Raw genomic sequence first — 57,211 nt, forward strand, 5'->3', positions numbered from 1 at the left:
CCCAAAAGTTTTGTTAATACTTGTAAGAAAATCTCACACAACTTTTACCATTTGTTAATATCATGACATCTAACAGTTGTCTCAAATCAGCATTAAATACTATCCATAAAAATCCTGTGGGATTCTAGCAATAATAAAAAGAGGCTTCTCATAAGTTCAGTGAACTTATGAGAAGCCTCCGTTAAAGATCTTATCCGTTCGGGGTACGGACGGTCTTACATCATGCCGCCCATTCATTTTTAGATATAACAGAAGAAAATAGGTTTAAAAAAAGGCATTATATCAACATTTTAATACACTTTGATCAAATGCATTTTTAATATACGCAAAAAAGCTTGCACACAAATTCGCACACAAAAAAACACCCTCAATAGATGCAATTTGAGTACGGTTATGTAGTACAAAAGTAGCACTTAACACAAAAATAAAAATTGAATTAGCAGCCTAAAAACAAGCACTAACTACATTAACACTATTGTTATAAAAAAGCTCGGAACATTAATGTTCTGAGCCTTTTTATATACATTTCGTCTTAATCAATTTTGTTCATATCCAATAAAACCTTCCATTTCGAACTTGATTAATTTTGCTTAAAACAGCTTGAAATGGTTCATAAAGATATGCCTTTATATCAAGGGTTAAACCACTTTTTAAAAATAGGTTAAAATGCAAAATAAAATCATTTCGGCACGAAAATTATCTTTAATATCATTCTTATTTTAGTTTCTCTCGGAATCGGTTATTAGAGCAAACGAAAAATGAACGTAGACCTGCACTTTAGAAATCTAAAAGAGAACAAAGGTATCTCTTACATTTATTCATCAAGAAAATCTTGGACTTTCTCATAAAATAAATACAAAGGCTTTTTTACTACCCCTAACCCCTTCTCAATCATAATATCTACAATCCCATTACCATTCATCAAAATAATTGGAACTGCTCCTTGTTGGAACGATATACCTGTAGCTTGTGTTGTAAAATCAGAAGTAGTAAAAAAGATGCCCTGCTCATAATTACCTTGAATAGCACCACGAAATTGTTGAATTTCTTTTCTCCCAACATTTCCTTGCCACCTTTTACACTGGAAGGCAACATTCATTGAAGCTAGTCCAATCTTTAACCTTCCATAACCATCGATCCCCCCATCGGGACCAACTCCTGTAACAATTAAATCTACAAATCCATAAACTTGCAGTAATTTCTTTGCAAACTCTTCAAATTGTCTAGGGGTTAGTTCGTGTAACTTATCAAGTAACTGAGATTTAAAATCCTCTTCATAGTCTTCATATATTTCAACAAGATTAACTGGTGTGGTTTGCATCTGAACTGGTAAATGTACACGGTTCCTACCTTTATCAGTGATTGCCCATACCCCTCTTTGTGGATTATACATTTCACCACTATCAATGAGTTTTTGCCTTACCCATTGGATACGATTAGTCCATTTGTTTCCACCAGATTCCATACGTTCATCTAAATCCTCTTGGGTAATATTGTGAAATTTTTGAGTAACCAAGGGGTAGATTTCTTTCGGTTTCCCTTGCCCTCCTAAAGAAATCAATACTTCTAATAAAGGCACCTCTATTTCAGATTGCTTAGGCATTACCATTAACTCATCCCCAAACTTTAGCCATTAACATTTGGTATTATTTCGTATAATGAACTACTACTGCAAATCTAACGTCCATAAGAAAAAAGACGGAGCTGAGCCGAGTTAAGCCCAGTCAAACCTTTAGACATCATAAAATAAAGGTAACTCAGCAACTTTGCTTTCTTGTTCAATAGACAGTCCTGTAAAATGGTCTTTATCTAATACAACTTGGGCTAATTGACTAAACATGTTACGACCATCTTTATCAGTATAGAATTTTAGACCTTTTATTTTCACATTCGAAACTTCATCTTCAAATGCTAGTTCAGCTGCATGTTCCGTAATATAAGTTAACAGTTCTTCTTTCCATTGCTCCCTCTCCATACGTCTAGAGTCTCCACCTTTCGGTTCAATAAAGACTTGTATATAATATTCAGCATTTCTAAGGTACAGTATGAAGTCTGGTTGGAAACCTTCAAACCTTACTTGGTCAGATTGTTGGAACTGATGCAATTTAAGATATTCACCTTTACGTGTTTCTCTATTCATTTGCTCATCCATCCGAAATAAATAAGTTTCTGGATATGTTTCTCGTAATTCTTGTACTCGCTCGCCAATCTTACGAATCAGGTCAAATTCAAGTTCATTTACAATCGCTAAGTTATAAACAAACCAATCGTTCTCATCACCTAACATTTTACGTGGCTCAACAATCTGACTACGATTTCCCTTCAAAGAGTCGTATTTTGGAACCCGTTTTCTATAATCAGTAAGATATTCTTTTATTGGATAACCAATAAATTTATTACTACCACGTTCACTTGAATATCCTTTGATAATTTTAGATTCAATATCGCTTAGATAAGATACAACTATGTTCAGCTTATCTCTACTAGTCAAGTCACTTTCTGTAAACTCAAGTGGTGCTTCTACTCGTAGTGTTAAATTTTTTATATTTAACCAATTCTCACTATACAAAAATTCCTCTTTCGATTTCAATTCTGGTAAGTACCTCTTCATTGTATCAAAACGAAAGAATGTAAGTTTTTGCATAGCTTTTTTAAAGTACCTGTCATCTAATTTAACAACGATCGGATGTGTTCTTAAGCTTGTCGCCTCTTCTTTATAGTCTACTTCTCTAGAGGAATACGACCAAGGAAGTGTCACATCATTTGTATTTTGGACTCCATATTTTGACAAGTCAGTGTAGTAAGAGTCAGGTACAACAATGGTCTGATTATAATAGATTTTTCCATGTTTCCAAACGTCAGTTTTTTTAAAATTTGATTTTATCTTCACATCTAGTGGAGGGTTTTTCTCATCTGTTCCACTAGGTAAATCCAATGCTTCTAGGGAATTAACTAGATTTTTTAAATACTGTGGCTCATTGATTGTATGATAGTGAAGAGTTTCAAGCAATAAACTGTCATGCGAATCGTCTTCAAACCTTCTTTTATAGGAAGATTGCCCTTCTAAGATGAATGGATTATATCTAGCACCACGTCCAATTAACTGAGCTTCAGCCATCGTAGACTTTTTATCACCTTTAGCATTTTCACTTACCCGTACAATATCATAAAGGTTTAACACATCCCAACCTTCAGTTAGCTTTGCAACAGCAAATATAACACGATACAAGTTATCTTCATCTTCTAAAGAATTGAGTGCCTGATATTGCCCTTTTTCCAACATACCTGCACCACGGTCAGAATCGTTTGCATTTAACACACGTCTAGGCTCAAACTCTCGTTTTATGGTACGTAAAATAGTTGGAAGTTCTTCACTATGTTCCAAGTAATACTGATAAGCAAAGTTTAAAGTCGAACTTTCATTATCATCTAGCTTTTGTTGACGTAAAATAAACTGGTTAAGTTCCTCAACAGTCAAACCCTCAATCATTTCATTAAATAACTGGTTGGCATTGTTGGAGGCATTAATATTTTGAGACTTAAACATTATAACAGGTTTAAAAATTGGTATCCCTTTAGCTAAGGCTGTATACCTTCTATATTCACTCAGCAGTACTACATTTAACATTTTATCTCTATCATCTGCAGAACCTTCAATACGCTTTACGTTTTTTGAGAATCCCTGAAACATAAATTTATCTAATGTGTAACGGTATATAACTTTATCTTTATACTTCTCATAGATATTCTTATTTTCCAAGTCAATAGTAGCAGTAAACTCCAGTAACCTATTGTCATCTCTTGCATTAAGTATTCTATTTATAGCAGCTTCCCATGTCTTTTCTTCATCTTTTTCTTTCTTTGTTGAAGCAGAATAATGGTGTGCTTCGTCTCCAAGTATTACAACCTTGTTTCTACCATATTCTAATTCAGACATTGAATTTTCAGCAGGAATAAATAAATCGTTTGATAAAGATTGTACCGTTGAAAGCTTCAAATAAATCACATTCTTAGACTGTTCTACTGGAAACCTTGTTACAGGTATGATATTTATGCGTTCACCGTTAATCTCCATTGTTTGCTGGAATAAATATTTATTAGACGCTTTATTTGTAAGATTATCGATAGTCTTATTTAGTACACTATTTGTATTTACTGTAAAAACAAAATTTTGATATCCATATTCTTTAAACATAAACAAGATTAAAGCTGCCATTAAATCCGTTTTACCAGAACCAGTTGCCATGTTAAACAATACATGATTGATATTACGTGCATCATTAAACGTTTGAGTGTAATGGAAAAATCTTATTGCATTTTCCTGATAATCACGTAGATCATGTATTAGATTGTTATTAACATATTCGGGAACCTGAAAAGCTATATTTTCATTAAATAAGGATGTATCATGTCTTTTAAGCTCGTCAAGTAATGGTAAAGATATTTGCTTCTTTTTCTTAGGTTTTGAAGACATTTTTAATCCTCCTCCCCATAGAAACTCTTATTAAATTCGTAGTCAGAATTACTAATGAGTTCCCTAACATTTGAATCATCTATTTCACTCAAATTATAATATAGTTGATTTTTCTCAATAATCTTAATAAGTAATTTACGGTTTTCTTCAGTGCCACGACTCCAATCAATTTTGGTTAAATCAGCACGAAAATCTATATCAGCTTTCTCCTGTGTGTCAGACCCTTGTATCATACGTTCATAAACAACCTTTAATTCACTAATTGAATTTGCGTTTATTATATCAATCAAATAGCCTATATTTTTGGGGAACAATTCAGTATAAACAAAACTTCCTCCACCATTCCATTTAACAATCTTAGAAATGCCGGATTGATCTTCACCGTTTACAACATCTTTTAATCTGTTCCAAGGACTATTTTCTTCGTAGTCAAGCTGTTCAATAGTAATATATTTCCGTTCAAGCTTATGTGCAACAGCAGCCGTTGTTCCCGAACCACCAAAGAAATCGAGTACAATATCACCTTTGTTACTAGCCATCTCAATAATTCTCCTAATAAGCTTTTCAGGCTTTTTACCACCTTTTAGGGTCACTCCACCTTCTTTTGCAATTCCTTCGTATGGAGTGTCCATCCAAATATTGCTTAGCTGTATACTCGGCACTTTTTTACCATCAATTTCTCTAACCTTTTTAGCATAGAAAGCAATTTCCTGCCCATTATGAACTATTACATCATAATGATTTTCTCTTTCAATTTTATAAATCTTATCTTTATCTCCTTTTGAAATATTTCGTATAGAAACAATTTCTTGACCTGCATCATTTCCAATCGCAGTATATCTAAATACCGAATCAGCATTTTCTAAAGCGAAATCACCCATTTTCTTTTCAAAGACATCTTTTCCAAGCTCATTAACAAATGCTTGTTTATTTTCATAACCGAACTGTGTCGGTAGATAGTCATTTAAACTTACTATTTCCCACTGTGATATATCGTCCTGTTTATTTTTAACATAGTATTTATAGTTAGAATCATAGGATGTTTCAACATATTGAGGATTATATGTCCATTTAGTCTTATCTTTTGCAAATCCAATAATATATTCTGCAGTTTCGAATACACCCACATTAACACTAGCAAAACCAGAAGGAGATTTTGTTTTTACTGTTATTTTATTTATAAAATTATTCTTCCCTGGTTCATTAAAAATGTCTTTCATTAATCGATGCAATTCAGCCACACCGTCATCACTAATTTGGACAAAAATAGCACCATCTTCACTTAATAATTCCTTAGCTACTTCCAGTCTATTTTTCATAAAAACAAGCCATGTTGAAAGTTTAAAATTTGAATTGTATCTAAAGGTATCTTCCTTTTTCTTTGCTTCAAAATAATATGGAGGATCTATGTATATGAGTTTTACTCTACCTAGATATTTTTGTTTTAATGTATGTAATGCTAAAAGATTGTTCCCCTTAATTACTAAATTCTCATCATTGAAATTAGACACAGATTGTTCTCCCTGTCCATCAAACTTAGTAGCATTAATTAATATTTTCTTATCTAACATTACATCTATCTCATCCTTTTCAATTACCTCATTGAAAAAAGATTCGTCATATCCCATATCCTCTTTACTCATTGCAGCACTAAGTAACCCATCCTTGAAAGGGAAATCTAAAACAACATCTTGCTGTTCTGATAAATACTTACCACCTGCATTTAAACCAATTTGATTTTCATATTTTGTATAACTAGTTTCCCAATAGTCTCGGTATTGTAGCATGTCTTCAAATTGGTCAATTAAGAAGATATCTTTTCCTGCTATTTTCTTAAAATAATGCTTATTTATGTATTCATCATTAACCAAAGCAGTAATAAGCGTTTCATCATAATTTCTTAAATCATTTACTAATGCTGTTCGCTTTAACCCACCTTCAGTAATGTACTTATCTCCAAATGTTGCTACGATTTCAGTTATTTTATCAAACACTTTAGGTTGGATTTTTTCCATACTCATATAAACTCTCCTTTTACAAGCTTTTCAAATAAATTATATCACTAGTCCTATAGCCTCACTTATAATGATTGAATTTTTACTTGAAATAATATTCTAACGCAACAGTATTGGCTAGATATATTTTAGAATTACTTAAAAAGCCCTTCTCATAGAGAGGGGCTTATATATTTTATATAACCATACTTTCATTTAAGAAACAATTTTTAAACAAGTTCTTTAAGTCTTCTGGAAAAGTATTTAATATTAACTCAACATCTGTTTTATTTTCAAATTGCTTTAAACATTCTGCGATGTCCCTTAAAAGTACTTCTTCCTCTTCTTTTCTATTCCAAGTAACAGCGGTTTTCTTACCTTTTTTCAGTTGTATTTCTTTAAACTACCCAAAAAACAGCTAACTGTTGAAGAATTAGAAAAAGAGGAAGAGGAGGTTATCTTTCTTGAAAAAGAAGAACTTGCTCATTTTTTAAACTTAGCCCATTCAAATGGGTTAGAAATGGACTATCTAATTTTTACGTTACTATCCTATACAGGATTGCGAATAGGTGAATTATTGGCTTTAAAATGGGGGGATTTCAACGAAAAGCAAGCTACAATCCGAGTTACTAAAACTATTTATAACCGTACTAATCATTTTATGAAATATCAGCTATTGACTCCAAAGACAAAAGGCTCAATCCGTACAATTAAGATTGATGAAATGATAGTTAGTTTGTTAAAGAAGCATCGGCTTAAACAAAATGAGATAAAATTAAAAAACAGACTTGTTTATCAAGATAACGAATTTATTTTTGCTCGTGAAGATGGGCATCCACAATTAAGAAAAGTAGTGGAAACTAGGCTTAAACGCTTATTGAAAAAAGCTAAAATAGAAAAAAATATTACTCCCCATTCTTTCCGACACACTCACATATCTTTATTGAGTGAAGCAGGGGTAGGTATTAAAGAGATACAACAGCGTTTGGGACATACAGATATAAATACAACCATGAATATATACGCTCATATGACAGCAAATATGGAAGAGAAGGCTTCCCAACAGTTCAGTAAACTGATGAAAAACCTTCTCCAATAATGTACTCTTCTTTTATCTTGGTGCTTATGAAATTTCCCGTGATGCACACAAACCTGCACACAGAAAATTACTAATGTTTCACAGAACGTTGATATAACAAGGTTTTTAAAACCTAATTACATCATACCGCCCATTCCGCCCATACCACCCATATCAGGCATGCCGGCGCCGCCAGCGTTTTCTTCTGGCTTGTCAGCTACTACTGCTTCAGTAGTCAGGAACATAGCTGCTACGGATGCTGCGTTTTGGAGTGCGGAGCGTGTTACTTTGGTTGGGTCTACGATACCTGTGTCAAGCATGTTTACCCATTCGCCTGTTGCTGCGTTGAAGCCTACGCCGACGTCTTCTTTTTTAAGACGTTCGATGATGACGGAGCCTTCAAGGCCTGCGTTGTGCGCGATTTGGCGTACTGGTTCTTCGATTGCACGAAGGACGATTTTCGCACCAGTTGCTTCGTCGCCGGATAGTTCAAGGCCTGCAACGTGGTTGTAGATGTTGACCAGTGCTGTACCACCACCGGCTACGATACCTTCTTCCACTGCTGCGCGAGTGGAGTTAAGGGCGTCTTCGATGCGCAGTTTGCGCTCTTTCAATTCCGTTTCGGTTGCAGCACCGACTTTGATGACTGCTACACCGCCAGCTAGTTTCGCCAGGCGCTCTTGCAGTTTTTCTTTATCGAACTCAGAAGTGGTTTCTTCTGCCTGCGCACGGATTTGTGCCACACGGGAAGAAATGTTTTCTGGGTTGCCGTTACCTTCGACAATTGTTGTGTTTTCTTTTGTCACGACAACTTTGGAAGCACGGCCAAGCTGTGCAAGCTGCGTGTTTTTCAGATCAAGGCCCAGGTCTTCTGTGATCACTTCACCGCCAGTCAAGACAGCGATATCCTCAAGCATTGCTTTACGGCGGTCACCGAAGCCAGGAGCTTTGACGGCAACAGCGTTGAATGTGCCGCGTAGTTTGTTCACGACAAGTGTGGCAAGTGCTTCGCCTTCTACGTCTTCTGCGATCATCAATAGCGGCTTGCCTTGTTGGACGACTTGCTCAAGCACAGGAAGCACTTCCTGGATGCTGGAGATTTTTTTGTCTGTGATCAAGATGTATGGATCTTCAAGGACAGCTTCCATTTTATCCTGGTCGGAAACCATGTACGGGGAAGCATAGCCGCGATCGAATTGCATACCTTCGACAACTTCAAGCTCTGTGTTGAAGCCGCGGGATTCTTCGATTGTGATGACGCCGTCGTTGCCAACGCGCTCCATTGCTTCTGCGATCAGTTTACCGACTTCTTCGTCAGCTGCAGAGATAGCCGCAACTTGTGCGATGGACTCTTTGCCTTCGATTGGTTTGGAGATTTCTTTAAGCTGCTTGACAGCTACTTCAACCGCTTGTTCGATACCGCGGCGTACGCCTACTGGGTTCGCACCGGAAGCGACGTTTTTAAGACCTTCGCGGATCATTGCCTGCGCAAGGACAGTCGCTGTAGTCGTACCGTCACCAGCGATTTCGTTTGTTTTGGAAGCAACTTCGGATACAAGCTGCGCACCCATGTTTTCGAATGCATCTTCCAATTCGATTTCTTTGGCGATTGTCACACCGTCATTCGTGATCAGCGGGGAACCGAATTTTTTATCCAATACAACGTTGCGTCCTTTTGGTCCAAGCGTTACTTTGACTGCATCTGCAAGTGTGTCCACACCGCGAAGCATGGCACGGCGAGCGTCTTCAGAGAACTTAATGTCTTTAGCCATTGATAAAACCTCCTAATATATCTTCTATGTTATATAAATCTGTTCTTCGGATTATCCTACTACTGCAAGGATGTCGCTCTCGCGAAGAATTAAGTAATCTTTTCCTTCGTATTTCACTTCTGTACCAGAGTATTTAGAGAAGATGATAAGATTGCCTTCTGCTACTTCCGGTGCAACTCTTTCTCCATTATCGGTTACACGACCGCTACCGACGGCAATAACTTTACCTTCTTGCGGTTTTTCCTTTGCAGATTCAGGAAGCACGATACCGCTTGCTGTTTTCTCCTCCTGCTCTACAAGTTCAATTACGACACGATCGCCTAGTGGCTTCAACATGTGAGAAACCCTCCTTATATAATCGATAATTTGATTTTTAGCACTCGAGTGTTCGGAGTGCTAACACAGTTATTATAATAATCAAAACGAAAACGGAATGCAAGCATGACACTCAGAAAGTTGTTCGACGAATTCCTCCTTTTTCCTGCCAAGCCTTGGATGAATTAACAGGATGATTACAATGCGCACCGCTACATACTTCCCCCGCTGTTATGTTAAAATACCTAAGATGCCAACTACATAAGTAAGGCGGAAGGAGTCGTTACATTGCCAGCACGCTATTGGTACGTCATATTGACATATATCGTGATGCAGCTGTCCTCATTCGTGCTTGTCCCATTCGTTCCTTGGATGCAGGATCAAGGACTGGACTTGGCTGTCGTTTCCTATTGGTGGAGTGTGGTCAGCTTCCTGCTTGCTGTAATCCTTACATTCTTCCTGCTGCGTCAGGATATGCGCGCACCAGCAATGCGCAATGCCACGAATCCCGGGATGACGGTTGTCTGGATCATCATCGGATTCTTTGCTGCATACTTCGGGCAAATCATCGCTGGTTTGATCGAGACATATGTATTGAATATCAAGCAAGCTTCAGAAAATACCTCCTCCATCATGGATGCAGTCCGGGAAGTTCCGGCATTCGCATTGATCGTAGTCGTCTTTGCTCCGGTATTGGAAGAAATCATCTTCCGCAAGATCCTTTTCGGGGAGATTTATAAGCGGACGAACTTCTTTGTGGCTGTACTTATTTCTGCCCTTGTATTCGGTGCAGTGCATGGGGATTTCCTTCATCTTCTGCAGTACTTCGTCATGGGCGTCATCTTCGCGGCTCTCTATGTGAAGACGAAGCGGATCATTGTTCCGATCATCACGCATGGTTTAATGAATCTCTTGGTCGTCATCCTGCAGCTTTACTTCACGCCGGAGAGACTGGAAGAAATCGAGAGACTGCAAAAACAATTGGAAAACATGCAAACAATCATCTTTGGAGGATAACTATTCATGATACGCTCGCCATTGCCCGTTGCGATTTTTTATCTATTTATCGGATGCCTGTTCATATTCTGGGCTGTAACAGATGTAAGAAATGCAGGAGAATGGACACTGCTAAGCATTTTTTGCGCTATCTTCGCTACATTCGATATTTATACAGCCATCCGCTATATCAAGCTTCATTTCAAGATCAAGAAAATGAACCAAAAATGAGGAAAACCAGCCGCTTGAGGCTGGTTTTTTTATCTCTCTTTCTCATTTTGAGCCTTTTTATTCACTTGATATAAATTCTCGAAGTCAAACTAATTGACACAGAAAAAAAGGACGCTCTAAAATAGCATAGTGATAATAAAGGGAGATGGCATCATGAACGGTAATTTTGCTCTTGTCAAAGCATATGTAAGCAAAGATTGGACACAATCCGTATGCAATCACCTGGAAGAAGTCTATACAAATGCTGTTGTACAGAGCTCCCTTGTATCCTCCGATAACATCATATGCACTCATAGAAATTCCCATATCCATATAGTAGACAAAGAAATTGAAACACTATGTCTACTATATGGCTTTTTATTTTATTCAGTATGACCAGGAGAATAAGGATTAAAATTACTAGCTATTCATCACAGGATCAATCGTAAAGGAAGGTTTTATAAATGGATGCTATTGCTCGATATGATATGGAAAAAGTCATTAACTGGGGCGATTGTGACGCGGCTGGCATTTCTTATTATGCCAAGAATTTTGAATGGTTCACGGATGCGCGGATGCAGCTGCTTGACCATTATGGATTACCTTACATGGAAACTTTTCATCATACGGGCATTTCACTCGTTTGTTTAAAGGCTGAGTGCGATTATAAAAGGATGCTCCATCCATTGGAAAAAGTAACAATCCGCACCTATATCACCATGTTGACCAGAACCAGAATGGTATTAGGATATCAGATCATTAAAGATGATGGCAGTCTTGCCGCAGATGGTATGACCACTCATACCTATGTTGATGATGACGGTCTTCCATTTAATTTAAAAAAGCGATTCCCAGAGCTTTGGGATAAATTGACCAAAATCTGTCCCGAGCTGCATGCGCAATCGAAGGATAAAGGTGGGCAAATGAATGGATAACAATCGTATTGTGGTAACTGGAATGGGAGCCATCACTCCGCTCGGGATCGGTGTTTCCTCCTATTGGAAAAACCTATATCAAGGTAAAAATGGGATTGCCGCTTTAAGCCGTTTTGATTCAAAAGAACTGCAGGTAAAGGTAGCCGCTGAAGTAAGGGACTTTTCCCCTTTGGACTTCCTGCCAAGGAAACTGGTGAATAACACAGATATTTTTATGCAGTTTGCCCTTATTGCTGCTGAAGAAGCGCTGGAGCAAAGCAATTTGACTGCAAAACCAGAGCGAATCGGAATTGTGCTGGGTACTGCACTTGGCGGTATTTCCACTATGGCTGCCAACCAGGAACAGCTGTCCGGGAGCGGTCGCTATCGCTTAAGTCCGCATAGTGTCCCGAAGATGCTATCAAATATCGGAGCTGCACAGATTGCCATCGCCCATCAATTGCAGGGACCCAGCTTAACAGTCAGCACCGCATGTTCTGCTGGAGCAGACGCCATCGGAATGGCTGCGATGCTATTAAAAGCCGGACAGGCAGATGCTGTCGTTGCAGTTGGAGCGGAATCAATCCTGACTGGTCTGATGGCTGCCGGATTATCTGCTGCACGCGCGCTCTCTACTCAGGAAGATCCACAAAAAGCAAGTCGTCCCTTTGATTTAAACAGGGATGGGTTTGTTATGGGCGAAGGCGGAGGAGCTGTCGTACTCGAAACGCTGGCGTCTGCACAAAAGCGTGACGCTCCTATCAAGGCAGAGCTCCTGGGCTATGCCAATTGCTCGGATGCTTACCATGTAACGTCACCTGAACCAAGTGGTCGCGGTGAAATACTGGCTATCCAGCAAGCATTGGATCAGGCAGGACTTACACCTTCGCAAATCGATTATATAAACGCCCATGGTACTTCTACCAAGGTCGGGGATGAAATCGAGACCAAAGCATTAAAAGCCGTGTTTGGTGAAGAAATGGCAAAACAGGTTCCGGTTAGCTCCACCAAAGGGGCCACCGGCCATTTAATGGGAGCTGGCGGTGTGACAGAATTCATTGCTTGTATCCAGGCAATCCGCGAAGGCACCATACCGCCAACCTTGCATTATCAGCATCAAGATCCCAACTGTGATCTTGATTATGTACCGAATGAGTCCAGGAAAAAGCAAGTGACAATCGCCATGTCCAACTCCTTTGGATTCGGCGGCCAAAATACATCACTGATTGTCAGCAAATATCAATAAGTACAATTTAGGAAGGAACAAATAAAATGGAACGACAATTCACCTACAATATAGATATGTTTAAAGAAACCTTTGAAAGCGAGTTTACATTCATGAATGGCTTTTTGCGAAATGTCCGGCGGTTCGCAAACCGTCCGGCGTTGACAGATCCGATTCGCGGCAAGACATGGACGTATGCAGAGTTAAATAAAGACGTAAATAAGCTTGCACATGCACTTTTGGAGGACGATGTCGATAAAAATGAAGTTGTCATGTACCAGCTGCTCAATTCGGCGGAGTTCATTTATAGCTATTTGGCACCGCAAAAAATCGGCGCTGTAAACTGCACCATCAATTTCCGCCTTTCCCCCGGGGAAACAGCGGCTATTATCGATGACAGCGAGCCCGCTGTTTTCCTTTATGATGCAGAAATCAAAGATACTGCTGTACAAGCTTTGGAAATGGCGAACCATAAGCCGCGCCGTGTCGTGATGGTGGATATGACGGGAGAAACCGACGCACCAGAAGGTCATGTGATATATACGGATTATGTGGCAAATCACGCCGATGAAGAACCGGATGTCAATCGCCCGGTTCATATTTATGATGAAACTACCAGATTATACACCTCCGGAACCACTGGAAGCCCTAAGGGTGTACCATTGAACAATATCAATGAAGTACTCTCAGCGCATGATGTTATCATGCATTTCCCGCTCAATCCATTGGATAAAACGATGAATATGAGCCCATGGTTCCACCGTGGCGGTATTCATTCCGGCGGTCCCACTCCTACTCTTTATATCGGTGGCGAAATCGTCATTTTGCGGTATTTCAATCCGAAGATTTGCTTGGAGTATGTTGAAGAATACGGTATCAGCTTCCTGACAGGCGTACCTTCGATGCTAAAAATGCTTTATAATGCACAGCTAAGGAAGTCATACGATCTGTCTAATCTAAAAGGAATCGTAACAATGGGGTCCCCTCTTGAAAAAGAAGATTGCATCAAATTCCAAAAAACGCTCACAACGAATATTTTTAATGGATATGGCACCTCCGAAGCGTTCTGGAATACATTCCTTCGCCCATTCGATTTACCGGAAATGTCCGGCTCGGCCGGACGTTCCTGCACTGACGATGATGTTGCGGTCGTGAAAGTATATCCGGACCGGAAAGCTGAGCCGGATGACTTTGTCGCAAAAGACGGCAGTGAAATCGGAGAGATCATCGTCAGGGCACCAGGTAAAACGACGTATGCCTATGTGAACAAGGAAGAAGCAAGCAAAAAGGTATTTTATAAAGGGTGGATCTATATCGGTGACATGGGGACCTGGGATGAAAACGAATTCGTCACAGTAGTCGGACGGAAAGATGACATGATTGTATCTTCCGGTGAGAATATCCATCCTGTTCAAATCGAAGAGTTATTGAATTTGCATCCTGGAGTAAAAGAATCCGTCGTTGTTGGTGTCCCGGACGAGTTAAGAGGAGAATCCGTGGTAGCATATATCGTAAAAGAGGACGAATCCCTTACCGTAAAAGAATTACAAGATTATTGTACAAATAACCCTAATCTGGCAAATTACAAAAAGCCGCGTTTCTATCGCTTCATCGACGAATTACCATACACGGCCACTGGTAAGAAAATGCACTATATGATGCGGAAACAAGCAATAGTAGACCAACAGAAAGGCCTATTCAAGAGAAGATAAGATCAATCTGAACTGTCTTCATAAGTGAATATACGAGTGTTACTCCCTACCCTTGCTGAGATAAGCTCTCTGAACGTATGAAATGGCTGTCTTGCAACCTGGGGAATCCTTAAATAGCTGCGGTCCTGATGGATCGCAGCTATTTTTGCTTTATTCGTTGATCATCCTTGGCTGGCATCATATATTACGGCAGTATCGCAGTGCCGCAGGTCGTTCCCCTGCCACATCATGATATCCTTCGCGCTCATGCTGGAATACGAATTCCCTGGCCTCATAAAAAGGAATGCCCTTCTGATTGCCCTTCGCTACCGATACCCATTGTTCACCGGCGCCTCACCGCTCCTTCTGCTGAGCGGTAAGGGCAGCCAATAGCTTTGTGCCGATCCCTTCATTGCGCCGATCAGGATCGAGATAAAGCACGAATACCTCGCCGACACCTTCTCCGATCATCCCGCCGCCGATCGCCCCGATCACTTTTCCATCTTCCAGCGCAACAAAGTATCCGCCCCAATCCCTGCTTGTCTCTGTCACTTCCTTCAGGATTCTATCGTGATTATAATATTCGTCGATGATTCCCTCGATGTATTTCCCGGAAAGTATTTCACGATAAGTGGCCCAATAGCCGTCACTGCAAACTTTGGATATTCCTGCAACATGTTCTGGTTTTGCTAATGCTATACGGATCATGATTGCCTCCCCTTTTTGAAATTACAGGTTTTAACAATATGATTATAGCAATCTTTCGGCAATCAATCTCGGCCGTCCACGCCTTTTCACTCGTCAGGCTCAAGCTTCATCATTGCCCCAAAATACTGCTGGGCTGTGGTGAAGCAAATAAAAGCGCATAATTCACTGATTTCAGCTTGCGAGAAATATTCTTCCAATATGGCAAATGCTGAATCCGGAAGATCACCTTTGGGGTGATTCAGGAAGACAGTGGCAAATCCGACAGCAACAGAAGTCTTCTCATCAAAGGCAGCTTCATCCGGCTTCCCTTTTGCTTTGCAATAGGCACATTCATTGGACTGGGCAAGCGTGCGTCTTACTTGTTCCTTCAAGGCTGCTGATAGTTTGGCGTCATTTTCTAAAATGTCGGCTAGCTCCGACCAAGCCGTCATGATATTGAGATTATGTCCTAATAATTTTTGAAAGCTTGTTTTTCCATATTTTGATTTCCTTATTCTTGTCATGCTCTCTCCTCCTTGGTTATATTTAATATATAAAATCATTTCGCTTCATCACATATGGAATCAAAGGATTTTAGCGATTTTCACTTAATTTTCTTAACGTCTTTAGGAAGGATGTTTTAATTATGAAAATAGATGATACCGACAGGAGAATTTTGGCGGAGTTGATGACGAATAGCCGCCTGTCCATGAGTGAACTGGGCAGGCGGGTGAATCTGTCTTCGCCGTCCGTCACAGAACGGGTCCGGCAGATGGAGACCTTCGGGGTGATCAAAAAGTATACACTGGAAATCGATTATGAAAAGCTGGGTCAGCCAGTGCAATGCATCATCGAAGCCACGATGAAAAATGGCAATTACAAAGGGTTCAAAGCCCATATCGCTTCTTTGGATAATGTCGATTTCTGTTATCGGATTGCGGGCAATGCCTGCTTTATGCTGAAGATGCGTTTCGAAAGCTTTGCGCAAGTGGAGGAGTTCATCGATTCGATCGCGTCCTTTGCAACGACCGTGACACATTTCATTTTTTCGCAGGTGGAAATCAATCCACATAAACAAAGAGCAGACTGAGGCGTCTGCTCTTTGTCCGTTACCGAAACAGATGGTTCAGGAAAGTCTCCACCCTTCCTAGGTCTGTCAGTTTTTCATTACAGCTTAAGCTGTCCTTGCATATATAATTCCCTCTATTCACATAGGTCTCTTTCCCGCTCTTGACCCTTGTGACGAACAAGCCCACGTCTCCGAGGCTGTTACACAATGAACAAATCCCTTGTGTACTGCTGTTATCGAAAACGCCGGAAATGCCTTTCAGCTTGCCTTGATATTCCACAATCAAGTGCTGCTTGTGTGCCCTTGTGTCGAACCAGCCGATATACGACAGCCTCTGGAAATCCAGGTCATCCAAATCCGGCATCTGCAGCTTCTTCGCTTTCGGGAATAGCTTCTCCACGGTTTTCTTCGACACTTTCCGAAATGGGATGACGAACTGCTTCAGCTCTGCCAGGAAGACTTCTGCTTCCATTTCATCCTCTATTTCCAAAAGGCGGTTAAGAAGCATTTCCTGTGCATCGGTCATTTCCCCGAGCAGCTCCTCCACTTTCGAAAAGGCATTCATTTTCACTCCATCGAGTGTATCCGCGTGGTTCACCGTAGCATGGGCGCTGATGATATGGGACACCTGCTTTGCGATGAAGTTATATTGATCATTCCGAATAAATGCTTGTTCTGTGTTTTTCCGTTTATCCATTTCCTGTTAGCTCCCTTATCTTTTTAATCTATTTCAGATAAGTGCAAAGCCCGGACAGAAAAGGGTGCATTGGCGATTAGTAAACAGTCCCCTCACACAAAGTATCGCCTTTCCCAATAGGCTTTGCATGAGCTGTTACAAATTCTGACGCATGAGCATTCCTCTCAATTGCCATCAGGTATCACCTCCGCTCCCAGAATATCCAAGAAAGAGCATGACTGCAACAGTTGACGTTATAAAAAAAACCTATTGCTGATGCGCAATAGGTTGGTATGTACTATTTATTCCTCGTATTCTCCTCGATTTGGCGCAATAATTTTATCACGTAGTAAATGGCGGGGAGAGCGACAAGGTACAAAATAATTTCGATGTAAGTAAGAATCAAGTCAAGTAAGCCAAACATATAAAACTCCTTTGTATGAGAACCAATGCACTTAGGTACCAAATAAAGCGAGGAACCAGCCTCTACGATTGGTTCCTCGTTTTTGTCACATAGCAAGAAATGGACTGCACCTTCGCATTCTTTCCTGCACTTGCAAAAGTAAAAATAAGTGCAAATGCATACGACTGTGTATCCATCTTGAAAAAGCCATTCACGGCTCCTTGCTTACCGTGGGTGAAAGCATTGGCAATATGTACTGCTGTGACACCCTCTAGAGAAGAAAGCATTGGCACGATGGTGGCACTTCCAATATATGCTTCCGCCCCGGCTATTTCCAATTTGCAATCAGGAGCAAGTAGTTTCTCTAACTGTTGGTACTGTTGTTGGAATGCGGCAATCGTCAGCTGACGGATAAGCTCGCTTTTAGGAGAGTTGCCACATGATGCTATGCCTGTCACCTGTAGATTTGTCATAAGTACCTGCTTTCTTAAGAAACGATGATTTTCCGTTGCAATGCTCTTGTGACGATACGCTGATAAGCTTGTCGTTGAGGATTCTTGGCAAGCTTTTTACCATTCAGCTTCCCTATCACCTTTCGGACATCTTTATCATAGATGAGCAAATCACGGTATGGCTGCTGTTTCAGATATTGCTGGAACCATTCTGTTTTTCGCAGTTGTTCGATATTGTGCTGGATATCGTCTTCTTCATAAGTACCTGTCAAAGAAGACAGCAGCATAAGATTGAATACATCTAAAAGTAAGACCATCATATATCCTCCATTCTTTTCCTCATAAAGGAAAGTATACTAATTGTACGAAAAACAACGCATGAAGTTGCATTATTCAGCAAAAAACCTACTGCTTGATGGCAGTAGGTCATAAAATCTTTAAGAAGCAACCGGCTTCGTCGGTGTTCTCGGTGTATGTTTTGGATAGTGATTTCTTAAATATGGCAGCACCCAGCGGTCGAGTCCATAGCGTCCGGCATTGGCTCCAGCGACTAGTAAGAAGATCGTAAGCAAGACCATCTGTGCATTTGTGCTCACAGTGCCGCTGAAAAGGAAGGCGAAGTTCATCGTAATACCCATGAGGGCGGCGAAATTGGTAAAGACTCCGAGAATGAGTGCCATTCCGACAAGGATCTCTCCCCACATGACGAGGAAGCTGAACAGCCCGGCATTCGGCAAGGCCACCTGTTCCAGGAAGACTGCCCACCAGCCTTGTACCGCCGGATGCTCACCGCCTGCCTGTGCAATCGCTCCTTGCAGGAAGCCGCCAGCATCGAACCCACCGCCCGTCAGTTTGCCGAGTCCGCCCGTAAGCCACGTATATCCTAGATAAATCCGGATAATCGCCCAAAGCCCTGCAGCCGTTTTGCTGCTTCGAATCCACTTTATGATCATTTCCTTCCACACTCCATCCACGAGAATAGTTTGTTAAACATTTCACATATTAGATTGAGAGGGATCAGCGCTTTTCCTTCTACATTTGTAGTATAAACGAGAAGAATGGATTGCGCTTATTATTATGATCATTTTCACAAATCAGCAATAACTCTCTTACAGTTTTGTGACTTTGGATAAAAAGCGGTTTCAACATTGTAAATACGGTGCTGTTATATCCCCTTGACTTTGAGTCGACTCTAAGGTGTAGCGTAAATAATGAAGATACTGAATGAATTGCAGGAAGGGGAATTTTAAATGGCAGAAAAACAAACAGCAGGACGGGATTTGTTGGGGGCTTTCGCTCCGAAATTCGCTGAACTGAATGATGATGTCCTTTTTGGTGAGGTCTGGTCAAGGGAGCAGGAGTTATCACCACGCGACCGCAGTTTGATCACTGTTTCTGCACTGCTTGCGGGTGGAAATATGGAACAGCTCACCCCTCATCTCCAGAAAGCAAAAGCAAATGGCTTAATGAAAGAAGAAATTGCTGAAGTCATCACACATCTGGCCTTTTATGCCGGATGGCCGAAAGCTTGGTCAGCATTTCATATAGCCAAGCAAGTTTATGATGAAAATGAGAAAGAAGGATAACATATGACAACAACGAATGTAAGTAAGACCGATTGGCTGGAACCTGTTGACGAAGAGCGGTACAGCAAGCTGTGAATGGCATCGGCGGACAAGGAGAATGGACGATGGCATATCGTATAGGGGAATTGGCGAAACTTACGGGGCTAAGCGAGCATACCTTGCGTTTCTATGAAAAAGAAGGCTTGCTTGTGCCAAAACGGAATAGTGGCAATATCCGTGTCTACTCAGAAGATGACCGGCTCTGGACCGAATTCATCGTGCAATCGTGCATATGAAAGGGACCGGTATGTCACTGGAGGATTTGAAAAAATACAAAGAGCTTCGGGAAGCAGAAAGTGATGACTACGAGGAATTAGTCGCTCTTTTGATCCGGCATAAAGAAAATGTCGAAGCGAAGATTGCAGCGTATCAGCGCAATCTGGATCTGATGAACAAAAAAATAGCCATGTATACACAATATATAGAGGGCAATGAAGACAAGGATTTGTATGAGCGATTTGCGGAAAATAGAAGTACACATAAATAGCCTTTGCACATGACGATTTGGATGGCTGGAGAACCATGATGTCCTCCTTGACGACATTACCCATCAGCAAAAAAAGTGGAGAGATATTGATTCTCCCCACTTTTTTGGTTACATGCCCGGTAATCCTTCCGGTGCTGATGAGAAATGAAAAATGCGTCGTCCCTCTTTTCAGCCTGTTCCAGACTAGGAATCAGGTTACTCTTTTTACACGGTCTTTCTTTGCCTTTCATCTTCCTGTTCACGTTCCACCCAATAGTCCGCATTCTCGATATTGACCTGCGAAGGACGGAACACGGGATCAAGCCCTTGCTTCCTTTGCGCCTTATAGTCCTTGAGCGCTGCCACCGTCGGTTTATACAGCAGGATGACAGCGATTAAGTTTACCCAGACCATCAAACCAAGTCCTATATCCGCCAATGTCCAAGCCAATGTAGCCGTACGGACCGTACCGAAGAATATCGCTGCCAGGAATAACACTTTCAAAATATTGGAGAAAATCTTCCTCGATCTCCCTCTGACAATATAAAATAGATTCGTCTCCGCAATATAGAAATAAGCAACCAATGTGGTAAAGGCAAAGAAAAATAGGGAAATGGCTACAAACGGCGATCCGAATCCTCCAAGTACTTCATCCACGGCTGCCTGCGTATATCCTGCACCTGCTTCCATTCCATCCGTATAATCGACGATATAGCCTCCCTCTGGATCGGTTACACTGTAATTGCCTGTCATCAGTATCATCAATGCGGTCGCTGTACAGATGAGCAGCGTATCGATATAGACGGAAAAGGTCTGCACCAACCCCTGCTTTACCGGATGGGATACTTCAGCCGCTGCCGCTGCTTGGGCTCCGGTTCCCTGCCCTGCTTCATTGGAATATAAGCCTCGTTTCACTCCCCAGCTTATGGCAGCTCCAATCATACCGCCAAACGCGGAGTCGACACCGAAAGCACTGCTGAAAATAAGTGCAAATGTACTTGGAATCTGCTCGATATTCGCAATAATGACGATAGCAGCTACGATTAGATAGAATAATGCCATGATCGGGACAGCATAGGATGCCAAGAAGGCGATTCTGCGGACACCGCCAAAGATGACATAACCTGTGATGGCAACCAAGGCAATTCCAGTAATCACCGGTCCGATGCCGAATGCATTATTCATACTGTCAGCTATTGCATTAGCCTGCACTCCCGGAGTCAAAAGACAGGTGGATACAGCCGCGACCACCGCAAAAATATAGCCGTACCATTTCCATCCAAGCCCTTTCTCCGCATAATAAGCTGGTCCGCCGCGATACTCGCCATCTACTTTCTTTTTATAAATCTGGGCAAGCGTCGACTCCGCAAAAGCAGCCGCCGACCCGAAGAAAGCAATGAACCACATCCAGAATACGGCTCCCGGTCCTCCTGCCGCGATGGCAGTCGCAACACCAGCTATATTCCCTGTACCGACTCTTCCGGATAGTGCGATGACCAGCGATTGAAAGGGCGAAACGCCTGATTCGGAACTTTTTCCGGTAAATGTGTGCACAACCATGTCCTTCAGATATCTGACCTGCAGCAAACCAGAAGCTATCGTATAAACGCCCGCAACCACCGCTATGAAAATCAGCATCGGCACACTCCATAAATAACCGCTTATCGACGTCAAAAAAGCTTCAAATCCCAATAGGATACCTCCTGAAAAAATGTATTTGAGATGGAATATATGTTCATTATGTCCAAAGGCTCGGTAAGATGCATGGAAGTTGTAAGGTTATATGACTATAATTTTGATTATTCAGAAAAATATCGTCATGCCTGACGAAGAAAATGGATCTCTGACAGCTCCTTTTCTTTCTTTGCAATAAAATGACCCAAGCTCCCCAGTGTTGGGCTTGGGTCATCCGTATCCTGGCTTTCCTTTGTACAGCTTATCGAAACGTATCATGTACCGGATCAAATATATCCTCTGCTGCCGACCGTACGACAGAGAAATTATCAGCATTGAAATGTCCATGAAAAGCATTAGTCGCCTGCTTATCGAATACAAATAGGCTGGCGGCTCCTGCTTTGTGTGCTTTACTTATGACGATGTTGATTTGCTCAATCAGATTCTCTTTGCGATAGACAGGTCTCTCCCCTGCACCGCCTTCAATCAGTGCCTGTTGCACATCAATGATCAGCAGTGCCTGCTTCAAGAGCATCTCCCCTGACTGTATGCTTGTCTTTTCCTCTCCATGATGAATCGCCTTGGATGGCTACAGTATACGGTAACATGGACGGGAATGGGAGAGCATTCCTTAGAATTGCAGCTCCTTGCTCCGCCAGAGATAGGTCTGGATCAGCTGATTGGTATCCTCCAAATCCTTCACTGAAACGACCTGTGTCGTCTGGTCGAGATGCTCGATCGGGATATTCAGGATGCTTACCGGCGTTTTAGTGGACAGTTTCTTATACCGATGACGGAACAGGAATTCCAGTTGGAATGGGATGTCATGTGCAATGGCCAAATCGACCAGCTGATTTTTCAGGGTCTGATTGATTGGTATCGTCTTATCTGCCACTTTGATTGCGACACCGCTTCCCAGTTCGATTGCTCCCCGGCTTTTATGAGCGATTCTTTGCTGGGGGACGGACCCGATATAAAAGGCAGCTTCCCCTTCTAGCTGATTGGCAAGATGCTTCTTATTATGGAAAGGAAAGAAGATGATGGTGATGTCCCCTTCCGCTGTATCCCATTGCTGCAGAAGATTGATTGCAATTGCCGGTGCAATCTTATTATCCAGCCCTTTCCCGACGACGCGGCCGCTCACTTCGTCACCAAGATACAGGAAGTCATCGAATAATGTCACATGATTGCCTGGTTCCACCCCCATTTCACGTGCATCATGCTCGGTATTGGCCCCGATATCGATGACAGCGGCATGCTGACCTGCTTCACCTGCCATGACCACTCCGCACAGCAATCCATTCTTTGTCTCTACCTGGACCGATTGCCCTTGCGCATACGTCAACGAAAAATAATTCGCGTCTGCTACAAGCGCCCCTGACTCGGTGATCGATGTCACCACATAGATTTCTTCCTTCACCTCTGCCAGCAAGGTGATTTTTGGCGTATACTTTTCTCCATATTTACGGACAATAAGATTCCCCCGTCTGTCGAAGTGCATCTCATCCGCAAACGGCGTGATCTTATCGACGATTTGTGAAACAAACGATTGATTATACCCTTTGTACTTGGATAATTCCCGGATCAATTCAAACATGTTGCCTTCCCCTTTCGTATAGGCAGCGGGACAAATACAAAAGCCTCTCGGACAAGATGCGTCGAGAGGCTTCCTCTATTCATCTTATCTGCCGGTTATGAACCGATGGAATTAGCACAGTGTCTGTCGTCAGACCTGCTGCTGAGGCTTCGCAGGGCCATATCCCTCCACCTCTCTGGATAAGAAACATATACAGTTTTCAGAAAGTGTATCATTCCATTCAATGATTGTCAATATATCTTATCGGTATACTCAGGATAACTGGATGCAGGGAAAACCTATAAACCAAAGTAATAAAAAACAGCTGAAATTGTAATTAATAAAAAATTCTCTTCGGCTTGCAATATAAAAAATGAAACAAATAATGGATATTCAAATACTCTTATGCATCAAAAAAGCCACCAATAGGTGACTCAGTTATTCTCCAATTCTTCTATTTCTTTCTTTACTTGATTGGCTTTCTTAGATACAACCCAACTAATGATAGTCAGGATTACAGTTACTAACATGAGAATATCGCTAATTGTCTGTGATGTACTTCCAAATGGATAATCCCGAAGTAAGAGATACAACACCAGAAATATACCGAACCAATACTTAGATATAAAATCCCAGATTTTCATAGCTGCCTTCAACCCCTTTGTAATATTTTATTATATTACATAATTTTGGATAATGGAAGCTGACGATTATGGCGTTACAAACCCCATAGGACTTTACACTTATCCATTTAGCAGCATTGGATTGATCATTACAATAAAACCTCGGGCAATCACGCTGTCCGAGGTCCCTGTATCATGTAGCCGATTCATATGGATAGTCAGCCGGCATCCAGCTGGCACCGATACCGCCCCGTCCAAAATGAATTGCCATGACGGAGCTTATTTCGTTGCTGATGAAGACTTCTGCTTTATCACCGAATGCTTCCATTGCTTCCTTTAACTCAGCGGCAAGCTCGGTGGAATTCACATGTGTTATCCGGACAACCTGTTTCCCGGATTGCTCGATATTATGTCGTAATTTTTCCAGCATCCACTTCAGCAGGCGTTTCTTCGTGCGGACCTTACCCATGACTTCCAGCTTCGCTTCCTCAAAACCGACAATCGGTTTTATATGCAGGAGGTTTCCGATCCTGGAGGCTGTTTTCGAAATTCGGCCGGTACGCACCAGTGTAGTCAGGTCATTTATCGTAAGGTAGAGCTGGCTGTGGGAACGGTAAAATTCAACCGCCCTCAATATTTCATCGAAAGCTTCCCCTTGCTCCATGAGCTGGCACACTTTGATGACGATATTTTCTGTACCGATGGAGGCAGTATTCGTATCAATGACAGTGATCCTCCCGTCAGCGCCTTCGATTGTATCCCTGGCAATACGGGCGGAATTGACGGTACCGCTTACATTCTCTGTGCAGTGCAAGCTGATGATAGCATCATATTCTGCCAGCAGTTCTTCATAAAGCTTTACAAATACCTCTGGTGACGGCAGGGAAGAAGAATATGCAGCCCCCTGATCAATGAACCGAAATAGCTGATCATTGGTGATCTCTTTTAAGTCAGCATAGGACTTGTCATCAATAATGACATGTAAATGGGCGTAATATATAAAAGGATATCGCTGTAAATCCTCTTCTCTCAGGTTCGTGAGACTGTCTGTCACAATTGCAATTTTCATTTGTTCACCTCTAGTTTCAGTATAACGGGTATATAGGATAAAGATACAAAAAAATGCAGGAAATTATTCATGCATTCCAGCTGCCGGATGCAGCTTCCCGTTTCCAAGCAAAAAAGCTGCCGAGTGATCGGCAGCTTTTGCTCATTCAGGTGCTGTTTCATGTGATGGAGTAGTCAAATCAACTTCCTCCAATTTGTACACCTTCGTTTTCTTTTTGACTTTATAGATGATCCAGCAAAGCAGGAAGACCGGAATACCGATGTAGGATGCGATCAAGCTGCCCCAATCGATGCCGTCTGCTGTGAAAGCAGAGAAACTTTGGCCGATTATGACGATGACACATAGCACAAAGGCTAGTATCGGTGCGGCTGGATAGAATTTAGCTGTATATGGCAGATCCTTGATATCGTTTCCTTGGGCAAGGTATGCTTTACGGAATCGGTAATGACTGACAGCAATACCGACCCAGACGATGAAGCCTGCCATACCGGATACGTTCAAAAGCCATGTATACACGACACCATTCCCGAAGAAGGATGTCAGGAAGGCTACACAGCCTACCGCCGTTGTGGCGATAAGCGCGTTTACTGGTACGCCATTTTTATTCAGCTTACCAAGGAATGCAGGTGCTTTCCCTTCTTTCGCCAAGTTCCACAGCATCCGTGTGCTCGCGTACATGCCAGAGTTACCGGCAGACAGGACAGCAGTCAGGATGACCGCGTTCATGACTGATGCTGCAAATGCGATTCCCGCTTTCTCGAACACCAGCGTGAACGGACTCAGACGGACATCATCACTTGCCAGGCTTTCTGTTGTATAAGGAATCAGCATCCCGATGACGAAGATAGCCAAGATGTAGAACAATAGGATCCGCCAGAAGACGGAGCGAATCGCCTTTGGAATGGATTTTCTAGGATTATCAGCCTCTCCCGCAGCTGCACCGAGCAATTCCGTTCCCTGGAAGGAAAAACCTGCTGCCATGAACACACCAAGCAAGGCTAGGAAGCCGCCATTGAATGGAGCATCTTCCACCTTGAAGTTAGAGAAACCAGGTGAATCCCCGCCGAGGATGCCAAAAATCATCAATACACCGACGATGATGAAGATAATTACGGTCACGACTTTGATCAAAGCGAACCAATACTCTGATTCCCCGAAGCCTTTGACGGAAATATAATTCAATAAGAACATGATGATAAGACTGATGGCACTCCAGATCCAAGATGGTGTATCAGGGAACCAGAATCCCATGATCAATGTTACGGCAACGAGCTCGGCTGCGATTGTGATGGCCCAGTTGAACCAATAGTTCCAGCCGAGTGCAAACCCGAACGATTCATCGACAAAACGAGATCCATATGTGCTGAAGCTTCCGGATACGGGCATGAATGCCGCCATTTCCGCCAAGCTTGTCATCAAGAAGAATACCATGCAGCCAATCAGCGCATATGCAAGTAAAGCGCCCCCTGGACCTGCCTCACTGATGGCTCCCCCGCTGGCCAGGAATAATCCTGTACCAATGGTACCGCCAAGGGAAATCATCCCTAGATGACGGGCTTTCAGTTCCCTGCGTAAGCCCTTTTGTTTCGTGTTGTTTCGATTGCCCACTTTCTTTTCCCCTCTCTGTTCTTGCACAGTTGCGCTATAGATACGAAAAAAGGCCGTCCCGGATAGCTTGCTCTATCCGAACGGCCTTTACTTATAAACAGCATCATTCTCACAAAGATAGCGCAACACGCCAGCTTTGCTACTGACGTGACAGTCCTGCCCCTATTCGAGTGCAGGCCCAGCCGAAGGATTGGAGAGCCCATCCGGCTTCGGCAGCTGTTCCTTTCCAGCCTGATCGATGATCTCCCCAGATCTCCCAGTCTGTACTTTTAACAGCCGCAACCTCTACCTCATCAAATGATGAGGATTTGTATGCAATTGAAAAACTCATTTAACTGTACTACACACTTCGGCTTATTTCAACAAGAAATTTTTTCTTCATGAAGAGACACGCACTAAAAGCGCATGTCCTTCTTTATCATATAAGCTGTCTCTTGCTGTTTCTGGCTCTTTTGTTGTGATCTTTGCTGCGCAGGGAAGGCATGATCCAGTTATCAATGCCGAACCGGCCAGCATTCGATCCGCCGATCAGCAGCACGATTGCCAGGACGATCATGATCAGATTTTGTGTAAAAGCCCCGCTTAATAGGAAGGAAATATTCATCAATATCCCCATCAGAGCTGCAAATCCCGTGAAAGCACCAAGCAAAAGCGCCAATCCGACAAGTGTTTCCCCCCACATGACAAGGAAGCTGAATATCCCAGCATTGGGCAGGACGACAGTTTCGAGGAAATCTCCCCACCAGCTCTGGATGACACCCGCCTCCAAACGTGCCAAGGCTCCCCGGACGAATCCGCTGGCATCAAAGTTTCCGCTCATCAGCTTACCCAAGCCCGCTGACAGGAATGTGTACCCAAGATACAATCTGATCACGAAGAAGACGACTGCTGCTCCCTTGCTTTGCCGTGATTTGCTGATCATTATTCCTTCCTCTCCCCTCGCTGCCAAGTTTGTGAACCGATGTGGATCGGCACTCCACAGCTTCAGTATAGGGGGAAAATTAGAAGATGGAATATTTATACGAGAATTTTAATAGAATAGTAATAATTTTGAAAGATTTTTCCGGTTCACCTAGATTGGCACTGTATATACAGATTCCGCTTTTGCGATCCTTTAGAAATAGTAGGAAAGGCCTATCAAATGAAACAGCTTTACTGTATGGCAAGCCGATAATAATGATTTGCCTTCTCTTCTTCTCCTTTCAGCATGTAATATTCTGCCATGCGAAGGCTGTAATATTGCACACTGTCTTTCTCGCCAGTTGCTTCAAAATAGTCTATCCCCTGAGTCCATACTGCTTCAAAGCTGTCACGATCGACAAACTGCTTATGAAGCATAGCGAACGCCCACTGATAATGCACATCCCCCTCTTCCTTACTCTTGGCAAACCCCAGATGATAATAGTGCATGGCATCCTGGATGCGGTTAGCGCGGAAGCACGATTCTGTCAGATAGTAAAGACTCTTCATATAGTGCGTGCACGGATCGGAATGGACAGCTTTTTCGAAGTGGTTGACTGCTTCATCAAATAAATGCTGAACAAAACACAGCAATCCTAAGTTATGATGCACCATCGAGGTTAAATCCAGCGATGTTTCATGGGGTGCAGGCTGACAATCGAGCACCTCACGCAGATTACGTTCCGCTTGTTCGAAATTCCGTATCTCCATGTGATTCAATCCGAGCAGCAGCTTGCATTTAGCCAGATGCAGCTGTTGTTTATGAACTGCTGCAAAGCTCAGCGCTTTTGTTGTATGCAGTGCTGAAAGAGCTGGAATATAAGTCTGATAATACGCATTGGCCAGCTTATAGTAGAAATCCGCTTTCTCTTCTTCCTCCGTCATATAATTCTCTGCATACTCGTAATAGCGGATCGCTTCTTTCCATTTTTTCTTTTTAAAAAGAATCTGTCCTTTAAAATAATGATAAAAGTATGCATTCTGCCGAGACAATGAATGCCTCCGTGCTTCGAACTGCTCTAAAAGCTCCTCTGCAGTCCTCACTTCATTCCGCATTACCTGATAGCGTATATGCAGCAAATCTGCGGTAATTCGTTCTTCCTCCGATTCACTGGCATTTTTCATCGCATCGATTGTCTCTGCCAGAATCGCCGCTTCATTTTCTCTTTCCAGTTTCATCACATTATAGAAGTCATGAAGCAACTCCCCAAAAACCTTATCATCAACCGACAAAACCAGGCCCATGGTCACTTCTCCCCCCATTACAGATGCATCCTTATTTCATCATATTTTCCTGATCCTTTTTTATCAAAATTTTCTTTATATCTATTTCTCCATCGGTTGGGAATTTCCTCCTGTTTTGCAGAAAGCAAAAAAAGATTGACGGAATATCACCGTCAATCCTTTTATTTACTGCGTATAATTTTCTTGATTTCCGATAAATCGACTATTCTAGGCAGCGTTACAAGTCGATTATACGATTGATCTTTTACGAACACCTTTGTTGCGGATTCTTCAAGCAGCGTATGCAATACGTCTGGCTTATCGTCGAAATAATAATCAAGTCCCAATTCTTTGATGATATGCACCTTTTCTTGATCTTTCATACCGCAGAAGAACTGATTCTCCTTGACTGGAAAGCCTGTATCACGAAGCCAGTCCATCGTTCTTTCTCTATGCTCCTTCGGTCTGGAGGTAATATAGTAGATTTCATGACCGCCCTGCTCCAGTTCCTGCAATAGCTCGACTGCATCCGGAAACGGCGGGCACGCAGTATAATAGATTTCTTCCAAAGTGGCATTCCACATCTGGGAGCCTTGTTCATCTGTCAGCCCGAATGGTTCATGGATTTCGACTCGTTCCAGTTCATGAAATGCTTCGATTGGAATCTTTTGATTCAATTTCCTGTTATAAATATGGAAAGCATGCTCCCGCAAATTAATCAGTGTATCATCGATGTCAAAGCCGAATTTCATTGATTCTTTTCCCCTTTGTCATAGAGCGGATAGCCGATGAATTTGAAGTCTTGTCCGATTTTGATGACCTCCGTATCGGTCAGCTCCACTGCATCGGCCATCTTGGCAAAGCCCGTACCTTCCAGGAAAGTTGGTGCATCCTGTCCGCCGATTAATTTCGGGGCGAAGTAAAGGACGACTTTATCAATCAAGTGGTTTTCCAGGAAGGAGGCATGGATGCTCCCGCCTCCTTCAATCAAAACGGAAGAAACCAGCTGTTCACCCAATATCCCAGCCACTTCGTTTACGTCCACCCGGTTTGATCCGCTTGTCCGAAAGACTTTTATGCCTTGCGCCAGCAGCTCCTTCTCTTTTTCTTCATCCGCTTGCTGACTTGCGAAAATCCAAGTGTCAGCCAAGTTATCAGTGATCACCTTGGCATCCATCGGGATCCGCAAAGTGGAATCCAGGATGATCCGGATTGGATTCCGTCCATTCGGAATTCTGGCTGTCAGTTCCGGATCATCTTCTATAACCGTATTCACCCCGACAAGGATTGCCTTATTCTGACTGCGCAGCTGATGGACATCCTGTCTGGAAGCTGCCGATGTGATCCACTTGCTATCAAGCGTATGGCTAGCAATTTTACCGTCCAAGGTCGTGCCTGCTTTCAGCGTGATAAAAGGTTTCTTCTCGACGATGAACTTATTGAAAACCTCATTCATCCTGCGGGATTCTTCCTCGCGGACGCCGATGATCACCTCAATACCGGCTTCCTCAAGAATTTTCACACCGTTGCCAGCCACCAATGGATTCGGATCCAGCGCGGCAATGACTACTCTCTTTAATCCGGCCTCTTTGATAGCCACTGCACAAGGCCCCGTCCGACCATGGTGGGAACAAGGCTCGAGCGTGACATAAATCGTCCCGCCCCTCGCTTTCTCTCCCGCCATCCGAATGGCATGAATCTCGGCATGCGGTTCCCCGGCTTTCAGATGGGTACCGATACCGACAATGCGGTTGTCATTCACAATCACCGATCCTACCAGCGGATTCGGATCCGTTTGCCCTTTCATCGCCTTGGCGTTTTGCAAGGCCAAGTCCATATAGAAAGTGTGATCAGTCATTGCTGCAGATCTCCTCATCACCAAGGTGACCGGATCGGGCGATTTTCGTCTTCAGATATTTCTCGTTGAATTCCGATACATCCCCCCATAATGCCGACCGTCCGGAAAGCTCCATTCCTGCCTGCTCCATGGCAGCCAGCTTACGCGGGTTATTCGTCATGAGTGTAACAGGCTTCGTACGGAGTGTCTTCAGCACTTGAATCGCATCGGTATAATCCCGGGAATCATCCACAAAGCCAAGGCTTTCATTCGCTTCCACTGTATCATATCCATTTTCCTGAAGGATGTAAGCCATAGCTTTGCTGAATAAGCCTATTCCGCGTCCTTCATGATTTGCCAGGTAGAACAATGCACCTGTGCCATGCTCCACGATCCTCTGCATGGATTGCTTCAGCTGGAAGCCGCAGTCACAGCGCTTGCTGCCAAAAATATCGCCGGTATGGCAAATGGAATGCATCCGGATCAAAGCATCCTCGGCCTCGGCAAAATCTCCATACACCAAAACACTGGACTGCTGCATTTCCGCCAGGTTCATGTCAGATAGCTTTTCGATGATTTTTTCATAGTCCTCGGCCACTTCATCGCAATTCAGCCAGCAGTACCATTGGAAAATGACTGTTTCCCCGTAAAGGTTCACAGGCAGTTTGATTGGTCCGACAAGATAAATCGCTCCTTCAGCTGTGGGTATAAGTTCAATTTTATCTTTTAAGATCGAAACGGCTTTCGATTCTAATTTCATATCTGTCATCCATCTTTCTCCTTTTTTATCAGTGTGTGTTAAATAACTGAATTTATGTAGGGCCCAGTTCCGCCCATCATCCTCTGGTCAAAAACAACTTCTTCCATCATAGTATGGCAAACAGCGTCTTGGAAGTAGGCACATATTGCTTATTCAGTATAAAAAAGATACCAGACTCTCTAGTCCTAACTATACACCGTCTGAGGAAAACGGAAAATAAAAAGGCTCCGCTTCTTGATGAAGCTGGAGCCTTACTCTATTGGCTGAGTGAAGTCAATTTATAAGGCAAGATCCTCCCCAGGTCCATCAGGGTGATTTCTACCTGATAGCCTATTTTCCCGGCACTGAAAATGATGGTATGGAAATCCGAAGCACTTTCATCCACCACGGTATGGAAAACCTTCTTCATACCAATCGGTGAACAGCCTCCGTGTACATAGCCCGTAAGCGGCAGCAGCTCCTTTGCCGGGAGCATCCGGATCGATTTCTCCCCTACACTGGCTGCAGCTTGCTTCAAATCCAGCTCCTTGGGGACAGGGATGACAAATACATAGTGCCGACCCGATTTACCGACCGTCACAAGTGTTTTGAACACCTGAGCCGGATCCTGCCCCAGCACCTCCGCCACTTCTGTTCCGCTAATGGCTCCTGTATCGGCATAGCTGTGCGATTCGTATGGTATTTTCCGTTGATCAAGCAAGCGCATGACATTGGTTTTATGATCCATGGATTGCATTCCTTTCTTCTTGGATGATCAGAACCTTTTCACGACAAATAATCCTGCTGTCATGAGAAAGGCAATCACTCCTCCGTATACGGCAAGCCACCCGAGCTCGATCGTATTGCAGCCTACCCCAATAAGTACGAGCAACAGACTCCCTGACAGAAATGATATAACGAAGAAGGCAGCCAGCAGATAATCTTTCATCATCCGGAAGGTGCGTTCATCCATATCAGGCTCTCGCCGCTTACGCTTGAACCAGCTGAGCATCATTGGCAGGCCAATTCCCCCGATGACTCCTGCCAGGATGATGAAGAGCAAGCCATTTCCCGATGGAAGCTGTTCCTCCGCGAGCTCCCATCCAAGCCATAAGCCCGCGAAACAGCAAAGCGTGATAAAAACATAGATCAGCAATTCGTAGCGTTTCTTCATCTTTCGCATCCTACTCCTCCTCCAGATAAAAAAGCTGTTCCATAGGCACATCAAAGTATGCAAGCATGCGAAGAGCAAGCTCCAAACTGGGATTATACTTCCCTTTTTCGATCGCATTGATCGTTTGACGGGTAATAGCCAAATCCTCTGCCATTTTCACTTGTGTAATCGATCGTTCCTGCCGTAGCTCTTTTACTCGGTTATTTACTTTCATCTGCAACCTGCCCATCCATGTGTAAAGGTACCTTTACACACAAGATATACCAAAAAAGACCAGATGTAAAGGATGCTTTACATCTGGTCTTTCATTTTATCTAAAAATGCCTTTACTTCCCGACTGCTTCTCAATTGGACGATCTGCTTGTCCTGTTCCAGTTGCGAAAGCTTATCCAGCAGACCCTGGCGTTTGTTCGCGGGAAATTCCCATACCCATTTCAGGAATTGGATATCAATTTTTTCCTTGCATCCTTCCTGCATATCAGGCCGCGAACGATTATGATACATCAGCCGTCTTTTCAGGACACGGTACAAACATAGGCATCGCGGCATATCCAGGAAAATGATCATATCAGCTGGTTTCAGCCGGATATCCAAGGTGCTGTCATAATTGCCATCGATGATCCAACCATCCTTTTTAACGAGCTGGGATTGAATCTCCCCCTGTTCTTCCTTGGAAGCGAGGATCCAATTCGGTTTCCAAAGTATCGCGTCCAAATGCCATACATCCAGATGCATTATCCGGCCGAGCATCCTAGCCAAAGTAGACTTCCCCGATCCAGGTGAACCGACTATGGCAATTTTGTTCATCCTCCCATTTCCTGCTCAAGCTCCGCTTCGGAAATGACACGGATGCCTGCTCTTCTGAACATGGAGGTTGTCACCCCTGCTCCCGCTTGCTTTTGCCCCTGGAAAGTACCATCGTAAATGACGGAGCTGCCGCATGACGGACTGTTTTCCTTTAATACGACCAGCTCCACCTTTTGCTCTTTGGCGATGGCTAAAGAGCGCGCTGCACCTTCTATGTACATATCGGTGACATCTGCACCCGACAGCTCGATGACTTTTGCTTTTCCATCCAAGACATCATACCCATTCCCGCCGATGATTTCAGCTGGTTCCCTTGGCGTCATAAAGCCGCCTAGCAATTCAGGGCATACGCTGATTGCTTTCTTCTGGGCAATCAGCTGTCCCACCATTGTATCCGTCGCAGGTGATCCATCATAGCGGACAGGCTTCCCTGCCAAACATGCACTTACCATTATCATAGCGATTCCCCCCTTATGCTTCTGGTTTTGCTGCACCTGCTAGTTCAAGACTGGCGCTATCCTTGCATCTCATCCCTCATTTTATCAAAGAATCTTCGGCATGATGGAAGAATCCTTTGACATAGAAACAAAAGAGGCCTCATCCTGAGGATGAAGCCTCTTTCATGACAGCAAATCATCTACCTTCTCTTTATATGGCCGGAAGTCGATTGAACCGTAAAATTGGCTGATCAGCCGAACAGGATCTCCAAAAAAGAAATATTCATATAAGGTCTCCCTTGTGCCGAAGGAGGACATGGCAAAATCCCAAGCCACCCGGAACAGCTTCACGCGATCCTTCCCCGGTTTCGTCGCACCCTGCAGATAATGATTCAATTCCATTCCTTTATCCGATTTGAACACCTGCACCGGCGGGATGCTCATCAGTCCGCTCGCCCCCAGCTGTTGGATCATCGGCGCAATCTCCATATATTTTCGGGCAAATATATTGGAAGCCACCTGGAGCGGCTTCAAATCCGGACAACATGCACCCCAACGATCAGGGGCAGCTCCTGCCTCCGCCTGCTGCAGCAGTGATTGAAGGACCTCCGATAGGATGAACAGCTTTGCTGCCTTCTCCCGCACATGATCATATTCCGCGATATTGATTTCCTCTATCAAGGATTGGATGAGGCCGATGATGAAATCCAGCTTTGCAATCCGCCGGATCAGCACCTGGTGTAAACCAAAGGGTGCGAAACTGCTCTCATTCTTGAAGCTGTTTGCCACTGCGACATTATCATAGTAGAAAATCCGCTCCCAAGGTATCAGGACTTTGTCAAACAGCACAATTGTATCCATCTCTTCATATCGGGCACTGAGCGGATGATCAGCTTTGCTTTTCCCGCCAGTGAAGGACTCCCGCGCTACGAAGGTCAGGCCCTCTGTATTACTCGGAATGGCAAATGCATAACACCTATCCTGCTCGAAGCCTGCGGAAGACATCACGACAAGCTCATCCGTAATTCCGCCTTGAGTGGCCAACAGCTTCGCCCCATGGATAATGATCCCTTCCGCATTGCGCCCGACGACTTTTGCGGCAATCGGATCGTCTTTCTGTTCAAAATAAAATCCCCCTCTGTTCACCTGGGGATCGATGAATGTATGTGTCATGGTCAGATCATGCTCTCGTACATATTCATAATAGCTTCGCAAATGAGCAGGGAAGCAATTTTCCTTCCCTTCCAATAACGAAGCGGAAGAAGCCAGCGCCATCAGGACTGTATTCATATAATCCGGGCTCCGTCCGATCATCCCGTGTGTCTTCTCCGCCCAGCACCTGATCATGCCGCTTCGCCGTGCCAAATCGCTGCTTGTTTCAGGCTTTAGAAAAGAAAGCCCATAAATCTCTCCGGAATCACGATCGGTATATGTCAGCTTATCAGCATATGCAGCATCATGCTGTAAATCATACAACCCCGCTTGTGTGCACATTACTCCTCGGAATGCAGCATGCTTGGAAAGAGGCTTATTGATGATCGTTTTGCCGCTAAGGACTTTATTGCCCATTGCATCGATTCCAGCAAGATAGTCCTCTCCAGTTCTCACAGCCATGCATTTCACCTCCGGCATTTTGTTACCCCGATTGGATGACCTGTTGTTCCCCTGCAGATACTAAAACATCATTCTCCCTTCCCTTTCTCTATCATTGTGCGCGCTGCCGCAAAGAAGACGATCAAAATGAAGATCCCGAAAGCAAACAGTATCGTAAACATGCGAAACCCTCCTCAACGAAGAATATTCCAAACGTTCACAAATTATTCAAAGCAAAGGTCTTGATAAAGTTTGTGAAGTATCGCACAATATAAATATAAAGAATGTGAAGTTATTCACATATTATAAATCTTATCAAAGGTGATGATCTACATGAAAAGAATCAATAAAGTAGCTTTAGTCGGTGCGGGATTCGTAGGAAGCAGTTATGCGTTCGCACTGCTCAATCAGAATATCGTGGATGAACTGGTGATTATTGATTTGAATGAGAATAAGGCGATGGGCGATGCAATGGATCTGAATCACGGTCAAGCATTTGCCCCTCGCCCGACAAAAATCAGCTATGGCACATATGCTGACTGCCAAGATGCCGATATCGTCTGCATCACAGCCGGTGCCAATCAAAAGCCCGGGGAAACAAGACTTGATCTGGTCAGCAAAAATGTCAAGATTTTCAAAGGTATTGTCGACGAAGTCATGGCTAGCGGCTTTGACGGTATCTTCCTGATTGCAACCAACCCAGTCGATGTGCTGACACATGCTGTCTGGAAATTCAGCGGTCTGCCAAAGGAACGTGTCATCGGAAGCGGTACGACACTCGACTCCAGCCGCCTTCGCTTCATGCTTGGCGAATACTTCGGAGTTGCTCCGCATGACGTACAGGCATATATGATTGGTGAACACGGCGATACCGAACTGCCTGTTTGGAGCCAAGCGACTATCGGGGGTGTGCCGCTTGCAGCGATGATGCAGACAGACAGCAGCTATAAGCAAGAAGATTTAGATGAGATCTATGTAAATGTCCGGGATGCAGCCTATCAAGTGATCGAGAAAAAAGGCGCAACTTACTATGGCATCGCCATGAGCCTCGCCCGCATCACACAGGCGATCCTCGGGGATGAAAAAGCAATATTGCCAGTAACCGCACATCTCGATGGAGAATATGGGGAGAAAGATGTCTACATCGGAGTTCCGAGCATTGTTGGCCGCAAAGGGGCACAGCAGGTCCTTGAGCTGCCTTTGGACGAGAAGGAGAAAGAACAGTTCAAGCATAGTGCCGGCGTCCTTCGAAATATCGCGGAATCTGCCTTTCAGACTGTGAACTGACCCAATTCCAACAGGAGGATGAAAATCATCCTTCCCATGGCAGGTTCAATTTCAACGTTTCAGATATAGAATCCTTATGGACGAATTGAAAGAGGAAGTACATGTAATAGAAGAATTATCTCCACTCCCTGGGGAAGCAAAAAATTTACGATCGCTGATTTAGACGGGAATGAATTGGGGTTCGTGGAGGAAAAGAATAGTTAAAAAGCCTGTCAGCAGCTGCTGACAGGCTTTTTGTCATTTCCAAATCCGACTGTATTTTTTCCTATACTTCTCATCTTCTACCGTCTGGATCAATTCCAGCGCCGTCTGTCTGATTCCTTCATCACCAAGCTGATCGTACAAATGCTTCATATTCTGGATGATATCGAATCGGATCAACGTATGATTCTTTTCATTTCTACCATTTACAAAGCGGTCTGCCATGCAGGACATGACTTTCCCTTTTAGGACATCATCGGCAAGCCCGACTTTCCAGATGGCTTGCAGACTATGCCTGGCGGTGACAAACTTCTCATCCTTCGTCACTTCCCAGAGCTTTGGCAGGTCAGTGAGCATTCTTTTTTCTGGATCGCTTTTCGCTAGATTGGCTAGATATTGAGCTGATCTGGATCGCTGATGATTATCTTTGTCCCTTAAACCTTCCAGCAAATCATCCCAGACCTCATATGCCCAGTCTACCTGTTTCCCTGTGGTTTGCAGGATATACAGATATGCTTCATAGCTTTCCTGCTTGTCCTTGGACCTGGATCTAAGAAATGCTTCTTTAATTCGGTCATCCATGTGCTTCCTCCTTATCTGCTTCATCCATACGATTCAGAATAACTTCAAAATCAAAAAGAACACGGGCGGGACAAGCAGCGCAGGCAGGAAGTTCATGGTCTTGAATTTCTTGATCCCTAGGATGCTCAATCCAGAAGCCATGATCAGCACGCCGCCCACGATGCTCACTTCATTCAGCAAATCGATATTCACGGTGCTTTCCAATGCCTTTGCCACCATATAAATCGATCCTTGCCATACAAAGAGAACACCAGCGGATATCGCTATCCCGAATCCGAAGGTGGAAGCAAGGACGAGTGAGGTTACGAAATCCAGCATGCCATTGGCCATCAAATAGGAATAATCCTTATGCAGCGCCGCTTCAACCGGTCCCAATATGGAAAGAGATCCAATACAGAACAGGAGGATGGCTGTGGATAGTCCTTCTGCCAAATTTGACTTGGAAAATTTCTTTACGAGATGGTTGAATCTTGCGTCCAAATCCAGACTTTCCCCGAGAATTGCTCCAATTGCCAAGCTGACGATGAAAAGAACGGAATACTTACTGGCCGGCAAATGCTCCACGATTGCGTTGGCCCCTAATGCCAGAGCCGCCAATCCCATGGCTTGGAGCAGGATTGTTTGATATCTATCCTTCATTCCCTTCTTGAATACGGTCCCAAGTGTACTTCCTATGATGATCATTGCTACATTGAATAATGTCCCAAACATAAACTTATCCTCCAAAACTGCAGTTGACTCTTTACTGCACTGTCTCACGTTTTCTCAGTGTGGCGCGGAATACTTTATCTTTTGATTCCTTTTCCACTGCCTGCTTGAACAAATGCTCACCCATCTCCTCAAGCGGTATATGCATGCTTGTGATTCCCATCATTTGTGCCATCGGATGGTCATCAAAACCGATGATGGCCAGCTTTTCCGGTATATGCATGCCAACTCTGCCGGCGCAGGTCATCACGCCTGCGGCGACTTGATCATTCGTTATGATGAGTGCGGATGGCGGATCCTCCAAGCGCCGGATCTGATTTACCAGTCTTTTTCCATCCTCGAAATATAACATCTTATCAAACACATAATCCAATCGGTATGGCAGCCCCTTCGCTGCAAGGAAATCCCGATAAGCCGCTGCTCGCTCCTTACTGCTCGTCCCGCCGAGCCTGCTGACAGAGTAACCTATTTTCCGATGTCCCGACTCATACAAATAGGCGAGTGCATCTTGAAAAGCCTGATAATGATCGATGTAAGCAGAAGAAAGTGTATCTCCATTCGCTTTTTCTCCTACAACAATCGGCCCATATTGCGTGTAAGATGTAATCAAGTCCAAATCACAACTCCGGGAGCAGATGATCAGTGCATCTATTTGTTTTTGCCGCAGCATGTGCAGGGCTTCCTTTTCCCTCTTTTCCTGGTAATCCGTCTGAATCAATACAAGTTTATAATTATGCTTGAATGCTTGCTTTGCTATTCCCTTCAATAGCTGCCCAAAATAAGGGTGATCCGAAAAAGGCAGTACGACACCGATCAGCTGCGTCTTGCCTGTTTTCAGATGTACCGCATTCACGTTTTTCTCATACTTGGTCTGCTTGATCGCTTCCAGCACTGCCTTCCGTTTCCCCTCACTCACATAAGGATGATCATTGAGCACGCGGGATACAGTCGTCACCGAAACACCAGCCAATTTGGCTAAATCCTTAATCGTCGCCATACGCTCTCCTTTATTCCACAGCTTTATCCTTGATAACAGTATAACGCTTACTTATTTCAAAAAAAACTTGACCTGATATCGTTTTCAGCACGTAACCTATGAATATGGGTACCGGGCATCGGAGCGTGATCCGTTCTGGCGGAGCGTGATCTGGTACCGGTACTTTTCCTCGATCAAAAAAGGCCGTACCGGCCTTTTTACTTTTACATGAGCTCCTTTATGTAATCATATACATTCTTCACAATCAGCACTGTCGTTACGACGATGAACAGGATCCGCACATAGCCGCTCCCCCGCTTGATGGCAAAACGCGAACCAGCGATGGAGCCGAAAATTCCGGATATTCCCATGATCAGCCCGACTGCATAGTGTACTTGCCCTAAAATGATAAAGAGGATGAGTGCTGCGATGTTGCTGCCGAAGTTCAGCAGCTTAGCGTTACCGGCTGCGTGCAAGAAGTCATAGCCTATGAATAGGAACGCAAACATGAGGAATGAGCCTGTGCCCGGTCCGAGAAACCCGTCATAAAAACCAATAAGCGCAAGGACAGCCGCGAAGATGAGCAGCCTTTTTGCCGTCAAGCGCTTAAAGGTCGAGACACTGCCCCAATCCTTTTTTATGATGGTATAAATCGCCACGGCAATCAGCATGACCAGCATAAGCGGCTTGAACAGTGACGGATCGATGATATGGACGGTCCAGGCGCCGAGCAGCGAGCCAATGAACGATAAAGGAAAATACTTCATGACCGATTTCAGTTCAAGATTGCCTGACCGATAGAACATAAGCGTGCTTGTAAATGACCCCATCGTCCCGGCCAATTTATTTGTCGCCACTGCAGCAGCAGGATTCAAGCCTGCAAACAGCAGCGCCGGGATGGTGATCAGCCCTCCCCCTCCCACTACAGAATCAATGAATGCGGCAAGAAATCCGAAAAGAGCGATAATTAAGATTGTGTCCAATTCCAATTGCATGAAGTCATTCCTGCCCTTTCTTTAAAAGATTTTATCAACCTCCTTATCTTAACATAAGGAAAATAGATGCAAGCAGTCCATTCTGAACCTCTGCTGCATGATGCCTGACGATATGCAGCTCACTTCTTCACATAGCATCCATCAATTACTCTTTATGCTTCAAAATACATTGACATTATGCTGATTTCATTCTACTATTTACCTAATTGATATTGATTATCATTATCAAAATTTCGGTGATTCAAACCATAAAGAAGGCGGGTAAATAAAATGAAAAAAGCAATGATTGCATGTATTGGGCTCTTTTTACTTTTGCTGAGTGCATGTGGAACTTCAGAGGAATCCACAGCGGACGGAAGTGAGAAAGAGACAAAAGAGACTTTTACTTACGAATCCGAAACAGGTCCGGTTGAAGTTCCTACCGATCCGCAAAGAGTCGTGGTCTTGGCATCTTATGCTGGTGATGTACTTTCCCTTGGTGTCAATATCGTCGGTGTCGATGAATGGGCCAAGAGCAGCCCTGTGCTTGCCGATGGATTAAAAGATGCTGAAACTGTATCGGAAGACGATGTGGAAAAGATCCTTGAGCTTAAGCCTGATCTGATCATCGCAGCTGATACAACAAAGAATCTGGACAAGTTTAAAGAAATTGCACCTACTGTCACATATACATATAACAAGGTCGATTACCTGACACAGCACGTCGAAATCGGGAAACTGCTGAATAAGGAAGAGGAAGCACAGCAATGGGTGGATGACTTCAAGGAACGTGCCAAGGCTGCAGGCGATGAAATCAAAGCCAAAATCGGGGAAGATGCCACTGTCACTGTAATGGAGAGCTATGACAAAGGGATGGGCGTGCTTGGCGACAGCTGGGGGCGCGGTACGGAAGTCCTTTATCAAGCGATGGGCCTTGCAATGCCTGATAAAGTAAAGGAAATGACTGAAAAAGAGGGATATATGATGATTTCCCCGGAAGTGCTGTCTGATTATGTCGGTGATTATCTTGTCATCAGTGAATACAGCGACCAGGATAATTCCTACCAGGATACAGAACTCTTCAAAGAAATACCTGCTGTCAAGGAAGGTCATGTTTTGACTGCGGATGCAAATGCCTTCCTGTTCAATGATGCATTGACCTTGGATTACCAGCTGGACTTCTTCAAAGAGCAATTCTTGAAGTAAGTGCTGGATGATGGGAAGACGCAGCCGAAAAAGGAGCTTGGATCATCCAAGCTCCTTTTTATTTGCAATGAATCTTGATTCATATGATGTTGCATTGGATTTACTTTTATTCACGATCAATAAATAGCCAATGAAGATGACATGGACGATTGAAACAATGATACTGCCTTCCATTTTATATATGCCGCCTGATAATAATTGATTTCCTTGAAAGGAACTGTTCAAGAGATTTGGATAATCACTCGCCAATGATACACCGCCAAGTACAATCGCTCCAATCGTATTCCAAGTAAAGTGGGCTATTATGGGGGCTGTAATCGTACCTGTATATTCTAAAAGCAATGTAGCAAATATACTCATCGAAACGACATTGAATACTGCGATCATACCTGCTTCAAAAGCTCCGCCGTGCATCACTGTAAATAAGATGGTAGTAAAAACAGCTGCCGCAGCTGCATTATATTTTTGCTTCCATAACTGATATAGATAACCTCTCATCAGCAATTCCTGCATAGCAGCATTCAATAGGGAGGCCAAAATCCAAACCCAGATAAAATCAATATGGCTGTGACCTGTTATATGCAATGTTTTTGTAAGGAATAGGATCGCTGCCACACTCCCCAGCCATAGGATACCTGCTGCCATGCCGATCAGTGAATTTTTAAAGAATCCGTAAGTTATCGGAATCCGTATTTTCCCCTTTTCTATGATAAGAACAAAGAAAACAGAAAATAAAGCAACTACCGCAAAGGGGGAAAACTCCCACCATAATCTCAAGAATGCTGGATTATTCGTTTGTATATCGGGCGTAAAAGAAATGATAATCGCCCATCCGATAAAAAAGATGATCGTTTTCAAACATGTAGTCAGTAACTTTTTCATGACGCTGTCCTCTCTAATCTAGTCCCCAATCAAGATGGATAATAAGAACCCTGCCCCGCTAAAAATGGCTCACTGAAAGTTTAGTGAACTACCATTAAAATTATATAATATTTTCCAGCGTCTTCCTTATAGTATTTCTCTATGGCCCGGATGTCCGGCAGCAGACAAAAAAGCCCAAATCATAAACGATTTGAGCTTGGCACATCATACTTTCGCTTTATCCTTGGCGCGTTCGAAAGTCAGCTGTTCAGGCCTGCTTCTATGATCAGCTTTCGGATCTGCATTCAAGAAGTTCTTCAACAGCTATACAAAACCAATCAATGTCGCAATGTGTTTACTGCTTGTATATTCAGCACTCTCCATTCTGTGAGATACTAAAAAGAAGAGCGCCGGAAAGTCAGGGTCACTGGCCTTCCGGCACTCCTCTTTTTTCCTATATGACTCAGTAAGGATCCGTTTCGCGGCTTTTCTTCACAGCCTCATCTGTTGCTTCGTTGGCTGCTATTGTACCTTGACCCATACCTTGACCGAATTTTGACTGACCTGCTTCACGGCCTGGAACTTGGTTGTCCATTTTTGCTTCCTGGGCTTCTTTCATTACTTTTTCGATACCTTCCTTCACACGGCGGCCATATTCTTCATCGGCTTGTGTGAAGTGATGGATCATCGCATCCTGGATTCGTTTATCGCATATCGCAAGCGCTTCGGAAAGGTTCTTGATCAATTCATCGCGCTCCCAATCTTCGAAGCTCCGGTATGTGTGACCAGCTTGTCCATAATTGTTGGGGCGGTCGATCGGTGCAGACATCGCCGCAGCATTATACGTCGGCTGATGCGGCTTGCGATTCCCTTTACCTTCCTCCTGATATCCCCCGACCATGGATGGCTCATAGTTGATCGATGGATTTTCCCCAGACTCTTTCGGATCACGTGTATCCATTTGACCGCGGTGCTGGTTAGTGCGGACAGGCGCTTTAGGTGCATTGACAGGCAACTGCAGATAGTTCGCCCCTACACGGTAGCGCTGTGTATCCGAATAAGAGAAGGTACGTCCCTGGAGCATTTTATCATCCGAGAAGTCCATCCCATCAACAAGAACACCAGTACCAAAGGCTGCTTGCTCAATTTCCGCATGGTAATCGACTGGATTGCGATTAAGGACCATTTTCCCGACCGGCAGCCATGGGAACTTATCCTCCGGCCATAGTTTAGTATCGTCAAGCGGATCAAAATCCAATTCCGGATGATAACCGTCTTCCATGATCTGCACATATAGTTCCCATTCAGGGTACTCTCCCCGTTCAATTGCCTCGTACAAATCCTGGGTAGCATGGCCGACGGTTTTCGCTTGGATTTTCCTTGCTTCTTCTGTTGTCAGATTGCGAATACCTTGCTTCGGCTCCCAGTGGTACTTGACCAATACAGCTTCACCTTTATCATTTACCCATTTATAGGTGTTTACGCCGGAACCTTGCATATGGCGATAGGTAGCCGGGATACCCCATGGAGAGAATAGGAATGTAATCATATGGGTTGCTTCGGGACTGCGGGATACAAAGTCGAACATGCGGGCTGGATTCGGAACGTTTGAAGCTGGATCTGCTTTGAACGCATGAATCATATCAGGGAATTTCATTGCGTCACGGATAAAGAAGATCTTAAGGTTGTTCCCGACCAGATCCCAGTTTCCATCCTCTGTATACATTTTCACGGCAAAGCCGCGCGGATCCCGATCCGTTTCAGGTGAATCCTTCGCCCCTGCCACTGTGGAGAAGCGGACCATCAAAGGCGTTTTTTTACCGGCACCGGAAAATACTTTTGCGCGCGTATACTTCTCTACCGGTTCATCCCCTACTTTTCCGTATGTTTCAAAATAGCCGAATGCTCCCGTTCCCCGTGCATGTACGACACGCTCTGGTACTTCTTCCCGGTCAAAGTGGGAAATCTTCTCGATGAAATGGTAATTCTCCAGTGTTGCCGGACCGCGATCGCCTATTGTACGGATATTCTGGTTATCCAAGACAGGATGTCCCTGGCGTGTTGTCAAGGTATCGCGTTTTACGTCTTGTTCATTTGAGGAATTCACATCTTTGTTCTCTGCCAAAATAAAAACCTCCTTAAAGTATTCAGTCTTATCTTTCCTGAAAAATGACATTTCAAACTAAAATAAGTATGCCACCTTCAATAATCAATATCATTTCACATTGATTACCATAAAATTGAATTTAGTTTAAATCCTAAGAAAAATTCATGCGAATAATTGACTCCTAATGGAATCCTTCCCTGATGGAACCAATCTTAAGCGTTTTTTACGGATTATTTTTCTTATTTCACCCCTCCCTTCTTCCATAATGGCGACAAATGAGAAATACCCATTCCGCCGCTGGCGGAATGGGTATTTCTCGTATGGAAGCCGAAAGGAGCTTTATTTACTTGAATGCAGAATCGCTCACCAGTACATCCGTATCCTTCAGGACAGTGCTTGCATAGTTCTTTCCCCACTCATACATCGCATCAAGTATCGGCAGCAAGGAAAGGCCTTCTTCGGTCAGGGAATATTCAACTTTTGGCGGGACGACCGGATACACTTCCCTATGTACAATTTTATCGTCCTCCAATTCCCGAAGCTGGGAAACGAGCATGCGCTGCGTAATACCCGGAATCAGTCCCTTCAATTCATTGAAGCGTTTCGTTCCTTCCTTGCCCAAATGCCACATGATCAGCATTTTCCACTTCCCGCCGATGATGGACAGCGTCAGTTCCTTCTCACAATTGAATTTTTGTTTCTCTAAACGACTCATCCGCCATTCCTCCTTACAGTATACTATTCGTCACTATGTAAGAAAAAAGTGCGTACTTACATAGAAAAAGTATAATTCCTATAATGAAAGTTGCAAAGGATAACCTATTTGGTTATACCACTCAACCTAGGAGGGATATCACTTGAACAGATTCACCATACCCCGGGATATTTACTTTGGCGAAGGTGCCTTGAAGGTTCTGGAAAGCATCGAAGGAAACAAAGCCATGCTCGTCATTGGCGGGGGTTCCGTCAGAAAAAGCGGCGTGCTGGACCGTGTCCAGGCCCATCTTGCAAAAGCCGGCATCCAGACAGAAATAACAGAAGGCATCCGGGAGGAACCTACAACTGATAAAATCAATGAAGCATTGGAAGCCTTCCGGGAATTCAATCCTGACTGGATCATCGGTATCGGCGGCGGTTCCGTCATGGATGCAGCCAAAGCGATGTGGGTGTTTTATGAGCACCCTGGATTATCATTTGAAGATGCCGCCAAACCATTCGAATTGCCAGCATTGCGCTCCAAGGCCAAGTTCATCGGTATTCCTACAACAAGCGGCAGCGCATCGGAAATTTCGAACCTTTCTGTCGTGACTGATTCCACAACAAACATCAAATATCCATTGGCCGACTTTGAACTTACGCCGGACATCGCCATCATCGATCCGATTACCATTTTCGACATGCCCAAAAACATCACTGCCTTCACTGGCATGGATGCTGTGACGCATTGCATCGAATCCTATGTTGCCAAGCCAAGAACTGTATTCACGGATTCCCTGGCAATCGAAGGGGCAGAGATTCTCCGTAATCACCTGATTCCATCTTATAATGGCGAGCGCATCTCCCGTGAGCAAGTCCATTATGCTCAAGCAATGGCTGGGATGGCATTCGCCAATGCCGTACTTGGCAATGTCCATAGTATGGCCCATAAAAGCGGTCCCACTTTCGGAATCGCCCATGGATTGGCGAATGCAATCTATTTGCCGTATGTCATCCAATTCAATCGGACTGTCTCCGAGGAAAGATACGCTGCCCTGGCCCGCCGCCTGCAGCTAAGCGGTGATAATGATTCCGAACTGACGGATTCCCTGATCGAATGGATACGTGATCTGAATCGACAAATGGATATTCCATTGAATTTGCGTGACTTCGGCGTCAGCGAAGCGTTATTCAATGCCCACGTGGAGGAGATGGCTGCCAATGCAGTTACAGATCCATGTACCGGAACCAACCCGCGCGAAACTTCAGCAGAACAAATGAAACAGCTGTATATTGCCGCGTTCGAAGGAAAAGACGTAGATTTCTAAACCTAAAATAACACCTGGAGGGATCGATTTCTCCAGGTGTTTCTTGTTACCATTCGCTTTTTACATCCTTCAGATCTTCATATACCTTATCCGGTGCCTGCCCCAATTTCTCGGCTGGTGTTCCTTTACGATCAATCCAAGCTGTATGAAAGCCGAAATTCTTCGCACCGGCAATATCCCAGCCATTCGAGGATAAAAAGAGCAGCTCTTCCCGCTTCACATCCAATCGCTTCAATAAATAAGCATAAGAAGCCGTGGCTGGCTTGTATTGTTTTATTTCATCGACACTGATGATCATATCGAAGTATGCATCAAGCTTCGCATGCCCTAAGAGTGGTTTCAGCATACTATCGGGTCCATTTGAAAAAACAACGAGCTGCCTGTCTTGGAAATACTGCAGTACTTCTTCTGTTTCTTCATAGGGAAGCAGCCGGTTATAGGCATCCATCAATTCCAGGATCAGTTTGTCTGTATAACTGCATCCATGCATCTCCAAGGTATACTGCAGAGCATCTCTTGTTACATTGGTAAAAGGCTCATACTGCCCCATAAGCTGGCGGAGGAAAGCATATTCCAACTGCTTATTTCTCCATGCAGCCGCTATGGCCTCGCCTTTTCCCGGAAAATGCCGATCGCACGCCTCCTGCACACTATGGACATCGAACAGCGTACCGTACACATCGAAAGCAATCGCTTTTATATCAGCCATTGGAAACTCCTTTCTCCTTCTGTTCCTGCTTCTTCTCCGTTTTGTACCGCATGATGAAAGATATCGGAACCATGACAAGCATCAGGATACCGGAAATGACAAACGCCTCATTGATCGTTTGCAGACTTGCCTGCTGTGCAGCCTCCCCTGCCGCCGTCAAATGTGCTCGGCGCACCTCGAAATAGATGCTGAAAAACACGATTCCGAAAGCTGAAAATATTTGACGAAGGACATTGTTCATCGCAGAACCTTGCGAGACAAGATGCTCTGGTATGTCGTTCATACCTGCAGTCGTGGCTGGCATATTACTCAGGCCCAATCCCGCTCCTCTGATCATATTGATGACAAGGATCAGCCAGAAAGGCGTAGATAAATGCAAGTTTCCGATCAGGAAAGTGGATATTGCCAAAATCAACAAACCAGGCGGGACGACCCATCGCGGCCCTTTTTTATCCAATAGCCGGCCTCCCAGTGACATCATGCCCCCGCTCAGCAATGCTGCCGGCAGAAAGAGCAATCCTGTCTGTATCTCACAGAGACCGTAAACATTTTGGATCAGCAGCGGCAATAGGAAAATCCCTGAGAACAGCCCGATGGATGCTGTCGCTGTCACTGCTATCGAAACCGCATATGTTGGATTACGGAAGAGCGATAGCTCCAATAGCGGCTGATCCTTTCGTCGTTCGTAAAAAACAAAAATCGCTATCGCTGTCATACCTGCAGCAATAAGCGCCAAATTAGATGGCGATACAAGCACATCCAATGTCTGCCCGCGTCCCAATGCATACAGAACCAAGCCAATGCCAAGCGTCACGAACACGAAACCGCCTTTATCGAAGCGGCGCTTCGGATCAGGCACAGTCGATTTCAAGTAGCGGCTGGCCATCAATAAACCGAGAAGGCCAAATGGGAGGTTGAAAGCGAACAGAAAAGGCCAGGGGAAGTAAGCAATCAATACACCGCCGACTGTCGGTCCGATGGCAGGAGCCACCATCGCCGCCACACCATATACACCGACAGCAAGACCGCGTTCCTGCTTCGGGAAGGCTTGGAAAATGAGTGCCATCGAAATCGGCATCATCAAACCGCCGCCGATACCTTGGATAAAGCGTGCCGCGATGACGAATGGCAGACTGCCGGAAAAGATCCCAAAGACGGACCCCGCCAGGAAAACGACGAGACCCAGCAAGTAAATCGACTTCTTGCCGAATCGATCTCCCAAGTAACCTGTGACAGGCATGGTCATTCCCATTGCCACCATGAAAATCGTCAGGATCCAGCCCCCACTGACAGCATTGGCATCGAAAGTGGCAATCAGCGATGGCAACGCCGGATTAAGCATACTATTATTCAAAATGACAGTGAATGTCCCGAATAGGACAGCAACAACGACCAACCATTTGGATTCTAGTTTACCCACATGCATGCTCCCTACCGTTCTTTCGCTTTGCCCCGGTTGTCAGCGCTTTCTATTTCACGACCAATACTGGGCATTTCGCTCTTTTTATCACCTCGGTACTCACACTTCCTACCACTAGCTTTTGGAATCCGTTCAAGCCGCGCGTCCCAATGACAACCAAGTCAAACGCATCATTGTTGGCTTTATTGGCAATCATTTTTCCGGCATCGCCTCGTTCGATCGTACGGGTATAAGGGATATTCGCATTCCGAAGCTTCTCTTCATTAGGCTGGATGCGCAGCTCCCCATCACGATGCACATCATCGGGCTTCACCTGCTGCAGAACGATCTCACTATTCTTTATCTCCTGCAAAGCATTGACTACTTCAAGCTGTACAGGATGTGCACTTGCCTGACAGATTTTGATTACTTCCTCTGTCGCTCGGATCGAGTGCTCCGAACCGTCGACGGCCAAAAGAATCTTTTCGTACATAATAGCGCCTCCTCCAAAACCATGATAGTAGCCATTTCCCCTAAAATGATCCGCACAAACGAGAAGACAAAAAAGCTTCGGCACCCGAAATTTCATTGTATGAAATTAACAATAACATTAAATATCCATTTGGAAAAGTATGAGATGATGGAGAAAAGATCGGGGGCTTACATATGATTGCCAAGACTATCAGTTTCATTGTTATATGCCTTTTGATTACCGGAGTGGTTGTCTGGACATTTGCTGCCTTCGATGAGAAGACAGTCATTAAGGATAAGATCGAACGGATAGAAGTATACAAGGCAGAAGCAGCAGAGCCATCAGAAACGATTACCGACAAAGGATACATCGAGGGTTTACTGAAATGCATCAATGAATGTGAGCGCGAGGAAATGAGCCAGGAGGCGTCCTACGCAGCTGCTGATGTGAACCTTATTTTATATGGAGAAAAGGCCGATTATGAAGTCGGCGTTTGGCAGCAGGCAGGGACCGTCAGCTTCGTCTATGATGCCGCTATAATCGATAGCGATTTGGAACCTTTCCCTGTAAAATAGAAAGCCGCCCAACCAAGGGGCGGCATTTTTTATCATTGGTTATCTATTCTCGGTAATTTGCATCCGCTCATTGAACCTCGTCGGATAAGATAAAAAGCCCAGCATGATACTTGTCACGATTGCAGTTGTCAGCAAAAGAAACAGAATGAGCAGCTGGAACATGACTGCCTGGAGCGGATCGGCTCCGGCAATGATCTGCCCGCTCATCATACCAGGCAGCTGAACAAGACCTATCGTTTTTTGGCTCTCGATGGTGGGGATCGTGCTTGCCTTGATGGACGCAAGCAATGATTGCTGGATCGCTTGTTTCGGTGTACCGCCCAGTGATAAAATGAGCTCCATCTCCTCTTTTCTGGATGCCACTTCCGCAGTGAAGCGATTCAGGAACAAAATGCCCAGCACCATCGAGTTCCCTATCACCATCCCGCTTAACGGAATGATATATTGCGCAGTCGGCGGTGTGATCCGCAGCCCCAATAATATCCCTTGTGTCAGTATTTCAATAACAATGAAGGTAAGCACCAGCTTCCAGGTGATGCCTCTGATGGATGCCCCTTTTTTCCTGGCGTTTTGTGTTGCTGCACCGATCATCAGTGCCACCATCAGGAGGATATACATGATATTTTCCGAATCGAAGATGAACTGCAATACATATCCGACTGCAAACAGCTGGATGATGGAACGAATGGTGGCAACGAGTGTATCCTTTTCAAGTCCCAGCCGCAATGTCTTGGACAGAGAAAGCGGGATCAGGACAAATATCAAAGTAAGCAACATGGCTTGTACAGTCATTTTTCCGCCTCCATGACAAAGCTTCTGACAGCTTCATTCCCCGGATCATCCAATAATTCAACGGCCCCCGCTTCGGCAATTCCCCCATCCATCATGACCCAGACTTCATCGGCCACCGACTGTGCCTGCTGAAGGCTATGCGTGATCCAGATGACAGTGGTTCCATGCTCTTTATTGATCCGTTTAATGAGATTCTCGATATCCTGCTTGGAAACTCGGTCCAAAGAAGATGTTATCTCATCCAGCAGCAGGATTTCCGGCTTGTTCAGCAATGTCCGGGCGATGGAGACCTTTTGCTTTTGCCCGCCTGACAAATCCCTGCTGTTTTGATCCAATATATCCCGCTCCAGTCCCACTAACCTGGTGATTTGTTCTGCCATGTCATTTGACAGCCCCTTTCCAGCTAACTGCAGCGGCAATTCCAAATTATCCCGGACACTGCCCTCAAGCATGATTGCCTGCTGGAGGACGACGCCCACATGACGGCGCAGGGCAACCGGATCATACTGTGCAATATCCTTTCCATCGATCAGGATGCTCCCGCTTGTTGGTGACAGCATACCATTGCATAACCGAAAAAGTGATGTCTTTCCAGCACCTGAGGGGCCAATGACTGCTGTAATCCTGCCTTTGGTGAAGCTGCCCGTTACATTGCGGATGATTTCATGCTTATTTATTTCATACGTCACTTTCTGTAAAGTGATGGCGGCTTGCTGGCACATTCTTTTACGTCCCTTCTTTTCCTGATACCTTTCCCCAGTCTAACCGAGTAAAACGCATTAAGGAAGTATGATCATCAGTGAATTTATGTAAGAAAAAACACCTCTGCTTGAGAGGTGCGGGAATTGGAATTAATAGTGCTTCAAAAAATAAACCAATGACTGCAATTCGATTGCCAGATCGATATGATGCACACGGATATTGCTGGGCACTGCGATACGCGCAGGGGTAAAATTCAGGATTCCGGCAATACCGCATTCGACAAGGCGGTCCGTGATTGCTTGGGCAGCATGCGCCGGCACCGTCAGGATAGCTGCGCTTACATTGCCGATATATTTCTCTAAATCATCGATATGGTAGACGGGGACCCCGCCGATATTATGATCCACTTTTCCGGGATCGGTATCGAATGCCATTTCGATTTTTGTATTGTTATTTTTCGTGAAATTATAATGCAGGAATGCTGTACCAAGATTACCGACCCCGATAAGTGCCACTTTCGTGATCTCGTCTTGATCCAGTGTCTTCCGGAAGAAGTTCAGCAAGTACTCTACATTATAGCCATAGCCCTTTTTGCCAAGTGCTCCGAAATAGGAAAAGTCACGGCGGATTGTGGCCGAGTCGACTTTCACCGATTCACTGAGTTCCTTCGAGGAAACCCTTGTTTTGCCTTGCAGATGCAGGCTGTTAAGGAACCGATAATAAAGGGGCAGCCGCTTTGCCGTAGCTTTTGGTATTTTATTTTGATCCATATACATGCTCATTTTTCCTCCTAAAGCCTGCAGCTTCCAAAAGCGAACTTCGTGCAGCCATGCAGCTGGTCAAAAAGGCCTCTCGGACTAGAACAGCATGGTTCTGTTACCTTTTCTGAATATGACCCAGCCCCATTCCGAGTAGACGGTATGATGGGTTGCAGACAGGTTCCCTTCCGGCATCTGCAAGGAGTTACAGATGCTGCCTGCGGCTTCGTCCTTGAATTGTTACGATATGATACTTTCACAAAGTACGATTATAGTTAACACCTTATTCTAACAGATAAGAGAAGGAAAGTCTTGTACAGATTCACAAAGAAGATGAGATTGGGGCATCTTGTCTCCATTTTAACAAATCCATTCACGATGTCCATCCGCATGAAAGCGTATACGCGCAGGAATTCGGCGCTTGCTACTGTTTTGTCACATAGGATACACTGATAGTATGAGGTGAACAAGATGATTTTATTGCAAGCGAACAATATTACAAAACTATTTGGCGCAGATGTCATTTTATCAAATATAAAGCTGGAAGTACAAACACAGGATCGTTTGGCCATCGTCGGTCGCAACGGTGCCGGTAAATCGACATTGCTGAAGATCCTGGCAGGGGAGTTGAGTTATGACGAGGGGAATGTATTCCTGTCAAAAGATGCTACCCTAGGTTATTTGGAACAGCATACAGGCTTGGAGTCCGAAAAGAGCATCTTGGAGGAAATGAAGACCGTCTTTGCTGATTTGATCCAGCAGGAAGAAGAATTACGCCGTCTGGAAGCAAAGATGGGCGACCCCGATCTTATTTCCGATGAAGCGGCTTACCAGCAGCTATTGACGAATTATGATACAAAACAGCAGGCTTTCCGCCTGAATGGAGGCTATCAATACGAAGCGGATATCCGCTCCGTATTGAACGGGCTTAATTTCGGCGATAAAGATCTGTCCACCCCTATCGGTTCCTTGAGCGGCGGACAGAAAACCCGGCTTGCCTTAGGGAAGCTGCTGCTTCAAAAACCGGATGTATTGATACTGGATGAGCCGACCAACCATCTGGACATTTCCACGCTGGACTGGCTGGAAGGTTATTTGAGCAGCTATCAGGGAGCTGTCGTAGTCGTATCGCACGACCGTTATTTCCTCGACAAAACAGTCAATACCGTCATTGAGATAGCCCATAATCACTCTGTCCGTTATAAAGGAAATTACAGCAGCTATCTGGAACAGAAAGCTGCCAATTTTGAACGGGAAATGAAGCAATACGAAAAGCAGCAGGCCGAAATCAAAAAGATGGAGGAATTCGTCCAAAAGAATATTGCCCGTGCTACAACCACCAAACGGGCTCAAAGCAGACGCAAGCAACTGGAAAAAATGGAACGAATCGATCGTCCGCTCCAGGATGCATCATCTGCAAGACTCACATTCGATATCGATCGACGCAGCGGGAATGATGTATTGAAAGTGAAGGACTTAGCTTATCAATACCCGGAGAGTGCCTCCCCTGTCTTCGAGCATGTCACCTTCCATATGAACCGTCAGGATCGCATTGCCCTTACTGGTCCGAACGGAACTGGTAAAACGACATTGCTCAAGACAATCATCGGAAAGCTTCCCGCTAAATCCGGACAAGTAGAGCTGGGTACCGGCGTCAGCATCGGATATTATGATCAGGAACAGACTGAACTCCATTCTTCCAAGACCGTTCTGGCTGAGCTTTGGGATGAATATCCGCTTATGGACGAAAAGGATATCCGGACCATCCTCGGTAATTTCCTATTCACTGGCGATGACGTCCTGAAAGTGGTCAATACATTGAGCGGTGGGGAAAAAGCCCGCCTCGCACTGGCCAAGCTCATGATGCAGAAATCGAATCTGTTAATCATGGATGAACCTACCAACCACTTGGATCTGGATAGCAAGGAAGTATTGGAGAGTGCATTGGCTGATTACCCTGGCACCATCCTCTTTGTCTCCCATGACCGATACTTTATGAACAAAATTGCCACACAGGTGCTGGAACTTGCAGACAAACAGATAGTTTCCTACCTAGGCAACTATGATTATTTCCTTGAGAAGAAGCAGGAGCAGCAGGAAATTGCGGAATTGGAGGCATCTGCTGCAGAAACGAAGCAGTCAGCTGCCAGACAGGAGAATAAATCCACTTATCACCAGGACAAGGCACTCAAGCGGGAAATCCGGAAACGCGAAAGACGCATTGCCGAGCTGGAAGAAAAGATCGCCGAATTGGAGACAGAGATCGAAAGCAATGAGACATTGCTCACAGATCCGGAAATCTTCCAGGATTATCAGAAGGCACAGGAGATCACCGAGAAGAATGAGCAGCTGCAGGCGACTTTAATGGAAGTGATGGAAGAATGGGAAACACTAAGCGAAGAGCACGAAAGTTATGCACAGGACTGAATAGGTTTACATCGTTGATTTAATGGGATATACACAAACTTATACACATTATCCACAGCTATTTCGTGCTGTTTTATCCACTTCTATACCTGATACTAATAGCGGGTTTTAAGAAGTTATACACAATCATTGGCTTATCTGTGAATAAAAAAAGCATCGTTTTCTTGATCGAAAACGATGCTTTTTTTCATAACGGCATGGATGCTCTTGCATTCATGGACATATCAGCAAATTTCCCTCGGTGATACAGGATGGAAGCAGCTGCTCCGATCATAGCCGCATTATCTGTACATAAAGCCAGCGGCGGAATAAGCAGTTCTGCCTGCTTGTCTGCAAATGCTTCTTCCAAAGAAGCTCGCAGCCCTTTATTTGCAGCGACACCACCTGCGACGATGATTTGCTTCGCACCGAACTCTTCGGCCGCGCGAATTGTCTTGCCTACGAGCACATCCACGACGCTTGCCTGGAAGCTCGCAGCTACATCGGCAGGCGGCAATGTTTCTCCTTTTTGTTTGGCATTATGCAGTGTATTGATCACAGCAGATTTCAACCCGGAAAAACTGAAGTCATAGCTTCCCGGCTCCAGCCACGCACGGGGGAAATCAATCGACTGTTCTCCTTCAGCTGCCAGCTTATCAATCCGGGGGCCTCCCGGATAGGGCAGCTGTAATGTTCTGGCCACTTTGTCATATGCCTCTCCAGCTGCGTCATCACGCGTTTCTCCGATAACCTCGAAACTGCCATGCTCCTGCATGAGGACAAGCTCGGTATGACCGCCTGAAACGACTAATGCAAGCAGCGGAAACGCAAACTCCTGCTCCAGTCGATTGGCATAAATATGACCAGCAATATGATGGACACCGATCAAAGGCTTACCAAGGGAAAATGCCAGTGCTTTGGCAGCATTCACCCCGACCAGCAATGCACCGATAAGGCCAGGTCCCTGCGTAACAGCAATGGCGTCCAAATCTTCTTTTTGGATACCTGCCTGCCGGATAGCTTCTTCAATGACGAGCGTTATCTGTTCCACATGATGCCTGGATGCTATTTCCGGTACTACACCGCCAAAGCGCTTATGACTTTCGATTTGGGAAGCAACGATATTCGATCTGATCACCCTTCCCCCTTCAATGACGGCAGCTGCTGTTTCATCACAGCTAGTTTCTATTGCTAAGATAAGTTCTGATGTTTTCATAAATTCACCCACATTACAATCGCATCTTCTTGATTGTCTGTATAATAGTTTTTCCGAATGCCACCCGGCACCAATCCGAATTTCCGATATAAATGCTGCGCCGGTATATTGGATACGCGTACTTCAAGAGACAAACGGTAAGCACCTGCAAAGATTGCCTGCTCCAAGACATGCGCAAACAGCTTCTCACCCAGTTTTTGTCCCCTGTACTCAGGAAGGATCGCGATATTCGTTATTTGTGCCTCATCGATGACAAGCCACATCCCGCAATAACCAGCTATTACACCATCGCTTTCAATGACAAAATAATTTGCAAAGTTATTCTCGGTGATCTCTCGTTCAAAGATGTCCATGGACCATGGTACAGCAAATGATGCTGTCTCGATTGCATAGACAGCCGGCACATCGGCTAATCGCATCGGACGGACCGTTACTTGCGCACTCACTTCTGCTGCTCCTGCTGTTTCAGCCAATTTGATTCCGCCTCCGTCATCCGGACATAGTTCGGTACAATCCGATGCACATCATCCGTTTTCTTTGCAGCCCCGATTTGTGCCAGGACGGAAGGCCGCGCATAATGTACAGCGCCGTCCGGAATAACTGCTTTCTCACCTAACATCTCCGTGATCATACTGCGATACATTTCGATATCCGGACTCAAGAATAGAATTTTCCCTTCTCTTGTCCGCAGTTGTTCGAGCCAATCCGAAAAAAGAGGATTAACTGCTTCCTCAGCCTGCTCAAAAGACGCCTCATTACTGGCGTAAAGGGCTGTATATACCTGCCCCCTGCGTGCATCAAAGAAAGGACAGACATAACCGGGGAATAACTCCCCTTGACTGGCAAGCCCCTCAAGGCTTGAAACACCGATCACATCGATGCCAAGTGCCCATGCCATTGTCTTGGCAGTGGCCATACTGATTCGCACACCTGTATAGGAACCAGGTCCTTGTCCGACGACAATCCGATCCAAGTCGGCTGGTGCCGTTTTTGTTTCTTTCATCAATTGTTCGATTGCCGGAAGCAAACGAACAGAGTGATCCCTGTGACCATGCATGACATGTTCACCCAATGTTACACCATCCTTCACAATCGCTACTCCCAGCAGCTGATTGGATGTATCCATGGCTAATATATTCATTCCATTAACTCCTTACAAAGCTTTTCATAACGTTCACCGATGGGCTTAAGCATGATCGTCCTTCCTTCTCCATCATGCTTGAGCGTAAGCTCCAATCGCTCCTTTGGCAAGTACTCTTCAATGAATTGCGCCCATTCCACAATGGAAACACCTTCACCTGAAAAATATTCTTCAAAACCAATATCTTCCTCACTGTCCTCCAGCCGATATACATCCATATGATATAATGGCAGGCGTCCGTCGTATTCCTTGATAATGGTAAAAGTTGGGCTGTTGATCGTCCGTTTCACACCCAGACCAGCTCCAATCGCTTTTGTCAGTGTCGTCTTACCTGCACCAAGGTCACCTTCCATTGTAATGATGTCTCCTGGCTGCAGCAGTTCAGCAAGCTGCCGGCCGAACGAATTGGTTTCTTCTATTGTATGCATCGTCTTCCTTAAATGGGTCATTACCATCACCTGACTCGCTTTCTTTATTCATCTATTTATCATAGCAAAGTATAGCCTAAAAGCAAAAGCACCAGAAACAAAAAGGCTTTCCTGAATTTATGGAGAATAGTTATACTATCAGCTAATAAAGGAGCATGCATATGGAAGCATTGGAACAGATGTACAGCTACAGCTGGAATGGTGAAATGAAATCCTATTTGGATCAAGTCGATCTGCACAGATACCAACATATATGGATCGGGCGTTTCGGCGGCAGCATTGCACACGGCGCCTATAAGAATGAGGATGCTTGTCTCAT

The 57,211-nt window shown here is 44.4% G+C and carries 60 protein-coding genes and 2 riboswitches (1 of these 62 cut by a window edge); of the genes, 16 read left to right on the forward strand and 44 right to left on the reverse strand.

Going from position 1 to position 57,211, the window contains the following annotated elements:
- Positions 1 to 814 precede the first annotated feature (814 nt).
- From CHH53_RS14485 to CHH53_RS14495, 3 genes are all read right to left on the reverse strand, one after another.
- Positions 815 to 1,603, reverse strand: a complete 789-nt coding sequence (locus tag CHH53_RS14485; RefSeq protein ID WP_158221574.1) for a restriction endonuclease — start codon at positions 1,601 to 1,603, stop codon at positions 815 to 817.
- 129 nt (positions 1,604 to 1,732) lie between these two features.
- Positions 1,733 to 4,474 (reverse strand): DEAD/DEAH box helicase family protein, encoded by a 2,742-nt coding sequence (locus CHH53_RS14490; RefSeq protein WP_095216852.1) that lies wholly within the window; start codon positions 4,472 to 4,474, stop codon positions 1,733 to 1,735.
- A 2-nt stretch (positions 4,475 to 4,476) separates the two neighbouring features.
- Positions 4,477 to 6,495: a site-specific DNA-methyltransferase gene (locus CHH53_RS14495; RefSeq protein WP_198946060.1), complete on the reverse strand. Its 2,019-nt coding sequence runs from the start codon at positions 6,493 to 6,495 to the stop codon at positions 4,477 to 4,479.
- 361 nt (positions 6,496 to 6,856) lie between these two features.
- Here CHH53_RS14495 and CHH53_RS14500 point away from each other — a divergent pair, with 361 nt between their 5' ends.
- A complete protein-coding gene (locus CHH53_RS14500; protein WP_233135129.1) occupies positions 6,857 to 7,567 on the forward strand; it encodes a site-specific integrase in 711 nt (236 codons plus the stop codon).
- Between the two features lie 116 nt (positions 7,568 to 7,683).
- On the opposite strand, the gene groL is transcribed toward CHH53_RS14500, so the two are convergent.
- Positions 7,684 to 9,318 carry a chaperonin GroEL gene (gene groL, locus CHH53_RS14505; RefSeq protein WP_095216854.1) on the reverse strand — a complete coding sequence of 545 codons (1,635 nt, stop codon included), beginning with the start codon at positions 9,316 to 9,318 and terminating at the stop codon, positions 7,684 to 7,686.
- A 51-nt stretch (positions 9,319 to 9,369) separates the two neighbouring features.
- Positions 9,370 to 9,654, reverse strand: a complete 285-nt coding sequence (gene groES, locus CHH53_RS14510) for a co-chaperone GroES (protein ID WP_095216855.1) — start codon at positions 9,652 to 9,654, stop codon at positions 9,370 to 9,372.
- Positions 9,655 to 9,963: 309 nt separating this feature from the next.
- Between groES and CHH53_RS14515 the strand changes: the two genes are divergently transcribed.
- From CHH53_RS14515 to CHH53_RS14540, 5 genes are all read left to right on the forward strand, one after another.
- Positions 9,964 to 10,650 carry a CPBP family intramembrane glutamic endopeptidase gene (locus CHH53_RS14515; RefSeq protein ID WP_369819900.1) on the forward strand — a complete coding sequence of 229 codons (687 nt, stop codon included), beginning with the start codon at positions 9,964 to 9,966 and terminating at the stop codon, positions 10,648 to 10,650.
- Positions 10,651 to 10,656: 6 nt separating this feature from the next.
- Entirely contained in the window at positions 10,657 to 10,860 is a 204-nt protein-coding gene (locus CHH53_RS14520) for a hypothetical protein (protein WP_095216857.1), read from the forward strand.
- Positions 10,861 to 11,303: 443 nt separating this feature from the next.
- Positions 11,304 to 11,774, forward strand: coding sequence for an acyl-CoA thioesterase (locus CHH53_RS14530; RefSeq protein WP_095216859.1), 471 nt, complete (start codon positions 11,304 to 11,306; stop codon positions 11,772 to 11,774).
- On the forward strand, positions 11,767 to 12,999 hold the full coding sequence (fabF, locus tag CHH53_RS14535; protein WP_095216860.1) for a beta-ketoacyl-ACP synthase II: 1,233 nt from the start codon (positions 11,767 to 11,769) through the stop codon (positions 12,997 to 12,999). Before CHH53_RS14530 ends, fabF begins: the two co-directional genes overlap by 8 nt.
- A gap of 26 nt (positions 13,000 to 13,025) precedes the next feature.
- Positions 13,026 to 14,690, forward strand: coding sequence for a class I adenylate-forming enzyme family protein (locus tag CHH53_RS14540; RefSeq protein ID WP_095216861.1), 1,665 nt, complete (start codon positions 13,026 to 13,028; stop codon positions 14,688 to 14,690).
- A gap of 333 nt (positions 14,691 to 15,023) precedes the next feature.
- Here the strand turns inward: CHH53_RS14540 and CHH53_RS14545 are convergent, their stop codons facing one another.
- The gene (locus CHH53_RS14545; protein WP_340082579.1) at positions 15,024 to 15,377 is read right to left on the reverse strand and encodes a GNAT family N-acetyltransferase; all 354 of its coding nucleotides are present in this window, start codon (positions 15,375 to 15,377) and stop codon (positions 15,024 to 15,026) included.
- 86 nt (positions 15,378 to 15,463) lie between these two features.
- Positions 15,464 to 15,880 (reverse strand): carboxymuconolactone decarboxylase family protein, encoded by a 417-nt coding sequence (locus CHH53_RS14550; RefSeq protein WP_095216862.1) that lies wholly within the window; start codon positions 15,878 to 15,880, stop codon positions 15,464 to 15,466.
- 122 nt (positions 15,881 to 16,002) lie between these two features.
- Here CHH53_RS14550 and CHH53_RS14555 point away from each other — a divergent pair, with 122 nt between their 5' ends.
- Complete coding sequence (locus CHH53_RS14555) at positions 16,003 to 16,446, forward strand: Lrp/AsnC family transcriptional regulator (RefSeq protein ID WP_095216863.1); 444 nt, start codon at positions 16,003 to 16,005, stop codon at positions 16,444 to 16,446.
- Between the two features lie 19 nt (positions 16,447 to 16,465).
- On the opposite strand, the gene CHH53_RS14560 is transcribed toward CHH53_RS14555, so the two are convergent.
- From CHH53_RS14560 to CHH53_RS14575, 4 genes are all read right to left on the reverse strand, one after another.
- Positions 16,466 to 17,122: a FusB/FusC family EF-G-binding protein gene (locus CHH53_RS14560; RefSeq protein ID WP_095216864.1), complete on the reverse strand. Its 657-nt coding sequence runs from the start codon at positions 17,120 to 17,122 to the stop codon at positions 16,466 to 16,468.
- A 465-nt stretch (positions 17,123 to 17,587) separates the two neighbouring features.
- A complete protein-coding gene (locus CHH53_RS14565; protein ID WP_095216865.1) occupies positions 17,588 to 17,977 on the reverse strand; it encodes a hypothetical protein in 390 nt (129 codons plus the stop codon).
- A gap of 14 nt (positions 17,978 to 17,991) precedes the next feature.
- Positions 17,992 to 18,273, reverse strand: coding sequence for a hypothetical protein (locus tag CHH53_RS14570; RefSeq protein WP_095216866.1), 282 nt, complete (start codon positions 18,271 to 18,273; stop codon positions 17,992 to 17,994).
- Between the two features lie 120 nt (positions 18,274 to 18,393).
- Positions 18,394 to 18,909, reverse strand: a complete 516-nt coding sequence (locus CHH53_RS14575; protein ID WP_095216867.1) for a DoxX family protein — start codon at positions 18,907 to 18,909, stop codon at positions 18,394 to 18,396.
- 297 nt (positions 18,910 to 19,206) lie between these two features.
- Between CHH53_RS14575 and CHH53_RS14580 the strand changes: the two genes are divergently transcribed.
- From CHH53_RS14580 to CHH53_RS14590, 3 genes are all read left to right on the forward strand, one after another.
- A complete protein-coding gene (locus tag CHH53_RS14580) occupies positions 19,207 to 19,542 on the forward strand; it encodes a carboxymuconolactone decarboxylase family protein (protein ID WP_095216868.1) in 336 nt (111 codons plus the stop codon).
- A 104-nt stretch (positions 19,543 to 19,646) separates the two neighbouring features.
- Positions 19,647 to 19,817 (forward strand): MerR family DNA-binding transcriptional regulator, encoded by a 171-nt coding sequence (locus CHH53_RS14585; RefSeq protein WP_095216869.1) that lies wholly within the window; start codon positions 19,647 to 19,649, stop codon positions 19,815 to 19,817.
- 26 nt (positions 19,818 to 19,843) lie between these two features.
- Complete coding sequence (locus CHH53_RS14590; protein WP_158221575.1) at positions 19,844 to 20,068, forward strand: MerR family transcriptional regulator; 225 nt, start codon at positions 19,844 to 19,846, stop codon at positions 20,066 to 20,068.
- A gap of 204 nt (positions 20,069 to 20,272) precedes the next feature.
- Here CHH53_RS14590 and CHH53_RS14595 read toward each other — a convergent pair whose 3' ends face one another.
- The 16 genes from CHH53_RS14595 to CHH53_RS14675 all read right to left on the reverse strand — a co-directional run bounded on the left by CHH53_RS14595 (position 20,273) and on the right by CHH53_RS14675 (position 35,389).
- The gene (locus CHH53_RS14595; protein ID WP_095216907.1) at positions 20,273 to 21,685 is read right to left on the reverse strand and encodes an alanine/glycine:cation symporter family protein; all 1,413 of its coding nucleotides are present in this window, start codon (positions 21,683 to 21,685) and stop codon (positions 20,273 to 20,275) included.
- Between the two features lie 298 nt (positions 21,686 to 21,983).
- Positions 21,984 to 22,256, reverse strand: coding sequence for a cysteine hydrolase family protein (locus tag CHH53_RS14600; protein WP_369819896.1), 273 nt, complete (start codon positions 22,254 to 22,256; stop codon positions 21,984 to 21,986).
- A gap of 96 nt (positions 22,257 to 22,352) precedes the next feature.
- A complete protein-coding gene (locus CHH53_RS14605; RefSeq protein WP_095216872.1) occupies positions 22,353 to 23,318 on the reverse strand; it encodes a hypothetical protein in 966 nt (321 codons plus the stop codon).
- An 81-nt stretch (positions 23,319 to 23,399) separates the two neighbouring features.
- A riboswitch (SAM riboswitch) is annotated at positions 23,400 to 23,504 on the reverse strand.
- A 609-nt stretch (positions 23,505 to 24,113) separates the two neighbouring features.
- A complete protein-coding gene (locus tag CHH53_RS14615) occupies positions 24,114 to 24,989 on the reverse strand; it encodes a DegV family protein (protein WP_095216874.1) in 876 nt (291 codons plus the stop codon).
- A 141-nt stretch (positions 24,990 to 25,130) separates the two neighbouring features.
- Complete coding sequence (locus CHH53_RS14620) at positions 25,131 to 26,624, reverse strand: amino acid permease (protein ID WP_369819897.1); 1,494 nt, start codon at positions 26,622 to 26,624, stop codon at positions 25,131 to 25,133.
- Between the two features lie 83 nt (positions 26,625 to 26,707).
- Positions 26,708 to 26,893, reverse strand: a riboswitch (Lysine riboswitch).
- A 122-nt stretch (positions 26,894 to 27,015) separates the two neighbouring features.
- Complete coding sequence (locus CHH53_RS14625) at positions 27,016 to 27,519, reverse strand: DoxX family protein (RefSeq protein WP_095216876.1); 504 nt, start codon at positions 27,517 to 27,519, stop codon at positions 27,016 to 27,018.
- 230 nt (positions 27,520 to 27,749) lie between these two features.
- The gene (locus CHH53_RS14630; protein WP_143594505.1) at positions 27,750 to 28,802 is read right to left on the reverse strand and encodes a tetratricopeptide repeat protein; all 1,053 of its coding nucleotides are present in this window, start codon (positions 28,800 to 28,802) and stop codon (positions 27,750 to 27,752) included.
- A 161-nt stretch (positions 28,803 to 28,963) separates the two neighbouring features.
- Positions 28,964 to 29,533, reverse strand: a complete 570-nt coding sequence (locus tag CHH53_RS14635; RefSeq protein WP_095216878.1) for a 5' nucleotidase, NT5C type — start codon at positions 29,531 to 29,533, stop codon at positions 28,964 to 28,966.
- A complete protein-coding gene (ribD, locus tag CHH53_RS14640; protein WP_095216879.1) occupies positions 29,530 to 30,639 on the reverse strand; it encodes a bifunctional diaminohydroxyphosphoribosylaminopyrimidine deaminase/5-amino-6-(5-phosphoribosylamino)uracil reductase RibD in 1,110 nt (369 codons plus the stop codon). The genes CHH53_RS14635 and ribD overlap by 4 nt, the downstream gene beginning before the upstream one ends.
- Positions 30,632 to 31,387, reverse strand: a complete 756-nt coding sequence (locus CHH53_RS14645) for a GTP cyclohydrolase II (protein WP_095216880.1) — start codon at positions 31,385 to 31,387, stop codon at positions 30,632 to 30,634. Before CHH53_RS14645 ends, ribD begins: the two co-directional genes overlap by 8 nt.
- A gap of 247 nt (positions 31,388 to 31,634) precedes the next feature.
- Entirely contained in the window at positions 31,635 to 32,105 is a 471-nt protein-coding gene (gene ybaK, locus CHH53_RS14650) for a Cys-tRNA(Pro) deacylase (RefSeq protein WP_095216881.1), read from the reverse strand.
- Positions 32,106 to 32,132: 27 nt separating this feature from the next.
- Complete coding sequence (locus CHH53_RS14655; RefSeq protein ID WP_095216882.1) at positions 32,133 to 32,540, reverse strand: hypothetical protein; 408 nt, start codon at positions 32,538 to 32,540, stop codon at positions 32,133 to 32,135.
- A gap of 1 nt (position 32,541) precedes the next feature.
- Entirely contained in the window at positions 32,542 to 32,745 is a 204-nt protein-coding gene (locus CHH53_RS14660; protein ID WP_095216908.1) for a helix-turn-helix transcriptional regulator, read from the reverse strand.
- 77 nt (positions 32,746 to 32,822) lie between these two features.
- The gene (locus tag CHH53_RS14665; RefSeq protein WP_095216883.1) at positions 32,823 to 33,338 is read right to left on the reverse strand and encodes a DNA topology modulation protein; all 516 of its coding nucleotides are present in this window, start codon (positions 33,336 to 33,338) and stop codon (positions 32,823 to 32,825) included.
- Complete coding sequence (locus CHH53_RS14670; protein WP_095216884.1) at positions 33,335 to 33,796, reverse strand: 2-thiouracil desulfurase family protein; 462 nt, start codon at positions 33,794 to 33,796, stop codon at positions 33,335 to 33,337. Before CHH53_RS14670 ends, CHH53_RS14665 begins: the two co-directional genes overlap by 4 nt.
- Positions 33,797 to 33,958: 162 nt before the next feature.
- Positions 33,959 to 35,389, reverse strand: a complete 1,431-nt coding sequence (locus tag CHH53_RS14675; RefSeq protein ID WP_095216885.1) for a 4-hydroxyphenylacetate 3-hydroxylase family protein — start codon at positions 35,387 to 35,389, stop codon at positions 33,959 to 33,961.
- 312 nt (positions 35,390 to 35,701) lie between these two features.
- On the opposite strand from CHH53_RS14675, the gene CHH53_RS14680 reads away from it, so the two are divergent.
- Positions 35,702 to 36,655, forward strand: a complete 954-nt coding sequence (locus tag CHH53_RS14680) for an L-lactate dehydrogenase (protein WP_369819898.1) — start codon at positions 35,702 to 35,704, stop codon at positions 36,653 to 36,655.
- Positions 36,656 to 36,892: 237 nt separating this feature from the next.
- Here the strand turns inward: CHH53_RS14680 and CHH53_RS14685 are convergent, their stop codons facing one another.
- The 4 genes from CHH53_RS14685 to CHH53_RS14700 all read right to left on the reverse strand — a co-directional run bounded on the left by CHH53_RS14685 (position 36,893) and on the right by CHH53_RS14700 (position 40,117).
- On the reverse strand, positions 36,893 to 37,438 hold the full coding sequence (locus CHH53_RS14685; RefSeq protein ID WP_095216886.1) for a hypothetical protein: 546 nt from the start codon (positions 37,436 to 37,438) through the stop codon (positions 36,893 to 36,895).
- 33 nt (positions 37,439 to 37,471) lie between these two features.
- Positions 37,472 to 38,149 (reverse strand): DUF554 domain-containing protein, encoded by a 678-nt coding sequence (locus tag CHH53_RS14690; RefSeq protein ID WP_095216887.1) that lies wholly within the window; start codon positions 38,147 to 38,149, stop codon positions 37,472 to 37,474.
- Positions 38,150 to 38,180: 31 nt separating this feature from the next.
- Positions 38,181 to 39,143, reverse strand: a complete 963-nt coding sequence (locus CHH53_RS14695; protein WP_095216888.1) for a LacI family DNA-binding transcriptional regulator — start codon at positions 39,141 to 39,143, stop codon at positions 38,181 to 38,183.
- A 203-nt stretch (positions 39,144 to 39,346) separates the two neighbouring features.
- A complete protein-coding gene (locus tag CHH53_RS14700) occupies positions 39,347 to 40,117 on the reverse strand; it encodes a TSUP family transporter (RefSeq protein ID WP_095216889.1) in 771 nt (256 codons plus the stop codon).
- 270 nt (positions 40,118 to 40,387) lie between these two features.
- Here CHH53_RS14700 and CHH53_RS14705 point away from each other — a divergent pair, with 270 nt between their 5' ends.
- Entirely contained in the window at positions 40,388 to 41,302 is a 915-nt protein-coding gene (locus tag CHH53_RS14705; RefSeq protein ID WP_095216890.1) for an iron-hydroxamate ABC transporter substrate-binding protein, read from the forward strand.
- Positions 41,303 to 41,344: 42 nt separating this feature from the next.
- Here the strand turns inward: CHH53_RS14705 and CHH53_RS14710 are convergent, their stop codons facing one another.
- The 3 genes from CHH53_RS14710 to hxlR all read right to left on the reverse strand — a co-directional run bounded on the left by CHH53_RS14710 (position 41,345) and on the right by hxlR (position 44,985).
- Positions 41,345 to 42,184, reverse strand: a complete 840-nt coding sequence (locus CHH53_RS14710; protein WP_095216891.1) for a CPBP family intramembrane glutamic endopeptidase — start codon at positions 42,182 to 42,184, stop codon at positions 41,345 to 41,347.
- A gap of 442 nt (positions 42,185 to 42,626) precedes the next feature.
- A complete protein-coding gene (locus tag CHH53_RS14715; protein WP_095216892.1) occupies positions 42,627 to 44,288 on the reverse strand; it encodes a catalase in 1,662 nt (553 codons plus the stop codon).
- Between the two features lie 325 nt (positions 44,289 to 44,613).
- Positions 44,614 to 44,985, reverse strand: a complete 372-nt coding sequence (hxlR, locus tag CHH53_RS14720; protein WP_095216893.1) for a transcriptional activator HxlR — start codon at positions 44,983 to 44,985, stop codon at positions 44,614 to 44,616.
- 142 nt (positions 44,986 to 45,127) lie between these two features.
- Between hxlR and CHH53_RS14725 the strand changes: the two genes are divergently transcribed.
- Complete coding sequence (locus CHH53_RS14725) at positions 45,128 to 46,294, forward strand: iron-containing alcohol dehydrogenase (RefSeq protein ID WP_095216894.1); 1,167 nt, start codon at positions 45,128 to 45,130, stop codon at positions 46,292 to 46,294.
- Positions 46,295 to 46,340: 46 nt separating this feature from the next.
- Here the strand turns inward: CHH53_RS14725 and CHH53_RS14730 are convergent, their stop codons facing one another.
- Genes CHH53_RS14730 through CHH53_RS14740 form a run of 3 tightly spaced genes read right to left on the reverse strand, consistent with a single transcriptional unit; the run spans position 46,341 to position 48,895 of the window.
- Complete coding sequence (locus tag CHH53_RS14730) at positions 46,341 to 47,003, reverse strand: haloacid dehalogenase type II (protein ID WP_095216895.1); 663 nt, start codon at positions 47,001 to 47,003, stop codon at positions 46,341 to 46,343.
- Positions 46,996 to 48,429, reverse strand: a complete 1,434-nt coding sequence (locus CHH53_RS14735; protein ID WP_369819899.1) for an MDR family MFS transporter — start codon at positions 48,427 to 48,429, stop codon at positions 46,996 to 46,998. The genes CHH53_RS14730 and CHH53_RS14735 overlap by 8 nt, the downstream gene beginning before the upstream one ends.
- A gap of 43 nt (positions 48,430 to 48,472) precedes the next feature.
- Complete coding sequence (locus CHH53_RS14740; RefSeq protein ID WP_158221576.1) at positions 48,473 to 48,895, reverse strand: universal stress protein; 423 nt, start codon at positions 48,893 to 48,895, stop codon at positions 48,473 to 48,475.
- 173 nt (positions 48,896 to 49,068) lie between these two features.
- Here CHH53_RS14740 and CHH53_RS14745 point away from each other — a divergent pair, with 173 nt between their 5' ends.
- The gene (locus CHH53_RS14745; RefSeq protein WP_095216898.1) at positions 49,069 to 49,449 is read left to right on the forward strand and encodes a hypothetical protein; all 381 of its coding nucleotides are present in this window, start codon (positions 49,069 to 49,071) and stop codon (positions 49,447 to 49,449) included.
- A 39-nt stretch (positions 49,450 to 49,488) separates the two neighbouring features.
- Here CHH53_RS14745 and CHH53_RS14750 read toward each other — a convergent pair whose 3' ends face one another.
- The 3 genes from CHH53_RS14750 to CHH53_RS14760 form a co-directional block, all read right to left on the reverse strand.
- On the reverse strand, positions 49,489 to 50,241 hold the full coding sequence (locus CHH53_RS14750) for an ABC transporter permease (protein ID WP_095216899.1): 753 nt from the start codon (positions 50,239 to 50,241) through the stop codon (positions 49,489 to 49,491).
- The gene (locus CHH53_RS14755) at positions 50,238 to 50,963 is read right to left on the reverse strand and encodes an ABC transporter ATP-binding protein (RefSeq protein WP_095216900.1); all 726 of its coding nucleotides are present in this window, start codon (positions 50,961 to 50,963) and stop codon (positions 50,238 to 50,240) included. Before CHH53_RS14755 ends, CHH53_RS14750 begins: the two co-directional genes overlap by 4 nt.
- A gap of 129 nt (positions 50,964 to 51,092) precedes the next feature.
- Positions 51,093 to 51,719, reverse strand: coding sequence for a redox-sensing transcriptional repressor Rex (locus CHH53_RS14760; RefSeq protein WP_093727117.1), 627 nt, complete (start codon positions 51,717 to 51,719; stop codon positions 51,093 to 51,095).
- A gap of 453 nt (positions 51,720 to 52,172) precedes the next feature.
- On the opposite strand from CHH53_RS14760, the gene CHH53_RS14765 reads away from it, so the two are divergent.
- The gene (locus CHH53_RS14765) at positions 52,173 to 54,128 is read left to right on the forward strand and encodes an ABC transporter ATP-binding protein (RefSeq protein ID WP_095216901.1); all 1,956 of its coding nucleotides are present in this window, start codon (positions 52,173 to 52,175) and stop codon (positions 54,126 to 54,128) included.
- Positions 54,129 to 54,315: 187 nt separating this feature from the next.
- On the opposite strand, the gene tsaD is transcribed toward CHH53_RS14765, so the two are convergent.
- From tsaD to tsaE, 4 genes are read right to left on the reverse strand one after another with little or no spacing between them, the layout of a single operon-like run.
- Complete coding sequence (gene tsaD, locus CHH53_RS14770; protein ID WP_095216902.1) at positions 54,316 to 55,323, reverse strand: tRNA (adenosine(37)-N6)-threonylcarbamoyltransferase complex transferase subunit TsaD; 1,008 nt, start codon at positions 55,321 to 55,323, stop codon at positions 54,316 to 54,318.
- On the reverse strand, positions 55,320 to 55,769 hold the full coding sequence (gene rimI / locus CHH53_RS14775; RefSeq protein WP_369819901.1) for a ribosomal protein S18-alanine N-acetyltransferase: 450 nt from the start codon (positions 55,767 to 55,769) through the stop codon (positions 55,320 to 55,322). The genes tsaD and rimI overlap by 4 nt, the downstream gene beginning before the upstream one ends.
- A complete protein-coding gene (gene tsaB / locus CHH53_RS14780; RefSeq protein ID WP_095216903.1) occupies positions 55,766 to 56,464 on the reverse strand; it encodes a tRNA (adenosine(37)-N6)-threonylcarbamoyltransferase complex dimerization subunit type 1 TsaB in 699 nt (232 codons plus the stop codon). The genes rimI and tsaB overlap by 4 nt, the downstream gene beginning before the upstream one ends.
- On the reverse strand, positions 56,461 to 56,892 hold the full coding sequence (tsaE, locus tag CHH53_RS14785; RefSeq protein ID WP_233135132.1) for a tRNA (adenosine(37)-N6)-threonylcarbamoyltransferase complex ATPase subunit type 1 TsaE: 432 nt from the start codon (positions 56,890 to 56,892) through the stop codon (positions 56,461 to 56,463). The genes tsaB and tsaE overlap by 4 nt, the downstream gene beginning before the upstream one ends.
- 161 nt (positions 56,893 to 57,053) lie before the next feature.
- Here tsaE and CHH53_RS14790 point away from each other — a divergent pair, with 161 nt between their 5' ends.
- On the forward strand, positions 57,054 to 57,211 hold the 5' end (the start) of the coding sequence (locus CHH53_RS14790; protein WP_095216905.1) for a PP2C family serine/threonine-protein phosphatase. The gene runs 625 nt beyond the window's last position; the window shows 158 of its 783 coding nt (coding positions 1–158); its start codon is at positions 57,054 to 57,056; the stop codon falls past the right edge of the window.

Origin of the sequence: Terribacillus sp. 7520-G (assembly GCF_002271665.1) — a bacterium.
GTDB lineage: Bacteria > Bacillota > Bacilli > Bacillales > Amphibacillaceae > Terribacillus.

Coding starts and splice junctions, on each gene's coding strand:
- CHH53_RS14490 (WP_095216852.1), bottom strand. CDS start 4,474: ATGTCTTCAAAACCTAAGAAAAAGAAGCAAATATCTTTACCATTACTT.
- CHH53_RS14690 (WP_095216887.1), bottom strand. CDS start 38,149: ATGTTTGGGACATTATTCAATGTAGCAATGATCATCATAGGAAGTACA.
- CHH53_RS14545 (WP_340082579.1), bottom strand. CDS start 15,377: ATGATCCGTATAGCATTAGCAAAACCAGAACATGTTGCAGGAATATCC.
- CHH53_RS14515 (WP_369819900.1), top strand. CDS start 9,964: ATGCAGCTGTCCTCATTCGTGCTTGTCCCATTCGTTCCTTGGATGCAG.
- ribD (WP_095216879.1), bottom strand. CDS start 30,639: ATGACTGATCACACTTTCTATATGGACTTGGCCTTGCAAAACGCCAAG.
- CHH53_RS14630 (WP_143594505.1), bottom strand. CDS start 28,802: ATGGGCCTGGTTTTGTCGGTTGATGATAAGGTTTTTGGGGAGTTGCTT.
- hxlR (WP_095216893.1), bottom strand. CDS start 44,985: ATGAGTCGTTTAGAGAAACAAAAATTCAATTGTGAGAAGGAACTGACG.
- CHH53_RS14735 (WP_369819899.1), bottom strand. CDS start 48,429: ATGCATGTGGGTAAACTAGAATCCAAATGGTTGGTCGTTGTTGCTGTC.
- CHH53_RS14700 (WP_095216889.1), bottom strand. CDS start 40,117: ATGCAATTGGAATTGGACACAATCTTAATTATCGCTCTTTTCGGATTT.
- CHH53_RS14495 (WP_198946060.1), bottom strand. CDS start 6,495: ATGAGTATGGAAAAAATCCAACCTAAAGTGTTTGATAAAATAACTGAA.
- CHH53_RS14520 (WP_095216857.1), top strand. CDS start 10,657: ATGATACGCTCGCCATTGCCCGTTGCGATTTTTTATCTATTTATCGGA.
- CHH53_RS14755 (WP_095216900.1), bottom strand. CDS start 50,963: ATGTGCCAGCAAGCCGCCATCACTTTACAGAAAGTGACGTATGAAATA.
- CHH53_RS14625 (WP_095216876.1), bottom strand. CDS start 27,519: ATGATCAGCAAATCACGGCAAAGCAAGGGAGCAGCAGTCGTCTTCTTC.
- CHH53_RS14570 (WP_095216866.1), bottom strand. CDS start 18,273: ATGGTCTTACTTTTAGATGTATTCAATCTTATGCTGCTGTCTTCTTTG.
- groL (WP_095216854.1), bottom strand. CDS start 9,318: ATGGCTAAAGACATTAAGTTCTCTGAAGACGCTCGCCGTGCCATGCTT.
- CHH53_RS14655 (WP_095216882.1), bottom strand. CDS start 32,540: ATGCGAAAGATGAAGAAACGCTACGAATTGCTGATCTATGTTTTTATC.
- tsaB (WP_095216903.1), bottom strand. CDS start 56,464: ATGAATATATTAGCCATGGATACATCCAATCAGCTGCTGGGAGTAGCG.
- CHH53_RS14745 (WP_095216898.1), top strand. CDS start 49,069: ATGATTGCCAAGACTATCAGTTTCATTGTTATATGCCTTTTGATTACC.
- CHH53_RS14595 (WP_095216907.1), bottom strand. CDS start 21,685: ATGCTGATTTTCATAGCGGTGGTTGCGGGCGTTTATACGATAGCTTCT.
- CHH53_RS14750 (WP_095216899.1), bottom strand. CDS start 50,241: ATGACTGTACAAGCCATGTTGCTTACTTTGATATTTGTCCTGATCCCG.
- CHH53_RS14560 (WP_095216864.1), bottom strand. CDS start 17,122: ATGGATAAACGGAAAAACACAGAACAAGCATTTATTCGGAATGATCAA.
- CHH53_RS14670 (WP_095216884.1), bottom strand. CDS start 33,796: ATGATAATGGTAAGTGCATGTTTGGCAGGGAAGCCTGTCCGCTATGAT.
- CHH53_RS14580 (WP_095216868.1), top strand. CDS start 19,207: ATGGCAGAAAAACAAACAGCAGGACGGGATTTGTTGGGGGCTTTCGCT.
- CHH53_RS14710 (WP_095216891.1), bottom strand. CDS start 42,184: ATGAAAAAGTTACTGACTACATGTTTGAAAACGATCATCTTTTTTATC.
- CHH53_RS14730 (WP_095216895.1), bottom strand. CDS start 47,003: ATGGCTGATATAAAAGCGATTGCTTTCGATGTGTACGGTACGCTGTTC.
- CHH53_RS14600 (WP_369819896.1), bottom strand. CDS start 22,256: ATGCTCTTGAAGCAGGCACTGCTGATCATTGATGTGCAACAGGCACTG.
- ybaK (WP_095216881.1), bottom strand. CDS start 32,105: ATGGATCATAAAACCAATGTCATGCGCTTGCTTGATCAACGGAAAATA.
- tsaE (WP_233135132.1), bottom strand. CDS start 56,892: ATGCATACAATAGAAGAAACCAATTCGTTCGGCCGGCAGCTTGCTGAA.
- CHH53_RS14550 (WP_095216862.1), bottom strand. CDS start 15,880: ATGACAAGAATAAGGAAATCAAAATATGGAAAAACAAGCTTTCAAAAA.
- fabF (WP_095216860.1), top strand. CDS start 11,767: ATGGATAACAATCGTATTGTGGTAACTGGAATGGGAGCCATCACTCCG.
- CHH53_RS14665 (WP_095216883.1), bottom strand. CDS start 33,338: ATGAACAAAATTGCCATAGTCGGTTCACCTGGATCGGGGAAGTCTACT.
- CHH53_RS14565 (WP_095216865.1), bottom strand. CDS start 17,977: ATGACAAATCTACAGGTGACAGGCATAGCATCATGTGGCAACTCTCCT.
- CHH53_RS14680 (WP_369819898.1), top strand. CDS start 35,702: ATGAAAAGAATCAATAAAGTAGCTTTAGTCGGTGCGGGATTCGTAGGA.
- CHH53_RS14485 (WP_158221574.1), bottom strand. CDS start 1,603: ATGCCTAAGCAATCTGAAATAGAGGTGCCTTTATTAGAAGTATTGATT.
- CHH53_RS14760 (WP_093727117.1), bottom strand. CDS start 51,719: ATGTATATGGATCAAAATAAAATACCAAAAGCTACGGCAAAGCGGCTG.
- CHH53_RS14605 (WP_095216872.1), bottom strand. CDS start 23,318: ATGTTTGAATTGATCCGGGAATTATCCAAGTACAAAGGGTATAATCAA.
- tsaD (WP_095216902.1), bottom strand. CDS start 55,323: ATGAAAACATCAGAACTTATCTTAGCAATAGAAACTAGCTGTGATGAA.
- groES (WP_095216855.1), bottom strand. CDS start 9,654: ATGTTGAAGCCACTAGGCGATCGTGTCGTAATTGAACTTGTAGAGCAG.
- CHH53_RS14555 (WP_095216863.1), top strand. CDS start 16,003: ATGAAAATAGATGATACCGACAGGAGAATTTTGGCGGAGTTGATGACG.
- CHH53_RS14660 (WP_095216908.1), bottom strand. CDS start 32,745: ATGAAAGTAAATAACCGAGTAAAAGAGCTACGGCAGGAACGATCGATT.
- CHH53_RS14575 (WP_095216867.1), bottom strand. CDS start 18,909: ATGATCATAAAGTGGATTCGAAGCAGCAAAACGGCTGCAGGGCTTTGG.
- CHH53_RS14765 (WP_095216901.1), top strand. CDS start 52,173: ATGATTTTATTGCAAGCGAACAATATTACAAAACTATTTGGCGCAGAT.
- CHH53_RS14705 (WP_095216890.1), top strand. CDS start 40,388: ATGAAAAAAGCAATGATTGCATGTATTGGGCTCTTTTTACTTTTGCTG.
- CHH53_RS14585 (WP_095216869.1), top strand. CDS start 19,647: ATGGCATATCGTATAGGGGAATTGGCGAAACTTACGGGGCTAAGCGAG.
- CHH53_RS14675 (WP_095216885.1), bottom strand. CDS start 35,389: ATGGCTGTGAGAACTGGAGAGGACTATCTTGCTGGAATCGATGCAATG.
- CHH53_RS14540 (WP_095216861.1), top strand. CDS start 13,026: ATGGAACGACAATTCACCTACAATATAGATATGTTTAAAGAAACCTTT.
- CHH53_RS14615 (WP_095216874.1), bottom strand. CDS start 24,989: ATGAAAATTGCAATTGTGACAGACAGTCTCACGAACCTGAGAGAAGAG.
- CHH53_RS14635 (WP_095216878.1), bottom strand. CDS start 29,533: ATGAAATTCGGCTTTGACATCGATGATACACTGATTAATTTGCGGGAG.
- CHH53_RS14740 (WP_158221576.1), bottom strand. CDS start 48,895: ATGTACGAAAAGATTCTTTTGGCCGTCGACGGTTCGGAGCACTCGATC.
- CHH53_RS14530 (WP_095216859.1), top strand. CDS start 11,304: ATGGATGCTATTGCTCGATATGATATGGAAAAAGTCATTAACTGGGGC.
- CHH53_RS14645 (WP_095216880.1), bottom strand. CDS start 31,387: ATGACAGATATGAAATTAGAATCGAAAGCCGTTTCGATCTTAAAAGAT.
- CHH53_RS14685 (WP_095216886.1), bottom strand. CDS start 37,438: ATGGATGACCGAATTAAAGAAGCATTTCTTAGATCCAGGTCCAAGGAC.
- CHH53_RS14695 (WP_095216888.1), bottom strand. CDS start 39,143: ATGGCGACGATTAAGGATTTAGCCAAATTGGCTGGTGTTTCGGTGACG.